Here is a 53,531-nt window from a genome sequence, read left to right on the forward strand (position 1 = left end):
GCGAGCTGGCGCTGAGCCTGGGATACAGCTGGATTGAGAGCGCGGTGATGGCAGGCGTCAAGCTGGTGCCTTTTGGGCAGCAGGCCGCACAGCAGCTGATTATCGAACTGAGCGACCACTACGCCGCTGGTTTTGAACAGGCATTTTTACGTCGCGACGACGCGCTGGGGGCAGCAACGCCGCTGTCCGCCATCGCCTCCGCGCGCCACGAAACCCAATATTCACGACTATTCCGTTCCTGAGGAGTCAACATGGCTGATTACAAACATCCCCTGCGCGTGGGCGTGGGTGGCCCGGTAGGGTCGGGCAAAACCGCGCTGCTGGAAGCGCTCTGCAAGGCGATGCGCGATACCTACCATCTTGCGGTGGTAACCAACGATATCTACACCAAAGAGGATCAACGCATCCTGACCGAAGCGGGCGCGCTGGCGCCGGAGCGCATTGTGGGCGTGGAGACCGGCGGCTGCCCGCATACCGCCATCCGCGAAGACGCCTCAATGAACCTGGCGGCGGTGGAAGCGCTCAGCGAGAAGTTCGGCAATCTGGATCTGATCTTCGTTGAAAGCGGCGGCGATAACCTGAGCGCGACGTTCAGCCCGGAGCTGGCGGATTTGACTATTTACGTGATCGACGTGGCCGAAGGGGAAAAAATCCCGCGCAAGGGCGGGCCGGGGATCACCAAATCCGATTTTCTGGTGATCAACAAAACCGATCTCGCGCCGTACGTCGGTGCGTCGCTGGAGGTGATGGAGCGCGATACCAACCGCATGCGCGGCGAGCGTCCATGGACCTTTACCAACCTGAAGGCGGGGGACGGTTTAGCGACGATTATTGCGTTTCTGGAAGAGAAAGGGATGCTGCGGGTGTAGTGCGGTTTGTTGCCGGGTGGCGGCTTCGCCTGACCCGGCTTACAAAACCGTAGACCCGGTAAGCGCAGCGCCACCGGACAAAAAAACTCACGCCTCAGGCAGTTCCGCCAGCGGCCAGCGCGGACGCACGGACACGCTCAGGTCGGACGTTACGCCAGCGTTCAGGCGCACCATACCCGCGTAGGCGATCATCGCCCCGTTATCGGTACAGAATTCCGGACGGGCATAGAACACTTCCCCGCGACGCTTTTGCATCATCTCGGCGAGCTTCGCGCGCAGCGTACGGTTGGCGCTCACGCCGCCCGCCATCACCAGACGCTTGAAGCCGGTCTGATCCAGCGCGCGCTTGCACTTGATCATCAGCGTATCCACCACCGCATCTTCAAACGCGCGGGCGATATCGGCGCGGGTCTGCTCGCTGTCATCGTTATTGCGGATCGTATTGGCCGCGAAGGTTTTCAGCCCGGAGAAGCTGAAGTCCAGCCCCGGACGGTCGGTCATCGGACGCGGGAAGACAAAGCGCCCTTCCGTTCCCTGTGACGCCATTTTCGACAGCATCGGGCCGCCAGGGTAATCCAGCCCCAGCAGCTTGGCAGTTTTGTCGAACGCTTCACCGGCGGCATCGTCGATCGACTCGCCCAGCAGCTCGTACTTGCCAATGCCCGTGACGCTAATCAGCTGCGTGTGACCGCCGGAGACCAGCAGCGCCACAAACGGAAATTCAGGCGGATTCTCTTCCAGCATCGGCGCCAGAAGGTGCCCTTCCATATGATGAACCGGGATCGCCGGCACATCCCACGCGAAGGCCAGCGAACGGCCAACCGTTGCGCCAACCAGCAGCGCGCCGACCAGGCCCGGGCCTGCGGTATACGCCACTGCATCAATCTCTTTTGCCGTTAATCCTGCTTCTTTCAGCGCCGCCTGAATCAGGGGAACCGTTTTACGCACGTGGTCACGAGAGGCCAGTTCAGGCACGACGCCGCCGTAGTCAGCGTGCAATTTCACCTGACTATACAGCTGGTTGGCCAGAAGCCCTTTTTCGTCGTCGTAAATGGCGATGCCGGTTTCATCGCAGGATGTTTCAATACCCAGTACACGCATGACTTGTTTTACCTCGTTTCAATACCGCGCAGTGTAGAGCCTGGGCGGGTTGATGTAAAACTTTGTTCGCCCCAGGAAGAAGGCTCGTGTATACTCCTCACCCTTATTAAAGTCCCTTTCAAAATCGCATCGGTGCTTTACAAAGCAGCAGCATTTGCAGTAAAATTCCGCACCATTTTGAAATAAGCTGGCGTTGATGCCAGCGGCAAACCGAATTTATTAAAGGTGAGAGTTACATGCCGGTAATTAAAGTACGTGAAAACGAGCCGTTCGACGTAGCACTGCGTCGCTTCAAACGTTCATGCGAGAAAGCAGGTGTTCTGGCTGAAGTTCGTCGTCGTGAGTTTTATGAAAAACCAACGACCGAACGTAAGCGCGCTAAAGCTTCCGCTGTGAAACGTCACGCGAAGAAACTGGCTCGCGAAAACGCACGCCGTACTCGTCTGTACTAATTGGTTGAGGGCCTCAGCCCTCAATTGACAGACAGAGTAATAGTCGTAAGGCCGTGCTTCCGGAAGGAATGCGCGGCTTGTTTTCGTTTATAAGTCGCTTAAAATTTTGGGGCATATGGCCGGAAGAATCCCACGCGTTTTCATCAATGACCTGCTTGCCAGAACCGACATCGTCGATCTCATCGACGCGCGGGTAAAGCTGAAAAAGCAGGGCAAGAACTACCATGCGTGCTGTCCGTTCCATAACGAAAAAACCCCCTCCTTCACCGTAAACGGTGAAAAGCAGTTCTACCATTGCTTCGGCTGTGGCGCACACGGTAATGCCGTCGATTTTTTGATGAACTACGACAAGCTCGAGTTCGTTGAAACCGTCGAAGAGCTGGCGGCGATGCATAACCTTGAAGTGCCGTATGAAGCAGGCAGTGGGCCAAGTCAGATCGAGCGCCATCAACGGCAAACGCTGTATCAACTGATGGATGGCCTGAATTCGTTTTACCAACAGTCTCTTAAGCACTCTGCGGCTGAGCCTGCGCGTCAGTATCTGAACAAGCGCGGACTGAGCGACGATGTCATTGCGCGTTTCGCTATTGGCTACGCCCCGCCCGGCTGGGACAACGTGTTAAAGCGTTTTGGCGGCAATAGCGAAGATCGTAAGTCTCTTATCGATGCAGGCATGCTGGTCACCAATGACCAGGGACGAAGCTACGATCGCTTCCGCGAACGGGTGATGTTCCCAATCCGCGACAAGCGAGGCCGGGTAATTGGTTTTGGTGGTCGCGTGCTGGGTGATGCCCTGCCGAAGTACCTCAACTCCCCGGAAACCGATATTTTCCATAAAGGCCGCCAGCTTTACGGTCTTTATGAGGCGCAGCAGGATAACGCGGAACCTCCGCGTCTTCTGGTCGTCGAAGGCTATATGGACGTCGTGGCACTGGCGCAGTACGACATCAACTACGCGGTTGCGTCGTTAGGAACGTCCACGACAGCGGATCACATTCAACTGCTGTTCCGCGTGACCAACAACGTGATTTGCTGTTACGACGGTGACCGCGCAGGACGCGACGCCGCCTGGCGCGCGCTGGAAACCGCGCTACCCTATATGACCGACGGGCGTCAGCTACGCTTTATGTTTCTGCCCGACGGTGAAGACCCGGATACGCTGGTGCGTAAAGAGGGCAAAGCGGCGTTTGAAGCGCGGATGGAGCAGGCTCAGCCGCTCTCCACGTTTTTGTTTAACAGCCTGATGCCGCAGGTCGATTTGAGTACCCCTGACGGGCGCGCGCAGCTCAGCACGCTGGCGCTGCCGTTAATCAGTCAGGTGCCCGGCGAAACGCTGCGCATCTATCTGCGTCAGGAGTTAGGCAACAAGCTCGGCATTCTGGATGACAGCCAGCTTGAACGTTTAATGCCTAAACAGGCTGAAAACGGCGCGGTTCGCCCCGCGCCTCAGCTAAAACGCACAACCATGCGTATACTTATAGGGTTACTGGTGCAAAACCCCGAACTGGCGCCACAGGTGCCGTCGCTGGCGGGTTTGAACCACGAAAAATTGCCCGGACTTGGCTTATTTTCAGAACTGGTCAACACGTGTTTATCACAGCCAGGTCTGACCACCGGACAACTTTTAGAACATTATCGCGGCACAAAAGAGGCCGCTACCCTTGAAAAATTGTCGATGTGGGACGATATAGCAGATAAGGATATTGCAGAAAAAACGTTCACCGACTCACTCAACCATATGTTTGATTCGATGCTTGAGCTGCGCCAGGAAGAGTTGATAGCTCGCGAGCGCACACACGGTTTAAGCAGCGAAGAACGCCGGGAGCTCTGGATGATTAACCAGGAACTGGCGAAGAAATAAAGAAATTTAACGGCTTAAGTGCCGAATATCGATCGGGAAGCCCCCGGCAGCCGCACTGAGAGGCAGCGGCAAAAATATAAGTACGCCCTCGCTTTAAAGGTTGGCAGCCCCATCGCCGACACCAATCAAACGAATTAAGTGTGGATACCGTCTTATGGAGCAAAACCCGCAGTCACAGCTGAAACTTCTTGTCCAACGTGGTAAGGAGCAAGGCTATCTGACCTATGCCGAGGTCAATGACCATCTGCCGGAAGATATCGTCGATTCAGATCAAATCGAAGACATCATCCAAATGATCAATGACATGGGCATTCAGGTGATGGAAGAAGCACCGGATGCCGATGATCTGTTGCTGGCTGAAACCTCCAACAACACTGACGAAGATGCGGAAGAAGCTGCTGCACAGGTACTGTCCAGCGTGGAATCTGAAATCGGGCGTACCACTGACCCGGTCCGCATGTACATGCGCGAAATGGGTACCGTTGAACTGTTGACCCGCGAAGGCGAAATTGACATCGCAAAACGCATCGAAGACGGGATCAACCAGGTTCAGTGCTCTGTTGCCGAGTACCCTGAAGCGATTACCTATCTGCTGGAGCAGTACGATCGCGTTGAAGCGGAAGAAGCGCGCCTGTCTGACCTGATCACCGGTTTTGTCGACCCGAACGCTGAAGAAGATATGGCGCCTACCGCCACTCACGTCGGTTCTGAACTGTCTCAGGAAGAGATGGATGATGACGAAGACGAAGATGAGGAAGAGAGCGACGACGATACTGCGGACGATGACAACAGCATCGACCCGGAGCTGGCGCGCGAGAAGTTTGCCGAGCTGCGTACCCAGTACGAAGTGACGCGTGACACCATCAAAGCGAAAGGCCGCAGCCATGCTGCCGCACAGGAAGAGATCCTGAAACTGTCTGAAGTATTCAAACAGTTCCGCCTGGTGCCAAAACAGTTCGACTACCTGGTAAACAGCATGCGCGTGATGATGGATCGCGTACGTACCCAGGAACGCATCATCATGAAGCTGTGTGTTGAGCAGTGCAAAATGCCGAAGAAGAACTTCATCACCCTCTTCACCGGCAACGAAACCAGCGAAACCTGGTTCAACGCGGCTATCGCGATGAACAAGCCATGGTCTGAAAAACTGCACGACGTGAAGGACGATGTGCATCGCGGCCTGCAGAAACTGCATCAGATTGAAGAAGAGACCGGCCTGACCATCGAGCAGGTTAAAGATATCAACCGTCGTATGTCCATCGGTGAAGCGAAAGCCCGCCGTGCGAAGAAAGAGATGGTTGAAGCGAACTTGCGTCTGGTTATCTCTATCGCCAAGAAATACACCAACCGTGGTCTGCAGTTCCTGGATCTGATTCAGGAAGGCAACATCGGTCTGATGAAAGCGGTAGATAAGTTTGAATACCGTCGTGGTTACAAGTTCTCCACCTACGCAACCTGGTGGATCCGTCAGGCGATCACCCGCTCTATCGCGGATCAGGCGCGCACCATCCGTATTCCGGTGCATATGATTGAGACCATCAACAAGCTCAACCGTATTTCCCGCCAGATGCTGCAGGAGATGGGCCGCGAGCCGACGCCGGAAGAGCTGGCCGAGCGCATGCTGATGCCGGAAGACAAGATCCGTAAAGTGCTGAAGATCGCCAAAGAGCCAATCTCCATGGAAACACCAATTGGTGATGATGAAGATTCGCATCTGGGTGATTTCATCGAGGATACCACCCTCGAGCTGCCGCTGGACTCTGCAACCACCGAGAGCCTGCGTGCCGCAACGCACGACGTTCTGGCTGGCCTGACCGCCCGTGAAGCGAAAGTCCTGCGTATGCGTTTCGGTATTGATATGAACACCGACCACACGCTGGAAGAAGTGGGTAAACAGTTCGACGTTACCCGCGAACGTATCCGTCAGATCGAAGCGAAGGCGCTGCGTAAGCTGCGTCACCCAAGCCGCTCTGAAGTGCTGCGTAGCTTCCTGGACGACTAACCGGTCCTGACCGTGAAAAAGCTCCCAATCGGGAGCTTTTTTTTGTTTATTCCCTCTCCCTGTGGGAGAGGGCCAGGGTGAGGGCATCAGGCCGCAGAGGATTACAGCCCCCGCACCATCAGCGCCTCATCCAGCTCCCGATACGCCTCTACCAGCTTATCCAGCGTCGCTCTGTTGAGCCCGCTTGGATTTGGCAGCACCCATACCTGCGTCACGCCAATCATGATGCTCTGTTTGCCCCACTGCGTTCCGCGCTGGCTAAACGCCTGCTCGTAGGCCTGCTTGCCGAGGATCGCCAGCGCGGCCGGCTGATAATCCTCTATCTTCTTGATCAGCTCCCGCCCGCCGCTGCGCAGCTCATGCAGGTTGACCTCACTCGCCTGTACCGTCGGCCGCTCGACCAGCATGGTAATGCCGCAGCGCGTATCCAGCAGATGCTGCTCCTCTTCAGGCTTGAGTAACCTGTCGGTAAACCCGGCCTGGTAGATCACCTTCCAGAAGCGATTCCCCGGATGGGCGAAGTGAAAACCGGTGTGCGCCGAGGACTTGCCCGGGTTAATTCCGCAGAACACCACCCGCAGGCCAGGGGCCAGAATATCGTTGATCATCTTTACTCCCGCTCAATACATCGTCAGGGAAGTATAAAGGATTGATTATGCGTTGTTTATAAAAACAGCAGGCAGGTGTGAATGGCTGGATTGCTGCGGGGAGTTACTTTATAATTCACCGCCACGGCCCCTTAGCTCAGTGGTTAGAGCAGGCGACTCATAATCGCTTGGTCGCTGGTTCAAGTCCAGCAGGGGCCACCAGACACCGCAATGGCTGGCGGGGAGTCACCCACCAGCCTGATTTTTCCGGGGCTATACCGGGGATTTCCAAAAAATTAACCATAGTGATTCATGGTTAATTTATGACAGTTCATACACTCCTGGAATTAACCAGCTTCATGCAGTAACCACTACTGCAAGGGGTATGAATGAAACGGTTCTTCATCACTGCTTCGGTTCTGTTTGCCACTCTCAATAATGCTCATGCTGGCTGTTACTATGCCTGTAGAAACCTAACGAATGAAAAAGCGCTGCTGATTTTCGGCCTTCTACTTTTGCTTTTCGCTGGGCTGGGAGTTTGGGGCAGCATTGATAGCCTCAAAAAATAAACTGCCCTCCTTACTTTTCTGTGTTTTGCTGGCCGTAGTGAATTTTTCTGGACTGATCTCCATGTACTTCATCGGCGGTTATGGTTTTCTTGGCGCGGTCGTCGGCACAGGCTTACTGATGTTCCTCAGTCCGAAAGGTGTTTAAAACACCATCCCACCAGCACGTCAGATGCCTGCATTGTTCGTTACCCTAATTTTTTATTTTCGCGGGTGTAAAAATTCGATGAAGCGGGCCGTTCCGCAAAATGAAAGGCTCTGGGATTGATCCTCCCCCTCCTATCCATGGGTATGCAGCAAGATAAACCGATACAGAAAAGCTAAATATACACCTGTATATTTTGGTTATCTGTTACGAGTCTGATGCTGGTGGTAGCCCAGTAGCGAGGTTTCAGATAGTCAGTATGGGAACGTGTCAGGAATGGTTATAAAGCGTAAATGCCCTGTCTAGCCACAGAACGTAAAACGTAGCATCGCGCTTGTAACCTACCATGGGTACCTTGCTACAGAAGCGGAATGCAATAAGCTCCACGTCTTCGGTAACATGAGCGGGGATGGCCGCCTTGATTGAGTTACGGGAGATTTTTTCGTATCCGAATTTATGCCAGTGCTGCTGGCGGATATCCGCCCATGAAAGTTGACTCAACCGGAAAAGCTTATCAGTTAATGCTGCCTTTTCTTTTTGCTCGCAGCAATCAACGCAAAAACCCTTTTGAAGGTATGCCCCAAAAACCTTATCATTTTTTAACAGCTAACAGGGTAAGGCATATCCGCGAATTATCAGGCCTTCCCCTGCCAAAAAACCCGCTAGACATACCGCCGACATGTGTTTTGAGACGATCGAAGCATCATGATGATTCCCGAAATCATTAAACCAAAAGTTGCGAATTCGCAGATCGTATGTGGGGGATTCTGGCTGTAATTTTTGCAGGGAAGTTCTTCCCTGGCAACATCAACCGGATCTCACTCACGCCCCAGCCATTGACCTGCAGGGGCAATAACCCAATTTGTGCCCGGCGGGCAATCACAATGTACCTTTGATCCATGAACCGCTACGGGTACGCCGTGAAAACTTACACGCGGCTAATCGGGTCATTGACCCGACTGCAAGGGGATTTTTACTATCGACTAAATTTCCCCTTGTCCCTGCCCTCGCCGCGGGCCGTTAAGTCGATTAACGGCGCGGCCGCTATTCCCTCAGCATCATAAAAAAATGCGGACGTTGTAAAGCTGTACACGGTGCCATAAACAGTAAATGAGATATTGTTGCCTATACCGTCAACTTTCACACGGGCGGTGTTCGCTGTAAGCGTTGGGGCGATATGTTGTTTTTCGAGAGCCACCAGCGGATCGCCGTCAATCTTGCTTGCTAAAAAATAACGATATACTTCCCCTGTGGTCATGTTCGAGCCGTCATACTCAGTAATGTATAACCAGGTCCGGGACGTGAGCTGGCGAACTTCATAAAGCCGATCACTAACAGTTAAACGCTGTATATGCTGGAAATAACAGTACCCAGCGATCACGATGGCCATCGTAATTGTAGCCACCCAATGCAACGCCTTAAACGCCCTAATAGTGGTGCTGCTTAACATAGTCTATGCCTTGCTTTAACCAAAATTGGTCCATCGGATCATCACCAAACGGCGGGGCCCCCGTGAAATTCCCCCACTCTGGTCTTGATGTGCCGGCTTTCCACTGCGCCGCGCCGGCGGCAATAAGCAAAATCTTTGCAGGTATGCACGCTGCATAACCCACTGCGCCGTAATGAAAATTCCCGAAGTCAGCGTAAGCCCGTTTTTGTTGTTTGTAATCCCACACCCCGCCGTTTCTTACTCGCTCATAAAACCACGTATACGTAAGCGGGGTAGCCATATCCTGGACTCCGTGACGCGCCCGCGCGAGCCTAATGTGTTCGCGCAAAATTTCCAGCCCGCGGGGCGGGTAAATCGGTATACATGCCATCGTTATTCCCTTTTGCCTGGCAAAACCAGCAACATAAGAGCAACGGCGCTGCACGGTACTGTTTGAGATCAATCAATCATTTTTATTATTAATATCAATACTTAACGCGTTTTAATCACTCATACCGATAACACAATTTGTATCACCTGCGATCCGGTTTTAGCCGTTTAATGAGGGTTTACCCTCATAAAATGGAGTTTTAAAATGGCTATTCCAGCTTACATGTGGCTTAAAGACGATGGCGGCAACCTGATCAGGGGGTCTGTAGATGTTCAGGATCGTGAAAGTAGCGTAGAAATTCTCTCTTTTAGTCACGGCTTGCTTGTTCCAACCGATAGCAACACGGGCAAAATCACGGGTACACGCTTACATGCGCCGCTTATGATCGAGAAAGAATTTGATAGCTCCAGCCCGTATCTCTATAAAGCGGTAGCAACCGGCCAGACGCTTAAAAGCGTTGAAATTAAGTGGTACAGAATCAACGACGCGGGGCAAGAGGTCGAGTATTTCAACATGCTGCTTGAGAATGTGCGGGTAGTCAGCATTAACCCAGTTATGCATAACTGCAAAGAGCCAGGTTTACAGATGCATAATCATAATGAGGGCGTACAGCTGCGCTATGAGCGGATCACCTGGAAGTATTGCGATGGGAACGTCCAATATTCAGACGCATGGAACGAGCGTGTAACAGCGTAAAAAAAAGGGGGCGGTTAATCCGCCCTATATTGTTTTTAGTGCCAATTCTCTCGCCCCCTGGGTCTGCCAGCACGTAGCCTCCCTCGATAGCAATACCCCGCTCGATCACCCGGTGCCGGCTCTCCGCACTTCTTATACGTTTGGGGTATTTTAATCATGCTTTATGCTGTTAAGCATTCTCTGGCAGTTATTGCGGCGTACCGCTGCCGCTGCGCGCGTTTTATCGGTCTGGTCTGGCAAATACATCACCTCCAGCCAGCGCGTTGCTGCGCGTCTCCATAGCTCCAAATTTTCGAGTTTCTCGGCTACGCTCACTTTGCACATGACCACCTGAATGAAGCGACATTGCTCAACCCACTAACACTTTTTTAAGGCGTTATTTTTATAAGACAAGCTATGGAATGGGATACATTATTAGTATTGACCTGTGTACTTCTTTGCGGATTGTGGATGATTTTTCATTCAGCAAAAGCTCTTAGAAGTGGGGTCTTCGTCGGCTGGTATAAAGGCACATATGAAAATTACTACATCTACCGATCCGAAACACCTATCTACTTCTACTGGTATAACACTGTGTTTTCGCTGTTCGGCTCCTTTATGATTGGTTTAGCCCTCTACCTCTTGAATGGCGATTATCATTTTTTATAGGCATCATTGGCAGCAAAATGGCAGCAGACCTATTCACTATGCTTTCATATTTGAAATTATTCGATGCAAAAACCCATTAAAAAGTAATTTCTTGTTTTATAAGTCTTTAAATTGGGACTCAAAATCGCCAGGTTGCTGGTTCAAGTCCAGCAGGGGCCACCAAATTTTAGTTTTAGAATCATATGATTAAGCCACTCGATTGAGTGGCTTTTTTATTGGCTTTTTTGAGCCGGTGACGCAGCCACTAACCCTGGTTCAGCGAAGCCGTCTGGACACGTTCAGAAACACCGGGGGTCGCAATCAGGCGCTCCACGGACTCCATCGTCACGAACGTACAGCTGCAGTCCACATTGGTGCACTGGTGATAGCGCTCTTTGGTATTTTCACTTAGATAGCGACTGGTACGCGCATGCGCAGAGTGCTTGCACTTAGGACAATGAAACATGTACCCCTCCACTTGATTCACATTTTGTGAATCAATAATACCCAAAATAAAACCAATAGCAACTGTATTACTCACTATCAACAATAAATTTTTCGTCAGTGACATTCAGTTCAAGCTTAAGTTGCGTGGTAAATCCGCTATCGTTGAGGGTATGCACCACCTCGCCGATGATCCACGCCTGCTCGTCAATGACGCGTTTAAAACCGTTTACTAATACCGGCGTTTCGGGGTACAGATCGGCTCGCCCCAGCGCCAGCTGGATAGAAAAATTCACGGTACCCCGCTGCAGCGCGCGCCACTTCGCCTCTGCGGCCCTGAGAGCCTGCTCTTCAGAGGCATACACCGTGGTGAGCTCAAATACGTTTTCCGCCGATCCCACCAGCCTCTCTTGCGGTTTCTGCTCCTTGCCTTCAGCTCCCGCTACCGGTGCGGCGGCATCCGGGTGCTGCAGTGCTTCTGTCGGCTGCCCCCCTGACTGACGGAAAATACTCAATTGAGGATTTTGCTGTTTTGGGTCGCGCGTTTGCAGCCATTTGGCCGTCACGCCGGAATAGTTTTCACGATCGGCAACGTAAAAAAGGTGCTTATCGCCGTCCCCACGCTCAATCATCATTAAGGGGATCGGCGTGCCGCTGGCCGTCACGGCGTGCCCCGCTTTCATAAAAATAACCTTGCCGGCTTTGATTGAAACAAAGGCACCATTGCGTTCGGCCAGGCGGGTGAGAAACGCAGCGTCGGTATCCTGAGACTGATCGATATGAGAAATGGCGATGGATGCAAGTCCCGCCGCAACGCTGGCAGTTAACTGGTTACGCTGAGCGATAGTATTGACTATCGCGCCGATCGTCGTGTCATGCCACGACTGTTCGCGCCGCACGTTTAGCTTTCCACGAAAATCAGCGCTGCATCCCCGAATGGTCAGCGTGTCCGGCGCGCCCCGAAATTCAATTGTATCGATCGTAAAGTTCCCTTTCGGCTGGAGCGGGGTTCCCTCCCATCCCAGCCATAAGGAAAGCTTTGCCCCCCGGGCCGGCAAGTCTAACAGCCCGTCGGAATCATCCAGTTGAATATCCAGCTGATCGGCTTCCAGTCCACGTTTGTCGATCATGCTCAGACTGATAAGACGGTGGCTGAAATTCTGTGTGACATCGCGATCGTCAAGCTTAAGCATAAAATCAGGGGCGATTTTCCCACCCGCCCGGATATTCATTTCGGTGATCATCCCACCAGCCCTCCAATGCTATTACGTGCGCTCGTCACCAGCTCTTCGGCCTGGGTTCTCAGATCGCCAAACATCGTCATCAGCGATTCGTCCACGCGTTTCAGTTCCAGCGTAAAATTAATTTTTCGGGCGGTACCGTCACTGTAAAAATCCGAATGCGTGTGCGTGACTTTTTCAATGATAAACATGCCGTGAATGATGCCGGTTCCGTCTATCAACGGCCATGCCCGCCCCTCATTCGCCATCAGCTCAACCGCCTTGAGGGAAAGCCGCCCTCCCGTGAGCTCAGGGTAAAGCAGTCCGGAGAGGGTAAAAGATGTCTCGCCTTCGCCAAGGTACTGCCAGGCTTTAGGTTTCCCGATCCGATTGTTGGACGCCCAGCGGTAATCCTTTGTAAACTGCATTGTCTGATAGGGTAAGGTTCGTCGTTCAAAGACAAACAGACCCAGCACCATTAACATTTTCTCTCTCCTCAACCTTACATAAAGCTGGCTTGCTGCCGTCTCGCTTTATCCTGTTCAATGCTATCTATTGTCTCCCGGATTTGACGCGTCAGATCCGTTCCTGAAGCCGTGCCCCCCTGCAGCGTGATGTTGTATTCGCTTTTACTCTGATCGACGTAAGAGCGTCCTCCCGGCACGAGGGTTGGCTGATACCCCAGGCCGACGCCAGAGATCCCCGCCACCGGAATGGACGAACTGCCCGCAGAAGAGGATGTCGCGCCTGCTTTTGCCGCCGCGGCATCGAGATTACCCGACTCGTTTTTGATAAGACCGAGTTTCTCCAGCAGCCAGCTGGCCTTGCCGCTCAGGCTGTTAAAGAGATTAAGCGGTGCCATTAACGCATCACCCAGCGCCTGTCCAAAAATCACGCCAGCGTTTTTACAGCCATCCAGCGTTTCCTGCGTCGCCTTGATCGGCGTGATTAAGTCGGTGAACCATTGCCAGATACCGCCCAGCTTCTCCGAGATAGCGTCAAATACCGCCATCACCGGTGAGAACAGCGCACCCAGCGGTGCGAAAGCCGTTGAAAGCCCTTCCATCACTCCGCCAAAGAAGGCGCTGATGGGCTCCCAGTATTTGAAAATCAGTAAGGCGCCGGCGGCAATCGCCGCGCCAAGGGCAATCACCGGCCAGCTAAGTGCGCCCAGCACCGTCATGATGGCGCCGCCCACCACGCTGAATACCGTTCCTAACATCCCGGCCGCGGTGATAACCATATTGACGCCCGTCAGAACCGGGCCGAGAACCGTGCCTACGCCACCCAGTACGCCAGCAAACGCCTGCGCGCCGACAACAACGCTGGCGAGGGTCTGCGTCAGCTCAGGGTTGGCATTCACCCAAAGGGAGGCCGTGCCAAGCCAGCCGGTTGCGGTTGTTATCAGGTTACGCAGAGCGCCATCCGCTTTATCAAATACATCAATCTTCAACCCGTTCCACGCGGCCTGGAATCGGTTGATATCGCCGTCAAGATTATCGGTCTGCACGGAAGCCGCGAGCGCGGTACTCCCCTTCGCCCCCCGCAACTGCTGGCGTTTTTCATCAAGCGATCCATCACCCGCGGCGGAAGCCAGCGCCCCCGAGGCTTTTATGGCATCCGGAGTCTGAACATGGCGCAACATCGCGCTGAGCGCGTCCCCGGCGGCGGCGCCTTTCATCCCTTTTTCCGCCAGAACGCCCAGCAGCGCGGTGGTCTCTTCAAGCCCCATACCGGCGGCATCCGCAGCGGGCGCTGCAGAGGTGACGGCCGCCACCATCTCAGCGAGGCTGGTATTCGAAGAGGTAAAACCGCGTGTAAGCACATCTGCGATGCGTCCCGCATCCGCATCGGCCAGGCTATACGCGGCCTGCGTGCTGGCGATCATATCGGCCGCTTTAGCCGCGTCGACATTCCCCGCCAGGCTGAGGTTGACCGTTGGCGCGGTGGCCGCAAGCAGCCCGTCGGCGTCATAGCCTGAACGAGTAAGTTCGGTTTGTGCCCGAAGGACCGTATCTGCAGGTACTCCGGTCCTGGCACTGACCTCCCGCGCCTGCTGGCGAATCGCCTCAAGCCGGGAATCCCCCTTCGCCAGGTCAAGGTTTGCCTGAATGGCCGACATCTGCTTTTCAACGCTGATGCCTGGCGCCATAAAGCGGGACGTCTGGTCAAAGCCCGCTTTGGCCATGCCCACACCCGCATTCGCAAGCTGGCGCACCCGCGCGGTAACGCGTTTGCCTGACTCGTAGCGATTCTGAACGGTACTCAGCCGCTCCTGCTGCTGGTTGACGCGGGCCAGCGCATCCCGCTGTCGGTTAAGCTGCTGCGTTTTTTCGCTGATGTGAGTTCGTAAACGACGCTCATCAGACGAGAGCGTACGCGTGTTGACTCCCGCCTGGGCGAGTTCAGTGCGCTGCCGCTGTACCGAATAGCGTAAGCTGTTGTACTCAAGCTTAAGGTCGGCCGCCGATTTTCGGGCTGCGGACAGCGCATCAGCCTGTGCCTGGGTAGGGTTTTGCGTGTTTTTAAGCTGCACCGCCAGCGCCGCTGCCTGTTGTTTCGCCTGTGCAAGCGACTGCTCCGTCACGGAGAGCTGGGCGTTTGCTTTCCTGAAGCCGTTAATACGCCCCGCCTGCTCATCAAGCGCCCCCAGCGCCGTCTGCGAATCGTGGATATCGCTTGCGAGAGTGACGCTGGCGTTATGGAGAGCGTTAAGTGGTCGGGTTGCCCGGTCGACTGCCTTAAGCAGCTCCTGAAGACTGACATTATTACTCATGGTGGTTTCCGCTTCGCTGCAGCGCTTTTTCGCGCCATAAGAGGAGTTCGGTCACGCTAAGGGAGTACAGTTCTGACGGCGGCCAGTGAAAGATCACCGCGATATCCGCCATCAGATCGTCGACCGACAGATTTTCGGGAAATTTCAGCGAGCCGAAGCCGGTGACAAAAAACCGATCACCTTACCTGCAAAAGAGAGCAGATCGCAGGCATCCAGGCGCGCAACCTCATGCTCGGTCAGGGCCGGAGAGGTCATTCGCGGCAGCACCTTAATCAGCGCATCGACGTCAGATTGCGCCAGCGACGCCAGCGATACCCCGCGCAGGGTTCCCGCATTGGGTTTAGAAACCGTCACCTGTTCAATTTTCTGCTCACCGCGCTGAACGGGGCTATCAAGCGTGACGATATGTGGGTTTTCACTTTCGTGCATGGCGGTCTCGTTGATATTTTCCATTTCTTTACTCTTCAGAAAGTTAACTCACCGGCCGGTAATCCCGGCCGGTTAAAGGGTTACAGGCCGATGGCCTTACGGTGTTCTGCCAGACGATCGACGCCGTCGACTTTCAGCACCATGTTGATGATGTCGATCTCGATGATCTCTTTGCCATCAATGGTCAGCTGGTAGTACGCGCACTCGGTGGACATCTTGGTGGTGCCGCTCTCGCCCTGCTTGTTTTCACCGCCATCGAACTCTTTATGACGGCCGCGCATGACGATTTCGACGGCAGAGATTTCGCCGGTATCATCGCGCTGATAAGAGCCGGTAAAGCGCAGCGGCACGCTGCCCGCGCCCGGAGAGGCATACTGCGCCCACAGCGCGGCGTCCGGCAGACCGCCAACGGTCCACTCCAGCGCCAGGGCATCATCGTCCAGACCGAGGTCGACAGAGACCGAGCCCGGCATACCGCCGCCGCGATACTTCTCCAGCTTGCGGGTAAGCTTCGGTAGGGTCACAGACTCAACAACGCCCATATAGCTCAGGCCATCGTTGAACATATTCAGGTATTTAAGTTTGCGTGGTAACGCCATGCTGCAGCTCCTTAGCTATTAACCGAATCTGACAGGTCTGCCAGATAGGTATCGGTGATGCGCTGGCGCAGGGTCAGATTTTCCAGCGGCGGGACAGGGGTGTAGTCGTAATCGATATACAGTTTCCCCGCTTTCAGGGTTGATGCATCGTTAGACTCAGGGTCATACCAGCAGGAGCCGTCGACGATATAGCCGTTGGTTTTCAGCTCGCGGAACTTGGCATTAATACCGGAAACGATGTCGCGGATAAGCGTTGGCGTGATGGGTTTATCCATCGCCCACGCGTGCGCTTCCGCCATGGTATCGGCCAGCACCTGCGCGGTACGGGTGTAGTTTTCAAAGACGAATAACGGATCGTCTGAGCAGGTACGGTTACCCCAGAATTTGAAGCCGTCGTTGCGAATCAGCGTGGTGACGCCCGCCTGGTTAAGCAGGTTCGCATCGGTAGCCTGTTCCTGCAGATCCCAGGAGACAGAGGCGCTTACGCCCGTAACGCCGTTGACGCCAACGTTTGACAGGGTTTTATGCCAGCCGATTGTCTGGTCGATTTTGGCGCGCAGGCCAAGCGCGCGGGCGGTCGCCCAGGCCGTCGTCGTTGCGTTCATGGTGGTATCCCATGCCAGAAAATCAGGATGGATAACCATCAGCTCGCGCTGGCTGAAGTTTTTGCGGTAGTTGATCGCGTCAGAGATGGTTTTACAGCCCCACGCGCTGACATAGCCGAACGCGCGCAGGCTCTGGCACATCGTGGCCAGTGCGGTCGCCACTTCCTGAGAATCGAGTCCCGGCACGCCGAGAATGCGTGGCTTAACGCCGGTTACCGTTTTCGCAGTCAGAAGCGCCTTCAGGCCGGTGTATTTGCCGTTTTCGTCGGTGGTACCGATGATGTTGGAAACGGTCTGCTTGCGCGCCTCTTCCGGTGTTTCAGCGGTGCCTTCAGCCACGCGAACAACAACGACAACCGGTTTACACTGGTCAGCGATCGCCTGCAGAGAAGCGGACAGCGTCCCCGCCTTACCGGCTTTCGCAATCGCATTTTGCACGTTGGTAATGAGCACTGGCTCGTTTAAAGGAAATGTCTTGTCGTCAGCATCGCTGGCCGTACAGACCATGCCGATGATTGCCGTCGAGACGGTGGAAATGGTGCGGGTGCCATCGTTGATTTCGATAACTTCCACGCCGTGGTGAAAATCACTCATCCGTTTAACTCCTTGGTTGGTTGGTGAGTGATATTGTCGCGGTTGGAGTTGTTATGGGCTAACTGTCACCGTCCAGCGGTGACTGGCACAACGATTGTCCGATTACCGTGGCGGGGAATTTTTTATAAAGCGTGGAAACACCCACATCAAAAATTAACGCAACGCGCTGCCGGGATTCTCCGGCAGCAATCAGTCTTCCAGCCTGAGCCCATTCCTCCTGCGTCAATTTAGGGCGTCTGCCACCAATACGTCCCTGTTCCCGCGCTGCGGCCAGCCCGGCGCACGTTCTCTCGACAATGAGTTCACGCTCCATTTCAGCAAGCGCTCCCATAATATGGAAGAAGAAACGCCCCATTGGCGTTGAGGTATCAATGCTGTCAGTCAAACTGCGGAAATTAATGCTTCGCTGGCGTAGTTCCTCGGTCATTGAAACAAGGTGGCGCATACTGCGCCCGAGCCGATCGAGTTTCCATACAACGAGAGTATCGCCCGCATTCAGCTGTCTGAGGGCACGATTGAGCCCTGGTCTGTTTGTCGATTTACCGCTGATTTTATCTTCAAAAATGAGCTCACATCCTGAACGCTGCAGCGCGTCACGCTGTAAGGCGGTGTTTTGTTCATTTGTTGACACGCGTATGTATCCAATAAGCATGGTCTTTCTCTCCGTCAAAACCGGAAATCATGCCACTTAATTGATAAACACGCATTTTCGAAAACCTTGGTTTAGGAGAAGGGTCAGCTTTGCCGGTGGGCGTTCCCGTTCCGTGGCCGTCAGCAAATCCACCGACGGGGTGGCTCAAATGCAATGGCGCGGCGTTCACCGCCTCACAGTATCCCAAGCTTGCACTGGCTTATCCTGCGCTCAGATTACCTGATTTACGTGGTGAGTTTATCCGTGGCTGGGATGACGGGCGAGGGATTGACGCTGGTCGTGGGCTGCTGTCATTCCAGGAAGGTACTATTGTTTCGGGCTTTGATGACAATGATACGGGAGATATCAGCTCAATCGGGTCTGCTGCCTATGGGTTCGGTGATGTAATGACCGCAGCACAATGGGAAAATATTAAAGGAAAAAAATGGATAGGTAGTCCGGCAAATTCGCAGCGTTACGATTGGTGGGCTTATGTTTCAGCCCGCCCCCGTAACATCGCATTTAACTACATCGTGAGGGCCGCATAATGGTGATGGCAAAATTAAACAGTGAACATATCGCCATTATGGCCGGTGAGATTACTGTGTTTAATTATGATGGGGCGACGGGAGAATATCTTTCTTCATCCGTTGAATATTTAGTGGAAGGTGTAGGCATTCCAGCCTTATCCTGTATTGATGCGCCTGGAGTAGCTCTGGAAGGTTTTACTATCTGTCGCACCTCTGACTTAAGCGCATGGGAGTACCTCGTCGATCATCGTAGTGAAACTGTATACAGCACGAAGACAGGTCAACGAGTCACGATTTCCCTGCCGGGTGATTATCCGAAAGATACGACTACAGAAGCCCCTGGTACGCCATATGATAAGTGGAGTGGCAGCGAGTGGATAACCGACGTAAAAGCGAAACACTCTGCGGATGTGGAAAAGGCTGAACAGCAGAAAACCGCATTACTGGCTGAAGCGTCTGCAATTATCGCACCATTGGCAGATGCTCAGGTTGGAGGCTACATTGACGATGCAGATATTCCACGTCTGACTGAATGGCAGCGGTACCGTTATAAACTAACTAAGATTGATACCGGCACTGCTCCGAATCTTTACCTTCCACCAAAACCCGAGGTATAGGTCATCCAATATCAGGTGCTTTTGATGTATCAATAATCATCAGCAGCACCTGATATTTTCAGCATTCAGCCAGGAAACGTATTCATTTATTCGTTGCCAGATATATCATGGCTAATTTCCATAAGAGTTGGCTCACCTTTTTCATTGACTTCAAGCCGCATTCCCTCAGGTATTTCCCGCATTGTGAAAAACCAGTTATCTTCAGGGAGCTCTATAGCACCAACAGTATCGTGGAAACCATGAATGACCTCCGTCATCGTGATCGGATTAAATAGGCGCATAGTAAACTCTCCACGAAAAACCATTATTTGATGGGGCACCCGTTGCGGCCATTGTGCAACGAGCTTTGAAACCGATATTTGTTGTTAAAGCATCAATGATCATTGATGAATGAGCAAAGTTGGGCGCTGTGCCAGGATCAGCAGAGAGACGTTCGGCAATGCTGATATAGCGGCTTATACCTGGTAGCGCAATTGGGTAATTAACGGTTGCCAGGCCGTTATCAAGGATTACACCATACCCCATAACCTCAATGGCTCCATCCGACCATATTACCCAAGCTCCATTTGCGTTACTTCCTCGACTGGTTACGTATTTAGCTCCTCCCAAACCAAGGTTTTTGAGAACCTCAGCACTCAACCCTGCATCGGCAATTTCTTTTAACGCATTGGCGATTAAAGGGTACTGTTTATGCGGATTATCAGCAGCAATATGCTTTTTCATCTGATCATCAGCGTAGCCCTTTACCTCAATAACTTTATCGTCAACATACTGGCGCGTTGCCAGCACAACCGACGGATCAATTTTCAGGGAAATTGATGACGTGCTCGACACAATCAGAATCATACGAATGGTCTGCGTGCGACCACTGCCTTCCTGCAGCTGAGGCTTATAAGTCTCCGGGCAGTTAGCCACGGCGATCAGAATGCCGTCGTCGTCATAGAGACCGATCTCTCGGATCCAGAAACCGCCCTCATTCTCGGGAATAATCTGTTCCGCGATGATCTGGCTGGTATTATTAGGGTCAACAGCGAGCAGGTTCAGCGGCGCTATGCGTTTTTGGTTGACGAGCTTCGTCTGCGCCGGATCGGGGGTTGGCAACGTTCCGTTAGCGTCGCCTACCGCCATTTGCGTCAGGTTGAGTTGCGTACCAAGTGCCGTCGCGTTAGCTAGCCGCGCAGCGCCCTGATTCGTCAGTATGGCAAAATATTTTGCGGTCATGCGTTCACTCTCAGGTTATCAATCAAATGGATGGCCGAGGCCGGGTAATAATCACCACCGACAATAAGTTCCTCAGTGGTGTAGGGGTAAATAGCCAGCGCATCGCCGTGATAGCATCCTGCGCCGACATAAAACTCTCCCGTCGAGCTCAGGCTGATAGCCAGCCCGGTCATGTGTCTACTTGCCGGTTTGGCATCCTCAATGAGACGTTCAAGCTCCTGATACATTTCGTCAGTGATGCCGTTATCAAGCACACCGACAACCAGACGGAATGTGCCAGGCTCCTCACCGAGCTGCCACCACTCGCGCACCTCAATCAAAAAGCCAAGCGGTTCCACCACACGACGCAATGCGCTGATGGTTCCTTTGTGCTGATGGACGAAAAACGAGGACATAATGACGCTGCGTTTAGTGCTCTCCGGCCACGCCTCATCCCAACGGTCTACCGACAGCGCCCATGCCAGGTAGGGAAGTAAATTCACCGGGCACGCGCTGGGGTTCCATAACGTGCGTAGCGGTACCGGCACACGCTCAATATTCGAGAGCGCAGCGGCAGCAGCGATTTCCAGCGGTGAGGACCCAACGGGTAATAGCCTGTCACTCATCCGAACCCCCGATCGCTATCTGATACGAGGTACAGTTCGAGGCCTGCGACTTACTCAGTACAATGTCAGACTGGGGAGATTCCAGTTCAACGCGCTGCACGCCTTCAACGTGAAGTGCTGCATAAATGGCCGACAGGCGGATATCGCGTCCAAGGCGATGCTGTGCGCTGATATAATTTTGCAGCCTCTGCTCTGCAGCCTGCCTGATGGGTTCAGACTCTGGTCCGGGATAAACGTAGAGTGTTGCGTTTATCTTGTAAGGCACAATTTCTGCTGACTGAACAGTCACACGATCGCCGACCGGGCGGACGGTTTCAGCGTTAAGCGCTTTTTCAACAACCGCCAGTAGTTCAGGACGAGCGGTACCATCACCCTCACGGGATAACACCGAAATCGTCACGTATGCAGGCTGAGGGCTATCAACCGAAACGTCAGCGACCCGTCCGTCGGCACTTCGACCATGATATTCATAGGCTCCAACCGGCCCCGCGACGCTCAATCCCTCAAATGCTTGCTGGGCGCGCAGTCGCAGGTCAGCGTCAGACTCCATGACGGCAGCCGTTGGCGGAATGGTAGTGTCATCTCCCGGGGTGATGGTCAGGCGTTCGGTATTATTGTTTCCCGCAATAACATCAAGGTCACGACCAGCAGAATAGGCAAGCGTCACAGCCAGCGCAGCCTCATTAACCCGCTGGCGCCAGATAACTTCCCGGTAGGCGTTCTCCTGCAGCAGCTTCACAATCGGCTCTGACTCCAGGGTCAGCGTCCGTGCAATCGCCTCTCGCTCCTCTTCCGGATAGAGGGAGACAAAGGTGGCCTTTCGTTCTGCCAACAGCGTTTCATAATCCACCTCCTCCACGACATCAGGCGCGGCGAGCTGGCTCAGATCAACAATAGCCATAGCGTTTAACTCAGTGAAATGGTGATAGAAAAGGATTGTCCGGAGGTCGGGCGCGTGCCGGTGATATCGACATACAACGTCCCGTCGTTCTCCGAACGTTCGAAAGTGATGGCCGTCAGGCTTATCCGCGGCTCCCATTTCTGGATGGCGGAATAACAGCCGGCCATGATCTGCAGGCGCAGCGCCGGGCTCTGCGGCCTGTCTATCATCGCCGCCAGCAGCGAGCCGTAATCCCGCCGCATGACCCGCGAACCAATCGGCGTGACCAGGATGTCGCGCACGCTTTGCCGAATGTGTTCAGCCTCTGAAATGCTCAGCCCGGTCTGCCTGTTCATCCCCCTGTAACGCACCGTCATTGTGTCCCCTTAGTCCAGCTTCCGCCGCTTTGCACACTGCCGTGCGCGTGGTTGTCCACCTGCACCCCGTTGGAGGTGAATTTACCGCCGGAATGCTCAATATTTCCGGCCATCACACCACCCTTCTGCACTTCCAGCGAGGCGGTAATTAACCTGTTGGTACACACCACTTCAGGCGTATCCAGCGTGATGCGGGACGTTGACGTCACCCGTACCTCCGGCACGGTGGCGGTCAGCGATTCAGAGGCGGTAATGTCGGCCGTTTTAATGCCTGCAACCGTCAGCGCCCCGCGCCCGGGTTCATACTCGATCACCGCGCCGTCCGGAAACGAGACGTGGAACGCATCAGGTGACCCGGACGGTGCCGGATGGTCGTCCGAGAAAATGCCGGGCAGCACAAAGGCGGTATCAAGCTCACCGCCGATGGCCAGCAGCAGCACCTGCTCTCCCTCGGAAGGGGCCCACCACACGCGCGAACGTCCCGCACGACAGGTTAGCCAGTTCAGCCAGGTGGTTTTCATCCCGCCGGTCTGGACACGACAAAGCCCTCTGTTGAGGTCAACGTCGGTCACAACACCGATACGAATCAGGTTGCGGATCGCGCGAGCGATACCGTTCATGGAAGTTAATGTATTCATGAGAAGAGAATGCCGTTCAGGGCGAACGGCAGCAACGAGACGGGGTTTTCTGCGGGATGATACAACAAGCGGTCCAGACAGCAGGCGGCTGGCGGCCTTCAGCGCGGGAAGCTTAATCCTCCCACTGGCTGACCAGCTCACCGTTGATGTACAACGCCTTCGGACGCGTGACGGGCTCCGGCAGCGGCGGCTCCGGGGAATACGTCGCGTCCAGAGCGCCCTGCTCCTGAGTGACAAGAACGCGCTCGGTCAATTGCACGCTGATGGTGATATCCATCGTATCGTCATCGTTTAAGACGAGCGTGAAGGTGTATCCGTTTTTGCGTCCGTCATCGAGGGTAAAAATGTCCGGCTGGTTTTCCCGCAGCCAGGCCAGCACTGGGACAAAAAATCCCTCGCTGTCGCCGGTGAAACCGCTGACCTTCGCGTTCAGCACATACCGCTTTTCAAAGGAGAGCGAGGAGGCAAGTCGGGCGTCTATATTGCCGCTTCCGACCGACATCTGCAGGCGCTCCGGGTTGGCATTCAGTTGGGGGATCGCGTCAATTAATGCCTGACGCAGGCTCTTGAGTTTGTGCATCGAGTTTATCCTGACAGTCTTTTATGGTTTCAACCTGCAGCGCGCAGGCGATAAGGGCGTATTCAAGCCTGCGAATATCCGCGCTGAGATCGCCGTTAGTGGCGGGTTCGCTTCCCGGCATCGGGCAGCGGCTCACCTTCGGGCAGGCGTTGTAAACAATGTGCTGCGGAGGCACAGGCGGTGCGGGTGTGCAACCTGCGGACAACATCAGGCAGCTGAGCGGTATACCAGCGGCGTAACGCTTTATTTTCATTGAGTAATCTCCCGATAGTCGCTTCCCGTCTTGCCCTCTCCTCGCCCGCAGTAACAAGCTCCTCACGGAGCCTGACCTGGGCGTTTTCATTTGCTCTGGCCATCCGTTGCGACAGAGACAGCTGATGGTTAAGCGTGGCGAGGGCCGTTTTTTGCTCGCTGGCGACCCGGTTGGCCGTGGCTAAAGAACGGGACAGGGTCTGGTTGTCATGACGAAGCCACAGCGCGATCGCCAGCAGTCCGGCCAGCATCAGCATGAGGACTCTCATGGCAGCCCCTTCATGCACCAGGCCTTCTCGCGGACACGACGATTTTCCAGCCCGGTATTTTTGACGCCGTTGACGTACACCCAGCGGGTAAGCTGCCCGCACGCCTGTGACCACTGTTTACGTTTGATAAAGGAGACCAGAGTCGAACGGCAGGCGGCGCCTGCGCCGACGTTAAAGGAAAAACTCACCAGCGCGTCGTAGACCCGCGGCGGCATCTCCACCGGCGCGCACGCCGCCAGACGACGCTCAACGTTGAGCACATCAGCGACCAGATTTACCGCGGCCTCACGCTCGGTAATGTCCCGCGTCGGCACGACGTTTGCCGTGTGACCAATGCCTGACGTCCATACCCCAGCGCTGCACCGGTAGGGCGAGAGGCGACATCCTTCGAGATCGGCAATCAGCGCCAGCCCCTCCGGGGAGGTTTTCAGTAATCGAAAGTCAGGCATCAGCACCGCCAGGGCCAGCACGCCGGCGACGCTGCAACGCTTAATGATTGAGTTCACGAATGCTCTTCTTATCGAGGCCCAGAGACTGGAGGTAGCGCCAGGTTTTGCGCTTAAACCAGTAATTCGTCAGCGCGGTAAAAATGGCGCAAAGGCTCCCCACGTACAGCGCAACCTTTTCAGGAGACATCGCCCCGAACCAGGCCAGCGCCACGGCCAGCCAGTAGGCGATAACCGTGGTGATTTTCTCCAGGCTCAGTCCCATAGGTTTACGGATTCTTTGGTGGGGGCGCTATTCACCTCCGGCATCTCTACCGGCGTGCCGTGAGGCAAAATAACGCCTGACTCCGCGAGGCCAGGATTGGCCTTCAGAACGGCTTTTACGACGCCAGCCGTGCGCCCATAATAGCGGGCGCAAACGGCATCAAGCGTGTCCCCCTGCATTGCATAGATCTTCATCAGACGCTCCCAACATCCGGTTACCAGGTACTGTAGAGTTTCCCGGGCTGGCGGCCTTTGCGCTATCGCTGACGGATGGGCAATCGCGGACACAACAGACCGTCCACAAGCAGCGAAGCGTGGGTCGACGAAAGCGCAAAATCTGAATGAGGGTGTACGTTCGGGCTATGACGCTGGGCTAACGCCAGCTCTCGTCTTCCCAGACTTCCCGGAGAATATTATCCAGCATTTCGCGATCGGCCTCTCCTTCAAGCCCCTGGAGCTCGACTCCCGTCACCGACCCTATTTTCACGCTCACCCGCGATGACGGAAAAAGGGATCGTATTCTGCGGGTCAGTTCGCACTGAAAGGCTTCAACGACGGCATGGCCAATCTGCTGATCTTTATCGAGCGTAATGTTCACCCGAACGTTACCCTCTTTTTTGATTCGTTCCGGAACAGGCGATGCTGAGAAAACAACGGTAAATGCGTTGTTCTTGATTAAATTTCCCCGCGCAATCTCAGCAATCAAATTCAGGGCAATCTCACGATCTCTTTCCTGACATGTTCCTTCTGTCGTCAGTCGCGCAATCATCTCGACGCGTTCAATCATGACCTGCTCGTTCAACTCTCTGTCCACACAACCTCCACCACGAGATACTGTATAAACATACAGTAGCACGTATTCATAAAAAGAGTGAAGCGAAAAATCAGAACCCTTCACGGTATGTACATGATATGGATGGAGATTAGCGGGCTCTCTGAGCAAAGAGATCCGTTAAATAGCCAATACGTTCAAGGATTTTCCGCGCCTTGTGCTGATAAGAACGCGCTGCCGGAAAGAGCGATCCGTCAGCTGCGCCTCTGCACCATTTGTCGTTAAAGCGGCTAACGCCGCCAGCCATAAGATGCAGGGCCTCTCCACGGCTGATGGCGATTCCGGTGGCGAGCCGTATCTCATCGATCACCTTCTCCGGAACCCCGTTCTGCGGGTCGCTCGCGAAGACGATGGGCGACGACGCGCCAGGGCGGATGAATTTGATGCGTTCGGTTAACGCCCGCCTCGCACGCCTGCTGAGGGGTTGAGAAAGATCGGTCTGCGTACAGTTATTGACAGAACTCCGAGAGGATACAGGTGCGTCCTTAAGTTCCGCGGCCCGCTTCGGCACAATTTTCCACTGCGTGAGTCGGGTTATAATTGGGCTGCCCGCGCCAACGGCAGAATCGTACACGCCGCGGATGCGGACCGTTTCCTCGCCGTACTGGTTAAACCCGGCGCCCGGCTCATACAGGGTGCGCACCTGTAAATCATCGCGACGCACAAACGGGCCGCCCTGTGCAGTAACGTATCCCGCCCAGTCACCGGCGTCGGCAGCCTCCTGGACGGCAGCAAACTCGACGCTCAGACCGCGCGCGGCCTCAGAATCCGCCAGACGTCGCAGCTCGCGGTAGACCGTTACCGGCGCGCCGCCGATAAACTGAAACTGGCGAATGTGCCAGCGCCCCGCCCAGGCCGACACAACAGACGCCGTCTCCTTCAGCAGCCCGCCGCTTTCGCTTTCGCTATCGGTCTCGCCATCGAGCGCATAGCCGTCGATATTCTTTGAGATGTATTTGGCAATATAGCCGGTAGCACTGCCTTTCTGCGGATCGATCGCGTCCGCGTGAAAGCGCGCCTGTCTGACGCTTTCGCTCTGCAGCTCAGCGGCATCCTCCTGCCGCGCGTAGTCCCCGATAATCCGACGAACGCATTCGACATCTTCCGGCAGCATAAACATCAGCATGTGCCAGTGGGGCGTACCGTCATGATGGGGTTCCGCAACGCGGATACCGAAAATACGGATCCCATCACGGTGGAGCTTTGCGCGGATGCGCGCCCACAGTCGGGTGAGGTAGCCTTGCGTATCCGCCGGACTGGCCCCGTTCCACTTCGCGTTGGGGTAGCCTGATTTCAGCGTCGCGTGATACTGCGCGGGTGCGGTTAAGGTATAGAACTCGCCCACATAGCCCAGTGCCTCACAGATATTTTCAAATCCGCGGATACGGGTCATCAGTTCACAGCGTCGTATCGCCGGGTTGGCCACCGAGCTATCGAATTTTTCAATCAGGCTAATGCGGTTGCCCTCTTCATCTTCCAGCTCCATGCCCTTGAGAAATTCGCGGGTGCGGCGCTTCTGCTCGCGCCACTCGGTCACGCAGCGTTTGCTCGCATACGCCGTTCTCCGTTTGCTGACGTTGCCGAGGGCAATCTGCAAATGCTCGCGCCAGGCCGCCGCGACCCGACGCAGACGCCCGCGCCACCACGCCTCGGAAAACATGCGTATCACCGCCGCGGCAACGTCATCTTTGTCGAAACATGTCTTCGACACCCGTTCCCAGTGCGGAGGCGACACGTTGAACTGGCGGGCGATCTGTCCGGCGCGCTGATACCAGACGTACAGCGTCTGGTATTCGCCCATCTCAGCATCGTTAATATTCGCCAGCTCGCCGCGAATAAAGCTGGCGATATCGGCGGCCAGCAGGTCGATGTCCGCGCGGGACATATCCGGCAGACGGTTATAGCGGGCAACCAGTTCGACCATTCGCGAGGCAAGGTACTGCAGAAGCAGGGTATCGAAATGGCCGTCAAACACGGTTCGGGAGACTGCTTCATGCAAACCTGCGCAGGCATAGCGTTCAGAGACCCGCCGCAGGCGAGGTAACATTCTTTTGCAGAAGCGGATCAAAAAGGCGTTAGCCTGCGGGCTGCCACGATGCTGTTCGAGGGCGTCAAACGCGCGCCAGACCTCAAAACGCACGCAGTCAGGCTGCTGTGAAAGAGCCATTCTTGCCTGCTTCAGCGCCGCGAAGAAGCGATCGCGGCGCTGCTGTTGGGCATGGGTGAGATAAGGGCTGGCAATGGCCGACCGTGGGGCATTCCACGGATAAGCAAATGACGTCGCCAACTCATCCTCCCCGGACGTGTTTATTTTTCATCTCTGCGATCTCCTGACAGGTGACGCACAGGGCTACGCCAGGCACCGCTATTCGGCGCGCCTCCGGTATCGGCGCCTCGCAGTCCTCGCAGAGGAAACGCGAAGGCGATGCGGGTCGTCTGCGGGCGCGATTAATGTGGCGCTCTCTGTCTTCCTGCTCGCGCGCCTGGGCAAGATCGATAAAATCGGCCATCAGTGCAGCTCCTGGGATTCACGCTCGTAGCGAGCCGCTTCGTGGCACAGCAGTTCGGCAACGTCCTCTCCGCTCATACCGGTTTTGTAGATATGGCTCGCCAGCGCCTCCAGGCGCAGGGAAACCGCGAGGGCTCGCGCGCATCGTTCCTCCGTTTTTGCCTCTGCCAGCAGGCGTTTCAGCTCTTCACTTTCGGTCGGATAAGGGCGGTTTTCACTGTTTCGCATCACGCGTTCTCCTTAAATTCAGGCAAAAGGATGCCCGGCGGGTTTACGCCATTAGTTTTTGGGTTGGGTTATATCGGCATGGTCAGCCGTTCAGGAAATAAACTCACAACAGCACGAAAATGATTCATGGCGTTAATCAGCGCCCGTTTCTCTTCGGTCGTCAGCTCGCTGATATCGCACTCATGCCGGGCGACGGGCAATCTCGCCAGGAAAAAGAGGGCGGCCAGCGCCCTGCTGTTTTCCTCAAAACAGGGGTCGCGCTTATCGCGCAGCTCGGCCATAAACCGCGCCAGCTCTTTTCCGCTATCGCTCCCGTATCGGGCGCGCAGTTCAGCGACGTGGTTAAGCCCGTTAAGACGCGCTCCCACGCTAAGTGGAACCCTTGCACGGGCAGCTTCTATCGCCATATCTCCCCTCGCATAAATTCACGCACGCTAATGTGCTGAAAACGGGTACAGCACGGTTTTTTCCACCGTTTGATGATTGCGATTTCAGAAGCCATGCTGCATGATTCCCATTTTGATACTGTCTGCAATCATTAGCCTCTGTTTGCCAACATCTGCCGCTGATTGCCCGAATTTGCAATGATATTAATACCCAATTGAGTATTAGTAAACACCCAAAGGAATATATTTTGATCTTAGATTCTCAAGTGAATAATGAAGAGTTACTCGATAGAATCTGTCAGGTATATGGTTTCACGCAGAAAATCCAGCTGGCCCGGCACTTTAATATCGCCGCCAGCTCGCTTCAGAACCGCTACGCGCGCGGTACCGTCTCTTACGACTTTGCGGTTCAGTGCGCGCTGGACACCGGCGCGAGCCTTCGCTGGCTGATGACCGGCCAAGGGGCGCAGTTTGAAGGTCATCCCGTGCCGGGCGATCCCGTTTCAGTTTCGACATTCACACTCAGTGACGGGAGACTGGAAGAAAATTCCATTTTGAGTATAGACTCTGCTTTCTTTAGCAAACCGCTGGCGCGCGGCATCGCCGTCCGGGCGGATGGGAAGCTGCACTTTATCGAAAAAGACGCGTCGTTAACCGACGGCCTGTGGCTGGTTGAGATTGAAGGCACCGCCAGCATCCGCGACCTAACTCTGCTGCCGGGTAAAAAACTCCACGTGGCGGGCGGCAAGGTTCCGTTTGAGTGCGGTATCGACGAGATTAAAACGGTAGGGCGTGTGGTGGGGATCTATAGCGAAGTAAGCTGAGGATGTTTCATCCCCCCCTCGTGGCTGTGGATCTGCCGCAAGATAAACCGATACAGAGAAGCGAATTATATGTCCGTATAATTCGCTTCTCTGTTCTTGTTTAATCAGGCTTATAACACTCATAAAAAAATATATATTTTTAAATTATATTTTTATTACTTCATTCAACCAATGAATGCATGTAACTGTAGTGACACGAAATATTACAAACAGAAAAATCATGAAGGAGTAAGGTCAGAGAAATTAATTAAATAAATGGAGTTAACCAGAATGGCTATACCAGTTTATCTCTGGCTTTACAGCGAAGAAGGGAAACAGTTAAAAGGTAGCGTTGATGTACATAGACGCGAAGGTAGCATTGAAATAACCGGACTGTCACACGGCGTAGAGATACCTACAGATGATTACTCCGGAAAAATAACAGCCACACGCCAACATTCTCCCTTTGTTTTTACAAAAGCGCAAGACGTCTCAAGTCCTTACCTTTATCAGATCGTTAGTACGGGAAGCGTTCTTAAATCTGCTGAGCTAAAATTTTATCGAATCAACCACGCAGGGCAGGAAGAAGAATATTTTAATATTTTTATGGAAAATGCACGTATTACCTGCATTGTGCCTTATATGGAAGATGTGAAGGATCCCGACTTCACACATTATGATCATATGGAAGCCATAGAAATGACATATGAAAAAATAACATGGAAATATCTGGACGGTAACATTGTCCATTCCGATAGCTGGAAAGAACGCAGCGCGGCATAAGGGGAATAGCTCATGGCATGGACCTACTACCAAAGTACCGGTGAACTGTGGCATAAAGGTAAACTTATTGGCACAGGGTATTCCGGAAACCTGACAAACAAAAATAATCCAGACCGTCAGCACGTTAAGGGGATGGGACCATTACCACGCGGAACGTATCGCATAGGAGGCCATACATCCTCAAGGGGGCCAATGACAATTAACCTCAAACAAACCTCTGGTGAGAGCTATGGGCGATCGCTGTTTCGCATCCATGGTGAGAAAAAGGCACCAGCCATTCCTGGTTTTGCATCAGAGGGCTGCATTATCATGGGACCTCACATTCGCTCTAAAATAATTCTTTCGTCAGATCGTACGCTTGAGGTAGTTCGTTGAAAAAGTACGTGTTTTCTCTAATTACCTGCATTCTTACGGCTTCCTGTATAGCGTCAGAGAGTGACTGGATAACCTATATTAAGCTGGTGTCCAGCGCTGACATGGCAGCTATTCAGGCATTACCAGCGAAGATTAAAAGCACTGGTGATAATCTGGATGACGAGCATGCTGAACAGTTGGCGACCGCCATCAGCATGGCGCTTATCCGCGCCCCAGAATTAGTGCTGAATGTCACCAATCAATTTGAGTTGAACCCAGACCCTTTACAGCAACGGTTTGGAACCACTTTGATATGTAGCATACCGATGATGATACACAGCACTAATGCGGAGGTTGAAACCTATTTAGCAAAGGCTAAACCAGCATTGGAGAAAGCGGGCTCCCCAGCAAGAGAATGCTTAAGCAATATGCTCGATGTAATCAATGAGGTTAAGCAAGAAAAGGATAAGGACTCAAAACGTTAGCATCATATTATAACAAGCGCTCTTCTGAGCGCTTAATCTTTGAACCATTAAATAATAAACTACATATCACTCCAGTTTATCCAAAAATAAAAGAGCACATGGCTAAATCCTCCCTTTCAACCATCACCGTATCAAATAACAGCGGCTGCTCGGCTATGAGTGCGACGCAGAAATTTGAAAATATCTATATCCCACCGGGAATGAACTTGATATGAAAACGATGCAGCTGTTTTTGATTATGTTAGTGATATCGCACGTGGCTTATGCAAATAACTGTACTTCTGTTGAAGAAATGGACAAGGCAGATAACGCAGCCTCTGCCATTCAGGACTGGCAAGGCATCCATTCTTTTTACAAAAATTACAGACAGTGTGATGAGGGATATATCGCAGAAGGGATATCAGCGACTATTGTCGGGCTGTTAGCCAACAACTGGAAGACCTCCCATCAACTCATGCAGCTATCTGTAAACGATCGCGCTTTTGAGTCATGGATGATTAATCACATCGATACGACCACGAACGATCGCGAGCTCGATAAAGTCGTGAGAAACGCCACGGATAGCTGTCCCGAAGGCGGTAAAGCGTTCTGCAATCAGATTGAGAATGCCGCACAAGGCGCGTTGAAGGAACTGCAAAGCCCATAGCCAAGAATGGTTTCACAGGTAGAGCAGGAAACGGAGCTATCCTCACCCTCCACCTTACAGGCTCCTGCTCACTTCCCCACGTCACAAACTGCAAAACTAAAGAAATCCCCCATCGCGCCGATCATCATCCGTGTGTATTATTTCCTGTAGCTTTTACAACAACTAACCTTAACTCAAATACTTAAGCGCCAAAGCGAAAGGCATCATGAGCACACCGATCAAACGGCTAGAAATCATTAAAAATGCCATTGAACTGGAAGATGACGACATCATCCAGAGCCAGCTGACACGCCTGAAAAATGAAGCGTTTGACGATGAGCTACAGGCAATCGTCGTGGCGCTTGAGGAGAAGAACTACACCGCGGCCATGGCGGCCATTACCGCCTGGCTGCAGGGCCAGCGCGCCGTCACCCCGTGGCGCGACCCGCAGGTGGCCGCCAGCAAGCTGGAACTGAAGGCGCTGGAAGAGCGTCTGCGCGATCTGATTGATCGCCGCAACGCCCGCGTGCAGCAGCTTGATGAGTTTAACGATCTCTATTTTTCCCGCCTTGGGCCGCTGATGCAGCAGATCCTCGCCCTGCGTAAAACCCTGGCGGAGCTAAACCTGCGTCGTCAGCAGGCGGAAGCGCGTCGTCGCGAGGAAGATTACCGTCGCTGCCAGCACTATATGGCGCAGGCGGTAGAGGTGCTGGCGACGCTCACCCAGCGCTGGCGCGATCTCCCGGCCGATTCCGTCCAGGCCGCTGAGGCGCGTAAGCATCTGGAACAGCAAAGCAATCTGATTGCCAACCTGCTGGCCGAAGCGCTGGAGCTGGAGAGCGGCTTAACGCGCGAAGAGGAGCCTGCGCGTCAGGCGCGCGACGAGGCGAACGAAGAGTACGAGAAGTATCGCGAACAGCATCACGATGCCGAAGTGCGGCTGCGCAAAGGTAAGCATCTTTCGGAAGAAGACCAGAACGAGCTCAAGCGCCTCTGGCGGCAGGCGAGCAAGCTCTGCCACCCGGACCTCGTGGCGGACGATTTGAAAGAAGAAGCCAACAGCATGATGGTGCAGCTTAACCAGGCGAAGCAGCGCGGCGATGTGAAAGCCATTCGCTCGCTGGTGGCCCGCCTGCAACAGGGCTTCGAGCCATTGATGGCCAGCGACAGGCTGAACGATCTGGAACGTATCCGCAAAAAAATGGCGCAGGTCCGCGAGCAAATCGACATTTTAGTGAACGAGCTGGCGGAACTGGAGAAAGAGGAGTCCTGGCTGCTGGTCTCGTCGCTCAATAATATGGAAGCGTACTTCGCTCAGCAGGAGAAAGCGCTGCACGAGGTCCGCGCCTCGCTCGAACATCAGGTGAACGAAGCGCAGCTGGATTCCGCCGCCTGATTATTTGGCGTGCCAGTATGCGCTGGCACGCACCAGCTGCGGATCAATCGCGTCGGTTTCAAACTGACGGCTCAGCGTTTTCACCACCTTCCCTTCCCCGGTCAGCCAGATGAAGTAGTCTTCCCCCGGAACGGTCAGCGCCGTCAGATGGTCTGCGACCGCCTGCTCGCTATGGCCCACCACCCAGGTGATATTGAACCCGCTCAGGTGCGCCAGATAGTCTTTATAAGATTCGTCCCCGACCGTCACGACCGCATGAACCTCCGGGCGAACCGGCAGTTTAGCAATGCTTTCTAAACGTCGACGCAGCGCGGGCATGCCGGATTCATCGCACACGTACAGCTGCCAGGCGTAATCCTCCGGCACCACCAGCGAACCGCGCGGGCCGCCGATGGTCAGCGTGTCGCCCGCTTTCGCCTCGACCGCCCAGCTGCTGGCAATGCCGCCGTCATGAATGAAGAAATCGAGAACCAGCTCATGATTTGCCTCATCGTAGAGCGGCGTATAGTCGCGCGCCTGCGGACGCACGCCGTCGCCCCAGTCGATGCCTTCATCGGTGACCACCGGCGGCGTAAACGTCGTCCCGGATGCCGGGAAAAAGACTTTGGTATGGTCGTCGAAACCGCGGGAGCTAAAGCCCTCCAGCGCCTCGCCGCCTAAAACAATGCGCTGGAAACCCGCGCTGGCGCGCTCAGCGCGGAGCACCGTCAGCTCGCGAAAACGCAGGTCATTACGAACACGCTGTGGATAACGGGTAGATGCCATTTTTAGACCCTTTGCTGGTTAATACGATATATCTAAATCAATTTTCAAATGATAATGATTACTAATAATGAAAAATGCAAGATCTTTTAGATTGCATCTGAATATATCTTAGATATAGTTTAGATATATCAATTAAAGGACCTGTTATGCGACACGAACACGACAGTGGCGGGCGCCGACCGCGCTTTTTCGGCCACGGCGATCTGCGGCTGGTGATTCTGGATATCCTGACTCGCAGCGCGAGCCACGGCTACGAGCTGATCAAAGAGATTGAAAACCTGACCCAGGGGAATTATACCCCGAGCCCGGGCGTCATCTATCCAACCCTGGATTATCTTCAGGATCAGACCTTTATCACCATTACGGAAGAAGAGAGCGGGCGTAAGCGCATTGCGATTACCGCTGAAGGACAGCGCTGGCTGGATGAAAACCGGGAACAGCTGGAACAGATCCAGGTGCGTATCAAAGAGCGCAGCGTCGGTTTTCAGCTGCGCAAAAACCCGCAGATGAAGCGGGCGCTGGATAACTTCAAAGCGGTGTTAGACCTGAAGGTGAATCAGGGAGAGCTCAGCGACGCGCAGCTTAAGCAGATTATCGGCGTGATTGACCGCGCGGCGCTGGAGATCTCCCAGCTGGATTAAACCGGCGCGTGCTCGCTCACGCGGAAGACGCGTACCAGCTCTTTCAGGTGCATCGCCTGTTCGTTAAGCGATGCCGCTGCAGCTACAGACTCCTCCACCAGCGCGGAGTTCTGCTGGGTGGTGGCATCAATCAGGCCAATCGCGCTGTTAATCTGCGAGATACCTTCCGTCTGCTCGTGGCTGGCCTGGCGAATTTCCCGCAGAATCACGTCCATCTCCTCCACGTTACCCACCATCCCGTTGATCAGCCCACTCGCTTTTTCGACAAGGTTCATCCCGTCCTGGGTCTGGCTGGTGGAGCTCTCAATCAGCTCCCGGATTTCGCTGGCAGACGACGCGCTCTTCTGGGCAAGCTGGCGAACCTCACCGGCCACCACCGCAAAGCCGCGTCCGTGCTCGCCGGCGCGCGCCGCTTCCACCGCCGCGTTCAGCGCCAGAATGTTGGTCTGGAACGCAATGGCGTCGATCAGGTCGATAATGTCGGACATCCGGTTCGATGTTTCGTTAATCAGGCGCATTTTGCTGGTCACCTGCTTCATCATCTCACCGTTGTTTTTGACCACCGTGGCGGCATCGGCCGAAAGGTTGGTCGCTTCCCCGGTATGCGAGGCAGTATTTTTCACCGTCGCGGTGATCTGCTCCATCGAGGCAGCGGTCTGTTCGACAGAACTTGCCTGCTCTTCCGTGCGCGCGGCCAAATCCTGGTTCCCGGCGACAATCTGCGCGGCTGCGCTGGAGATATTCTCCGAGCCGGTTTGCACCTGCTGCACAATGTCCAACAGTCGCGTCTTCATCTCCATCAGCGCATGCAGCAGCAGACCCGTTTCGTCTTTGCCGTGCGGCGTGATGCTTCCCGTCAGATCGCCCTCTGAAATGGCTTTTGCAAAATGCACCGCCTCGCCGAGCGGACGTGTGATAGCGCGCACGATAAACCAGCCAATCAGGCTGCCTGCCACGACGCTAAAGAGCGTGATCAGGATCAGCAGCAGGCGGTTAGACCTGAAATCTCCTTCTACCTGCGCCCCTGCACTCTGCATCTCGCTGTTTTGAATCGTAATCAGCTCCTTCACCTTCGCTTTATAAGCCTGCTGCACGGCGAGGGTGGTGGTCATCATCTCCTGAATAGCGCCCGCACGATTGTTGTTCTGCACCGCCTGCAAAATGCGGTAGCGCGAGTCCAGATACTGCTGGCGCACGCTGCGGATATCCGCCAGCACCTGCTGAGACTTTTGATCCTGCAGCGCGTTGTTCAGCTCGCCCAGGATCACCGTGATGTGCTCGCTGATCTCTTTCAGGCGCTGCTGCGATTGCCCCGTGTAGGTACCCTGCTCATCCAGCAGCATCAGCTGTTGCGTGCTAATAAATTCCTGGAAGTTATCGATTAACTGGTTCGCTTTTACCGTGGTCGGATAATCACTGGTAATAATGGATTGCATCCCGTTATTAGCCCGGTTCAGACTCAGCAGAGACAGGCTCGCGCTGATCGCCATCAGGACAATAAAGAATCCAAACGCCAGAAATAATTTCGTGCCGATCTTTACGTCATGTAAGAACATATTTTCTCCATCGATGTGATTATTTCTCAGACGATCGCTGTTATCGGTAACGAATTTGCTAACTTTATGACTTTGATCGTTTTTTTATTTCATAACCCTCACAATGCATAGGTGTAGGCTATTAATATTGCTTCATCGATCGTTACCAGACCGTCAAACGAGGTATTTTTGAAACAGGATTCTGAAGAACTGACTTAGGCAGGAATAAATAACTGAGGCACTTTCTTTAGTTATTTAATATGAACTTAACAATAAAATACATTAATAGTCACAACCAGAAAATAAAAAGCCGCTTATTCCTTACGGAATAAACGGCTTTTCCGGAACATTATTGACTCAATGGAGCACAGTCACCGCATCCTTAAGGCGTCCGGCGCGATGCTTCACCATCGCAGAAATGTGGGCGCTCTCCTCGACCAGGTCGGCGTTTTTCTGCGTGATGCTGTCGAGTTCAGCCACCGCGCGGGTCAACTCTGACAGTCCGGTTGCCTGCTCGGAGGTCGCGTGGCTGATCTGGGCGATAAGCTGCGTCACGTTTTTCACCTGCACAACGATATCATCCATCGTACGGCCTGCGGCGTGTACCTGCTCAGAGCCGGACTGCACCTTGCTGGCGCTGGCATCAATGAGTTTACGAATATCATTAGCCGCACTGGCGCTGCGGCTGGCGAGATGACGGACTTCACCCGCGACCACGGCAAACCCTTTACCCTGCTCCCCTGCCCTTGCTGCTTCAACCGCCGCGTTTAGCGCCAGAATATTGGTCTGGAAAGCGATATCGTTAATCAGGGAGGTAATCGAGCCAATTCGCTGCGTGCTGTCGGCAATGTCATCCATGGTTTTAACGACAGTCTGCATCGCGTTGCCCCCTTTCGTTGCCGCGCTGCTCGCGGCCACCGAGAGTTTGTCCACCTCGGCGGCGGTTTCGGAGTTACTCTGAACGGACGCGGCCATCTGGTTCATTGTTGCGACGGTCTGCTGCACGTTCGCCACGGTCTGACGCGTCCGATCGTTCAGATCTTCATTCCCCTGCGCCAGCCTGTCGCTGCCGTCACGGACGCTCACCACCTGGCTCGACACGTCATTGATTAACCAGCGGCACATCAGGCCCAGTTGCCCGACCGCACGCAGCGTCAGCCCCAGCTCGTCGCTGCGGTTCAGGTGCTGCACGCTGTTGCGCTCGCCGGTTGCGACCTTCAGCGCCTGTTGCGCCACATTCTCGATCGGGCGGACAATCTGTTGCTCAAACAGCAGCGTCCCCAGCAGCATCACCACCGCGGCAGCGGCGAGAGGCATCCACCCGGCGGAGGTCGCGACCAGCGTGGCGGCGAGTACGGCAAAAAGCGCCGCCATCACGCTGCGCACGCGCCAGCGCAGCGGCATTGCCGGCAGTTTGCCCAGCCAGCCCTTTCCGACCACCAGCCCTTTATGAATACGTTTTTTACAGCGCCCGTCGTTCAGCGCCCGGTAGAGCGGCTCCACGGTGGCAATCTCTTCCGCTGTGGCTTTGGTACGAATGGACATATAGCCCGTCACCTGCCCGCGGCGCACCATCGGTACCGCATTCGCACGCACCCAGTAGTGGTCGCCGTTTTTGCGCCGGTTTTTGACAATCCCGCTCCACGGCTCGCCCTGCTGCAGCGTGTACCACATATCGGCAAACGCGGCTTTTGGCATATCGGGATGGCGTACCATATTGTGCGGCTGGCCCGTCAGCTCATCGAGCTGGTAGCCGCTCACCTGCACAAAGGTGTCGTTGGCGTGTGTGATATAGCTGTGGACGTCTGTGGTAGACATTAAGGTGGTGTCATCGTCCAGAGGATATTCATTCTGGGTGACATAGGTTGGAGAGGACATCGTGGGCATCCCTTGCAGGTTATTTGAATGTTAATTTTGTGGGTCAATGTTTTTTCGGCGGTAAACAATTTATCTTTAGTTGTTAAACTTGATGGAGATCGCAGATTTGACTTAAACCATACTTTTTGTACGATTTTTTAATTCATTGATTTCAAATACTTTCGTAAAGAAATTACCTGTAAAGCATGACCCGTTAACGCCCACTTAAGTTGCAGCGAATGCACCTCTTTAGTGCAGCTGCGCGTTTCCGTCCTCATTTATCCTCTCTTTCCTGTACCGCTAAATCCCGTTTCGGTTGCTCCGGCATGATTAAATATTGTGCAACATTATTTTAACCTGGCGTTTATCCCGATTTTCGTTAAGTCATCTGAAGTGGCGTAATCCCTGCAATACTTAACTCAGTATCATGTGATACGCGATCCCCGGGAGCACATTTTGAACAGGTTACCTTCCAGCGCCTCGGCTCTTGCCTGTACCGCGCACGCACTGAATCTCATTGAGAAGCGAACGCTCGATCATGAGGAGATGAAACAACTTAACCGAGAGGTCATCGATTACTTTAAAGAGCACGTCAATCCAGGGTTTCTGGAGTATCGCAAATCTGTTACCGCCGGCGGGGATTACGGAGCCGTAGAGTGGCAAGCGGGAAGTCTGAACACGCTTGTCGACACCCAGGGACAGGAGTTTATCGATTGCCTGGGAGGTTTTGGAATTTTCAACGTGGGGCACCGTAATCCAGTTGTGGTTTCCGCCGTACAGAATCAACTTGCGAAACAACCTCTCCATAGCCAGGAACTGCTCGACCCGCTTCGCGCCATGCTCGCGAAAACGCTGGCGGCCTTAACGCCCGGCAAACTGAAGTACAGCTTCTTTAGCAACAGCGGCACGGAATCGGTCGAAGCGGCGATTAAACTCGCCAAAGCGTACCAGTCGCCGCGCGGGAAATTCACCTTTATCGCCACCAGCGGCGCGTTCCACGGGAAATCCCTGGGCGCACTGTCTGCTACCGCCAAATCCACCTTCCGCAAACCGTTTATGCCGCTGCTGCCGGGCTTCCGCCACGTGCCGTTTGGCGACATCAACGCCATGCGCACCGCGCTGAGCGAATGCCGCAAGACCGGCGATGACGTGGCGGCGGTGATCCTGGAGCCGATTCAGGGCGAAGGCGGCGTGATCCTCCCTCCGCAGGGCTATCTGCCCGCCGTGCGTCAGCTGTGCGATGAGTTTGGCGCGCTGCTGATCCTCGACGAAGTCCAGACCGGGATGGGGCGCACCGGCAAGATGTTTGCCTGCGAGCACGAAAACGTGCAGCCGGACATCCTGTGCCTGGCGAAGGCGCTCGGCGGCGGCGTGATGCCGATTGGCGCGACGGTGGCCACCGAGGAGGTCTTCTCGGTGCTGTTCGACAATCCGTTCCTGCATACCACCACCTTTGGCGGTAACCCGCTGGCCTGTGCGGCCGCGCTGGCGACCATCAACGTGCTGCTGGAGCAAAACCTGCCCGCGCAGGCGGAGCAGAAAGGCGACATGCTGCTGGACGGCTTCCGTCAGCTAGGCCGGGAGTATCCGGACCTGGTGCAGGACGCGCGTGGGAAAGGGATGCTGATGGCGATTGAGTTTGTTGATAACGAAACCGGCTATAGCTTCGCGAGCGAGATGTTCCGCCAGCGGGTGCTGGTGGCCGGAACGCTCAACAACTCGAAAACCATCCGCATTGAACCGCCGCTGACGCTGACGATTGAGCAGTGTGAGCAGGTGCTGAAAGCGGCGCGTAAAGCGCTGGCAGCGCTGCGGGTGAGCGTGGAAGAGGCGTAATCAACGCCGGGTGGCGTTACGCTACCCGGCAGTTTTTTATCGGTGAAACTCCGCCACCGTCATGGTGAAGCGAAGCACGGTATCGCTTTCATTGGCGTAGCCGTGCGACGCTTCCGTTTTCGCCACCGCCGACGCACCAGCGTTAACCTGGTTCACCGTCTCATCCACCGTCAGCGTTAACTCGCCCTCGTTTACGTGCAGCAGCTCAAAGGTTCCCGCCGGGTGCCCCGGAGAGGTAAACCGTTCTCCCGGCTGCATCTCCCACTGCCATAACTCAATCATGTCAGGTCCCGCGGTACCCGCCAGCAGTCTGGCACGTCCACCCAGCGCGCCCTGCCACAGCACCGGAATCGCCTCTTCTTCGATAACGTGTACCAGCGGCTCGCTGGAGACGTTGACGATATCCGCCACGGAGATGCCGAGCGCGGCGGCCAGCTTGCACAAAATGGCGATGCTGGGATTGGCTGCGCCCTTTTCGATCTCCACCAGCATCCCTTTGCTGACGCTGGCGCGGCGGGACAGCTCGTCCAGCGACAGCTTTTTCTCTTTACGCCAGTTGCGGATGCGGTTCGCCACGGCCAGGCTTACCTGGGCAACATCGGCACCCGAATCAGTCATTATATTGACTTTATCAGTCATTGGTCACTACCATGGTATAAAACAGTCAATACAGGATTATTTATGTCTCTCGTTACGCCGTCAATAGATTCGCGTCTTGCCGGGATTGCCCCAGGCTTTCGGGCGCTGAGCATTCTGGTTGAAGCTGCGCCGATTACCCACCCGGAGGTAGCGCCCGCCGCGCTGGCGCAGGCCTGCCAGCAGATGTTGAATGATGATGTGCCGTGGGCTGATGCACACCTTTCAGACTGGGATGAGGTGTTTAAAGCCTTCGGCGCGAAACCGAAACGCACGCCCTGTTCCGCCGCGGCCCTGCGCAAGCGGGTACTGAAAGACGGTTCGCTGCCGTCGCTGGATCCGGTGGTGGATATCTATAACGCGGTGAGCATTCGCTATGCCATTCCGGTGGGTGGGGAAAATCTCGCGGCGTACTCGGGTGCGCCGCGTCTGACGCTGGCCGAAGGCAGCGAGCCGTTTGATACTTTAAAAGAGGGGCAACCAGTGGTGGAACATCCGGAACCAGGCGAAGTTATCTGGCGCGACAATCTCGGCGTCACCTGCCGCCGCTGGAACTGGCGACAGGGGGTGCGTACCCGTCTGGATAGCCAGGCGCAATTTATGTGGTTTATTCTTGAAAGCCTGCCGTCGATGCCGCTTGCGGCACTGGAAGAGGCGGGAGAAGAGCTGGTCAACAACCTGCAGCGGCTGATGCCGGGGGCCACGGCTCAGGTTAAGATGCTGACGCTGTAAGAGGACAACACGATGTTTCACGGATTAAGCGCTTTTCCGTTAACCCCCCTGAAAGAGGGGACGTTTGACGAGCAGTCCTTCATTAATCTTCTGCGCCCCGTGGTCGACGCTGGCGTGGATTCTCTGGGCATTCTCGGCTCAACGGGAAGTTATGCCTATCTGACCGTAGAAGAGCGTGGTCGGATCGCACGCTGCGCGGTGGCGCATGCTGATGACATTCCGGTCATCGTCAGCATTGGCGCATTACGGCTGGACGATATTCTGCGTCTGGCTGACGACGCGCAATCGGCAGGTGTCTCCGGCTTGCTGCTGGCGCCCGTGTCGTACCAGCGATTAACGGAAGACGAAGTGTTTAATCTCTATGAAACGGTGACCCGCCAGATCTCCGTACCGCTGTGCATTTATGATAATCCCGCCACGACCGGTTTTTCATTTAGCGATGAATTGTTATTTGCCGCCGCGGCCCTGCCGAATATAGGCTCCATAAAGCTTGGCCGCGTGCCGGAGGACCTGTCGCAGGTACGGGCTCGTCTTCCTGATACCGTCACGCTGGGTATCGCCGGCGACTGGCGAGCGGCCTCCGCCCTGCAGGCCGGGTTTGACGTCTGGTACTCGGTGCTCGGCGGATTGTTCCCGCAAACAGCGCTGGCGATTGCCCGTTCGAAAGAGGCGGCACAATCCGAGCGGCTGGAGCCGCTGTGGGAATTGTTCCGTCGATACGGCAGCTTGCGGGTGGTAGCGGCAGCGGCAGAAATGCTGGGGAAAGTGGAAACACCCGCGCTCCCCTTCCCGCTTCAGGCTATTCAGGGTGAGCCGCGCGAAGCGCTTGCTGCGATACTTGCGGATCTGGTGCTGGCCTGAACAATGCCGGGTGGCGCTAACGCCTACCCGGCCTACAAAAGCAACACAACCTCTTACCCGTACCGTTACTCCGGCAACAACCCCACAAAACTCCGTTTCTTACGTGGCTCCGACATCAATTCCTCAAGCTTATCCACGCACGCCAGATAGTGCGGCGTTTGCTTATGCGCCAGCACCGCCTCTTCGTCTTTATAGGCTTCGTAGATAAAGAAGCGGGTTTTCACCCTCGGGTCCTGCAATACGTCAAAGCGCAGGTTTCCCGGCTCCTTGATTGCCCCCTCGTGGTTGGCGCGGAATACCTCCAGAAACTCGTCCACCCGCTCGGGCTTAATGTTGATTTCAACCAGCGTCACGTTCATTTTGCTTCTCCCTGTTTCTCTTCCTGCCAGAACTGGAACGCATCGCGGGCGTTCCAGTTCTCGTGAACCACTTTTTTCACCGCCTTCAGCATGGCGAGCGGCGCGCTGGACTGGAAGATGTTGCGCCCCATGTCCACGCCGGATGCCCCCTGATCTATCGCGCGCCAGCACATCTCCAGCGCCTCGTGCTCCGGCAGCTTTTTGCCCCCGGCGATGACTATCGGCACCGGGCAACTGGCGGTCACTTTTTCAAAGCCCTCGTCCACGTAGTAGGTTTTGACGAACTGCGCCCCCATTTCGGCGGCGATGCGGCTGGCGAGCGAGAAATAGCGCGCGTCACGCGCCATCTCTTTACCGACCCCCGTCACCGCCAGCGTCGGCATGCCGTAGCGCGCGCCCGCATCGACAAGCTTGATGATGTTGTTGATCGACTGATGCTCAAACTCACTGCCGATGTACACCTGCGCCGCCACCGCGCAGACGTTCAGGCGCAGCGCGTCCTCCATCGCCACCGCCACGCACTCGTTCGACAGCTCGCCCAGAATCGAATTACCGCCGGAGGCGCGCAGCACCACCGGTTTGTTGGTCGCGGCGGGCACCTGGCTCCTGAGGATGCCGCGGGTGCACATCAGCACGTCGGTTTCACCAAACAGCGGCGCGATGGAGAGATCGATACGCTCAAGGCCGGTGGTCGGCCCCTGAAAGTAGCCGTGGTCAAAGGCCAGCATCACCGTACGGTTGCTCTTAGGGTTGAAGATGCGTACCAGGCGGGACTGCATGCCCCAGTCCAGCGAGCCGCAGCCCTTCAGCGTGAACGGCACGTTGACCTGCGGCGTGCCGATGCCAAAATCCTTACCGTCTTTGATATCGTCTAAATCAGCCATTTGCTCCCCCGTCAGAAATCGTATTTGCTGATGTTCTCTTTGGTGAACACCACCCGCTCCGGCAGCAGCACGATGCCGTTGCCCTTCGCCTCATACTGGTAGCCCTGCACGCTGTTCGGCTCGACCTTCAGCGCCCCGATATTTTTTACGTCCACGCTGTCGCCGACGTTAAGATCGCCTTTTTTCAGCAAACGATCGGCGACATTGACCGCAATTTTGCCCTGTTGTACGACATCCCACAGGCCGAAGGCTTTTACCGTGCCGCGCTCAACGTACGGACGCATCACGTTCGGCGTACTGAACCCGACAATCGCCACCCCTTCGCGCTTCAGGTTTTCCGCCGCCTGTGCCGCGGCCGGCAGCGCGTTGGCATCCGGGGCGATGATCGCATCCAGATCCGGATACGCTTTTAAGATCCCTTCGGCGGTTTGCAACGATTTGGTGGCGTCGTTATAGCCAAACTGGGTAGTGACGACCTGCCACTGGGGATGATCTTTCTCGATTTTGGCCTTCGCCTCTTTCACCCACTGGTTTTGGTCGGTGACGGTGGGGCTGGAGTAGAAGAACGCCACTTTGGCATTCGGTTTGGTGACCTGCTTGCCCGCCATCTCCACCAGCAGGCCGCCCAGCTGTTCCGGCGTTCCCTGGTTGATATAGATGCTGCGGCACTCCGGTTTGGTGTCGGAGTCCCAGGTCAGGACCTTGACGCCGCGCTGCATCGCGCGCTTGAGCGCCGGGCAGAGGCCGTCCGGCGACACGGCGGAGACGATGATGGCGTTATAGCCCTGGTTGACGAAGTTATTGATGAGCTGCACCTGGCCGGAGACGCTCGGCTCGGTCGGGCCGTCGTAGGTGACGTCCACACCGAGGTCTTTCCCCGCCTCTTTCGCGCCGTTGCCGCCGCTGGTGAAGAAGCCCACGCCCACCAGCTTCGGGATAAAGGCAATGCGATCCGCCGCCTGCGCCGAAGCGAAGCTGAGGGCCATTGCCAGGACGAACAGTTTTGTTTTCATCTTACGCTCCGGATAGTTTTCTAAAGAGAGAACGCACCCACTCGCGGTGCAGACTCAGCGAACGTCCCATCACCACCACGACCAGCAGCGCCCCTGACAGCGCGCTCGACACCTGATTAGGGATACCGACCATCTGTAAACCCTGCTGCAGGTAGCCCACCAGCAGCGCCGCCAGCGCCGTACCGACAACCGAACCTGAACCGCCGTAGATATTGGCTCCGCCGAGTACGGCGGCGGTGAGCGCGGGCATCAGCAAATCGCGCCCCAGATCCGAACGCGCGGAGCCGAAATAGGAGACCATTACCAGCGCGGCAACCGCCGAGGCCACGCCCACCAGACCATACAGCGCGTAGGGCATGCCGTTCACCGACAGCGCCGCATAGCGTGCCGCACGCGGATTTTGCCCAATCAGGAACAGATGGCGCCCAAAGCGCCCGCGGTGGGTAATCAGCCAGAAGAAGACGGTAATCACCGCGAACAGCACCAGCGGGATCGGCAGCCCCAACACCGCGAGGTTAGCGAACGCCGTGAAGCTGTCCGGGAAGCCGCCGATGCCCTCGTAGCCCGTGGCTCCCGCCATGCCGGAGAGCAGCAGCGCCCCGCCGCCGTAGAGGTAGAGCGTGCCAAGGGTAATCACCAGCGGGCTGATGCCGGTGTAGTGGATCAGCGCCGCGTTTACCAGCCCGCACAGCAGTCCCAGCAGCAGCGTCAGCGGAATCGCAACCGCCATCGGCCACCCGGTCTGCATCATCACCCCCAGCGCAATCGCGCACAGGCCGATGGTCGAGCCCAGCGAAATGTCGATCCCGCCGCTGATGATCACCAGCGTCAGCGGCAGCGCCACGATGCCAATGCAGATAAAATCGCTGGTGCTGAACAGCAGCATGTTGACGTCGAGCATGCGCGGGTTGATGACACCAAAGAGCAGGATCTCCAGCACCAGTAAAATCAGCAGCGCGCTTTCCCAGTTAAGCCTCATTTACGCCACCTCTTTTTTGCGTTTGGGAAACGGGGTGACGTGCTTCCCCCCTCTGTTACCCGGCTGGAAGCGACCGTACTTCAGCGCCCGCTGATGGCGCGCCAGCGCCTGGCGCAGACGCCCGTCGAGCACCAGTACGCCCAGCAGCACCAGCCCGGCGATAAAGTCGTTCCACCACGCCGGGAGCCTGAACAGCACCAGCACGGTGTCGATTTGCGTCAGGAAAAACGCGCCGAGCAGCGCGCCGATCAGCGTGCCCGTGCCGCCCAGCAGCGAAATACCGCCGAGCACGCAGGCGGCGATGGCCTTCATCTCCAGCCCGCTGCCGGTCTGGTTGGGCACAAAACCAATCTGCGCGGCAAAGACGATCCCGGCGCAGGCCGCCAGCACGCCGTTGAGGGTAAAGGCGATCATGCGGGTGCGGTTCACCGCCACGCCCAGCTGCCGCGCGGCGGCGAGGTTATCCCCCACCGCGTAAAAATCACGCCCGAACGCGGTGCGCGACAGCGTCCACGCGCCGGTGACCACGATAATCAACACCACCATACCAAGGGGCGACACGCCGATGACCGCAGGCTCAGAGAGAGATTTCAACCCCGGCGGCAGCCCTTCAATCCACTTTCCGCCCGTCCAGAGCAGCATCGCTCCACGGTACAGCCCCAGCGTGCCGAGGGTGGCGACAATCGCCGGGATGCGCAGCCCCACCACCAGAAACCCGTTGAATAACCCGGCCAGCGCGCCAACCGTGAGCGCGAAGAGAATGGAAACCGGCAGGCTGTAGCCGCTGTTGAGCGCCACGCCGACGGCAATGGCGGAGAGCCCGACGGTTGAACCCACGGAGACGTCGATATTGCGGGTCAGCATCACCAGCGCCGCGCCGATCGCCAGCAGGATCAGGATCTGCGAGCTGGCGAAGATCATCCCCAGCGTCTGCAAACTCAGGTAGGACGGATTGAGCGCCACCAGCACGGCGAACAGCGCCAGAATGGCGAGAAACGCGCTCAGCTCGCGGTTTTTCAGTAAGGTCTTCATGCTTGCCCTCCGAACGCCAGCGCCATCATTCTGTCGAGGCTGACGGCATGGCGCGGCAGCTCGCCGCTGAGTACGCCCTGATGCATCACCAGCACGCGGTCCGCGAGGCCCGGAAACTCATCGAGATCGCTTGAGATCATCAGCACCGCCACGTTCTGCGCCGCCACGCTTTTGATCAGCTGGTAGATGTCGGCGCGCGCCGAGACGTCCACGCCGCGCGTCGGTTCATCGACGATCAGCAGCAAAGGGTTGGCCTCAAGGCAGCGCGCCAGCAGCACCTTCTGCTGGTTACCGCCGGAGAGCGTGCGCACGGTTTGATCCGCATGGTTGAGCTTGATCCCCAGCGCCCGGTGATAGCGCTCCACGACCGCAGACTCCCGCTTGCGCTGCTGCCAGAGAGACGGCTCGTTCAGCGCCACGGTGTTCCAGCGGATCGGCGCGTCGAGGAACAGGCCGGACACCTGCCTGTCTTCCGGCAGGTAGACCAGCCCTTTTTCCAGGCGTGAACTTACCGGATCGCCGGTGATCTCCTGGTTCTCCAGCCAGACACGGCCCCCGCGCACGGGCCGCAGGCCGTAGAGCGTTTCCGCAAACTCGGTGCGCCCGGATCCCACCAGCCCGGCCAGGCCGACGATCTCCCCGGCATAGATCTCAAGGCTGAGATCGATAAAGCCTTCCCCGGTAAGATCGTCAACGCGCAGCACCGGGAAATCCTGCGGCTGGGTACGGCGATTGCCCGGGAGCGCCAGCCACAGCTTTTGCGTATCGCTTAGGGATTTCTCCCGGCTTACCGGCGTCATGGCGGCGATCAGGGCGCTGTCGTCAAACTGCGCGGTTTCGCCGCTCAGCACCACCGCGCCGTCGCGCATCACCGAGACATGGCTTGAAAGCATGCGAATTTCCGGCAGCTTATGGGAAATAAAAACAATCCCGACCCCGAGTGTCTGCAGGGCGCGGATCTGGCGAAACAGCCGTTCGGTTTCGCCCGGCGTGAGGGAGGCCGTAGGTTCGTCGAGGATCAGGACCCGGGCGTTGCGCATTAATCCGCGCAGGATCTCCACCATCTGCTGATCCGCCACTTCCAGCGTGCTGGCGGTAGCGTCGAGGTTAAGCTGGCACTGCAGCTGCTGGAGTTTCTCCGCCAGGCACTTTTCAAGATCGCGCTCGCGCGGCAGGCGGAACAGGATGTTTTCCCGCACCGTCAGGTTGGGGAACAGCAGCGGCTCCTGCGGCACGAGGTAAATGCCAAGCCTGTGCGCCTGAACGGGCGTCAGCCGCGCATATGACTGCCCCTCGACGGAAAGTTCACCGCTGTCAGGCGTTTCGACCCCGGCGATGATTTTCATCAGCGTCGATTTTCCCGCGCCGTTTCCGCCCATCAGGGCGTGCACCTGGCCCGCAAGCAGCGTGAAATCAATGCCTTTAAGAACCGGCACGCCTGAGAACTGCTTGCTGATATTCCGCGCGTCGAGAAGTGAGGCCATCATCGCTCCGCTATTGAACAAATGATTTTTAGATTTAATAATGTTCAAAAGCGTAGACGGTGAACTATATTTACAACCGTGCAGGGATCACAGTTTTATCGATTGAGATTCAGATAAACCAGAAACGATCGAAATGATCCGTTTTGTCGCGTGGCTCACACTTTCCCTTCGCGCCATCACGAACATATGATCTAAATTTTTATAAGAGTTCAACTATGAGCGATAAACGCACTGCGGAAGAAGGACGGTTTGCCGGGCTGGCACTGGCGGAAGAGGAGCTGGTGGCGCGCGTGGCCTGGTGCTACTACCACGACGGGCTGACCCAGAACGATATCGGCGAGCGGCTCGGGCTGCCGCGATTAAAAATCTCCCGCCTGCTGGAGAAGGGCCGTCAGTCCGGGGTGATCCGCGTGCAGATCAACTCCCGCTACGAGGGCTGCCTGGCGCTGGAAACCGAGCTACAGCAGCGCTTTGACCTGAAGCTGGTGCGCGTGATGCCCGCCCTGAATACGCCGCCGATGAACGTGCGGCTGGGCATTGGCGCGGCGCAGTCGCTGATGGGCGTACTGGAGCCCGGCCAGCTGCTGGCGGTGGGGTTTGGTGAAACCACTATGAGCAGCCTGCAGCACCTGAGCGGCTTTATCAGCTCGCAGCAGATCCGCCTGGTGACGCTCTCCGGCGGCGTCGGGCCGTACATGACCGGTATCGGCCAGCTGGATGCGGCCTGCAGCGTCAGCATGATCCCCGCCCCGCTTCGCGTGTCATCCGCTGAAGTCGCCGGGATCTTAAAACGCGAGACCAGCGTGCGGGACGTAATCCTCGCCGCCACCGCCGCCGACGTGGCAGTGGTCGGCATTGGGTCGGTGAACCAGCGCCGTGACGCCACGATCTTGCGATCCGGCTATATCAGCGAAGGTGAACAGCTGATGTACGCCCGCAAAGGCGCGGTCGGCGACATTCTCGGCTATTTCCTCAATGCCGAAGGGGAGTGCGTCGAGGAGCTGGAAATCCATAAAGAATTACTCGGCGTCTCGCTTGATGAGCTGGCGCAGCTGCCCACCATCGTTGGCGTGGCCGGAGGGGAAGAGAAAGCCGATGCGATTTATGCCGCACTGAAGGGTCGCCGTATCAATGGCCTGGTGACGGAGGAGACGACAGCCCGCGCGGTGCTGGCTCTGGCCAAGTGAGAGCCCGCCCTGCGCTAACAGCGAGGCAAGCTCATGAGTTACCTTTTAGCGTTAGATGCAGGGACCGGCAGCGTTCGCGCCGTGATTTTCGATTTGCAGGGCAACCAGATTGCCGTCGGCCAGGCCGAGTGGAAGCACCTGAGCGTGGAGAACGTACCGGGGTCGATGGAGTTCGACCTCGAGACCAACTGGCAGCTGGCCTGCCGGTGCATTCATCAGGCGCTGTCGCGCGCGAATATGGGCGCGGCGGACATTCAGTCCGTCGCCTGCTGCTCCATGCGCGAAGGGATAGTGCTTTACGACCGCAACGGCGAGGCCATCTGGGCCTGCGCCAACGTTGACGCCCGCGCCAGCCGCGAGGTGGCCGAACTCAAAGAGATCCACGACTATCGTTTTGAATCCGAAGTGTATGACGTTTCCGGGCAGACGCTGGCGCTGAGCGCCATGCCGCGCCTGCTGTGGCTGGCGCACCATCGTCCGGATATTTATCGTAAAGCCGCCACCATCACCATGATCAGCGACTGGCTGGCGGCGAAGCTCTCCGGCGAGCTGGCGGTCGACCCGTCTAACGCGGGCACCACCGGCATGCTGGATCTGTTTTCCCGCGACTGGCGTCCGGCGCTGCTCGACATGGCCGGGCTGCGCGCCGATATTCTCTCCCCGGTGAAAGAGACCGGCACCGTGCTGGGCGCTATCACCAAAGAGGCCGCGCAGCAAAGCGGCCTGCGCGAAGGCACGCCGGTCGTCATGGGCGGCGGCGACGTGCAGCTGGGCTGTCTGGGGCTGGGCGTAGTTCGCGCCGGGCAGACGGCGGTGCTGGGCGGCACCTTCTGGCAGCAGGTGGTGAACCTGCCGCAGGTGCGCACCGACCCCGAGATGAACATCCGCGTGAACCCGCACGTTATTCCCGGCATGGCGCAGGCGGAGTCGATCAGCTTCTTTACCGGGCTGACCATGCGCTGGTTCCGCGACGCCTTCTGCGCGGAGGAAAAGCTGATTGCCGAGCGGATGGGGATGGACACCTACTCCCTGCTGGAAGAGATGGCCAGCCGCGTGCCGGCGGGTTCACACGGGGTGATGCCGATCTTCTCCGACGCCATGCATTTTAAGCAGTGGTACCATGCCGCGCCGTCGTTTATTAACCTCTCCATCGACCCGGAAAAATGCAACAAAGCGACGCTGTTCCGCGCCCTGGAGGAGAACGCGGCGATCGTCTCGGCCTGCAACCTGGCGCAGATTTCGCGCTTCTCCGGCGTGACGTTTGAGAGCCTGGTGTTTGCCGGTGGCGGTTCAAAAGGCGCGCTGTGGAGCCAGATCCTCAGCGACGTCACCGGCCTGCCGGTGCGCGTGCCGGAAGTGAAGGAGGCGACGGCGCTGGGCTGCGCCATTGCGGCAGGCGTTGGCGCAGGGCTGTTTGCCGATATGGCCTCGACGGGCGAGCGGCTGGTGAAATGGAGCCGCGAGTTCACGCCAAACCCGGTACATCGCGAGCTGTACGACGGCATGATGCAGAAATGGCAGGCGGTATATGCGGACCAGCTTGGGTTGGTGGACAGCGGGCTGACGACGTCGATGTGGCAGGCACCGGGGTTAGTAAAAACCCATACCCCTCACCCTGCCCCTCTCCCCATAGGGGAGAGGGAAAAAACCAGATCGAGCTGATTCTTTAAGGCCGCACCGGCCAGTCCCCTCTCCCCTCCGGGGAGAGGGTTAGGGTGAGGGGAAGTTCTTTGAGATCTATCACAATCATTCGATCCCGCTTTTACCTTTCCGTTGCCGCTGGCTAAATTAGTAACTCATCCGACCACATAACAATAATTTTACACTGGAAGAGACTATGAGCCGCTACCCGTCGTTATTCGCCCCTCTCGATCTGGGGTTCACCACACTCAAAAACCGCGTGTTGATGGGGTCGATGCACACCGGGCTGGAGGAGCACCCGGACGGGGCCGAGCGTCTGGCGGCTTTCTATGCCGAGCGCGCCCGCCACGGGGTGGCGCTGATTGTCACCGGCGGCGTGGCCCCTGCCCCTTCCGGCGTGGGCATGGAGGGCGGCGCGGTTCTGAACGATGCGTCACAGCTGCCGCACCACCGCATTGTGACCGACGCGGTACACCGCGAGGGCGGCAAAATCGCCCTGCAAATTCTGCACACCGGACGCTACAGCTATCAGCCGAATCTGGTCGCGCCATCGGCTCTTCAGGCACCGATTAACCGTTTTAAACCTCACGCCCTCACCCACGACGAGATCCTGGCGCTGATTGACGACTTCGCCCGCTGCGCGGCGCTGGCGCGCGAGGCGGGCTACGACGGCGTTGAGGTGATGGGCTCAGAAGGCTACCTGATCAACGAGTTTCTCGCCGCCCGCACCAACCACCGTGAAGACGAATGGGGCGGCGACTATGCCCGCCGGATGCGCTTTGCCGTGGAGGTGGTGCGCGCGGTGCGCGAACGTGCAGGGGCTGATTTTATTATCGTCTTCCGCCTGTCGATGCTCGACCTGGTGGAAGGCGGTGGGACGTTCGACGAAACCGTGCAGCTGGCGCAGGCGATTGAAGCCGCAGGTGCCACCATTATCAACACCGGCATCGGCTGGCACGAGGCGCGCATTCCGACCATCGCCACGCCGGTGCCGCGCGCGGCGTTCAGCTGGGTGACGCGCAGGCTGAAAGGGAAAGTGTCTGTTCCGCTGGTCACCACCAACCGCATTAACGATCCGCAGGTGGCGGACGATGTGATTTCACGCGGCGACGCCGACATGGTCTCAATGGCGCGGCCGTTCCTTGCCGATGCCGAGCTGCTGTCCAAAGCGCAAAGCGGCCGTGCGGATGAAATCAACACCTGCATCGGCTGTAACCAGGCCTGCCTGGATCAGATCTTCGTCGGCAAGGTCACCTCATGCCTGGTTAACCCACGCGCCTGCCATGAAACCAAAATGCCGGTCGTTCCGGCGGCCAATAAAAAACGCCTGGCCGTGGTGGGCTCAGGCCCGGCGGGGCTGGCGTTTGCGGTCAATGCTGCCTCGCGCGGGCACAGCGTAACGCTGTTTGATGCGCTGGGGGAGATTGGCGGGCAGTTTAATATCGCCAAACAGATCCCCGGCAAAGAGGAGTTCTACGAAACGCTGCGCTACTACCGCCGGATGATCGAGCTGACGGGCGTCGAGCTGCGGCTTAACCAGTTTGTCCGCGCGGCGGATCTGACTGATTTCGATGAGGTGATCCTGGCGAGCGGGATCGTACCGCGCACGCCTGCGATCGAGGGTATCGATCATCCGAAGGTGTTGAGCTATCTGGATGTATTGCGAGACAAAACGCCGGTTGGCGAGAAGGTGGCGATTATCGGCTGCGGCGGGATCGGCTTTGATACCGCCATGTATTTAAGCCAGCCGGGCGAAGCCACCAGCCAGAATATCGCCGAGTTTTGCGTGGAATGGGGTATCGACACCAGCCTGAAGCAGTCCGGCGGGCTTCGTCCCGAAGGGCCGCAGCTGCCAAAAAGCCCGCGTCAGATCGTGATGCTGCAGCGTAAAGCCAGCAAGCCGGGCGAAGGGCTGGGTAAAACCACGGGCTGGATCCACCGCGCCACCCTGCTCTCGCGCGGGGTGAAGATGATCCCAGCGGTGAGCTACGAGAAGATCGACGACGAGGGTCTGCACGTCACGATCGGCGGCGAACCGCAGCTGCTGCGCGTAGATCACGTCATTTTATGTGCCGGGCAGGAGCCAAAGCGCGATCTGGCGGATCCGCTGCGCGAAGCCGGTAAAACGGTGCATCTGATTGGCGGGTGCGACGTGGCGATGGAGCTGGACGCGCGGCGCGCGATTGCGCAGGGGACAAAACTGGCGCTGAGTATTTAACGGCATCGCCCGGTGGGGGGGTAAAAGCAAAACGGCAACCGGGTTGCCGTTTTTAGTGTTTGCGCCCTCTCCCTGTGGGAGAGGATCGGGGTGAGGGCATCAGGCCGCACATACACAATCTTAACGACGACGTCCCAGCTTCACCGACTTCAGCACCACAAACTTATTGTTCGTCGCAATGGTGACGCAGTTGCCGAAAATCTTCTTCAGCTTGTGGAAGTAGTCCAGGTGGCGGTTCGCCACGATGTACAGCTCGCCGTTGATTTTCAGGCAACGGCGCGCGTGGTGGAACATTTCCCACGCAACGTTATCCGTCAGGGCGTGCTTCTGGTGGAACGGCGGGTTACAGAACACCGCGTTGAAGCGGAACGGCTCTACGCCAGACAGCGCGTTGTTGATCATAAACTCGCAGCGGTCCAGCGCGTCCGGCATGTTGGTTTCCACGTTCAGACGGCTGGAGGCCACCGCCATCGGCGACTCGTCGCTGAACACCACGCTGGCTTCCGGGTTCTTCGCCAGCAGCGTCAGACCGATCACACCGTTGCCGCAGCCCAGGTCGACAATCTCACCTTCCAGATTTTCCGGCAGATGTTCCATAAAGAAGCGCGCGCCGATATCCAGACCGGTGCGGGAGAAGACGTTCGCGTGGTTATGGATGGTCCAGTCTGTCCCTTCCAGCTTCCAGCTCAGCGTTTCTGGCGCGTCGGCCAGCTCAGGGGCGGCGAACGTACAGTTGATCAGGCGCGCTTTTTTCCAGGCCAGCGTGG

Annotated in this window: 65 protein-coding genes and 2 tRNA genes (2 of these 67 only partly in view); 25 read left to right on the plus strand and 42 right to left on the minus strand. The window is 56.2% G+C overall.

Features of this window, described 5'->3' with window-relative positions; all coding sequences use genetic code 11:
• Together ACMGG5_RS02570 and ureG are read left to right on the plus strand one after the other, a co-directional pair.
• Positions 1-242: the 3' end of an urease accessory protein UreF gene (locus tag ACMGG5_RS02570; protein ID WP_420277465.1), read on the plus strand. Its footprint begins 433 nt before the window's first position; the window shows 242 of its 675 coding nt (coding positions 434-675); the start codon falls outside the window, past its left edge; the stop codon is at positions 240-242.
• A gap of 9 nt (positions 243-251) precedes the next feature.
• Entirely contained in the window at positions 252-869 is a 618-nt protein-coding gene (gene ureG, locus ACMGG5_RS02575; protein ID WP_024906473.1) for an urease accessory protein UreG, read from the plus strand.
• Between the two features lie 87 nt (positions 870-956).
• Here the strand turns inward: ureG and tsaD are convergent, their stop codons facing one another.
• A complete protein-coding gene (gene tsaD, locus ACMGG5_RS02580; protein ID WP_420277467.1) occupies positions 957-1,970 on the minus strand; it encodes a tRNA (adenosine(37)-N6)-threonylcarbamoyltransferase complex transferase subunit TsaD in 1,014 nt (337 codons plus the stop codon).
• A 236-nt stretch (positions 1,971-2,206) separates the two neighbouring features.
• Between tsaD and rpsU the strand changes: the two genes are divergently transcribed.
• From rpsU to rpoD, 3 genes are all read left to right on the plus strand, one after another.
• On the plus strand, positions 2,207-2,422 hold the full coding sequence (gene rpsU, locus ACMGG5_RS02585; protein ID WP_001144069.1) for a 30S ribosomal protein S21: 216 nt from the start codon (positions 2,207-2,209) through the stop codon (positions 2,420-2,422).
• Between the two features lie 115 nt (positions 2,423-2,537).
• Complete coding sequence (gene dnaG / locus ACMGG5_RS02590) at positions 2,538-4,283, plus strand: DNA primase (RefSeq protein WP_023294585.1); 1,746 nt, start codon at positions 2,538-2,540, stop codon at positions 4,281-4,283.
• Positions 4,284-4,437: 154 nt separating this feature from the next.
• Positions 4,438-6,285 carry an RNA polymerase sigma factor RpoD gene (gene rpoD / locus ACMGG5_RS02595; protein ID WP_023309228.1) on the plus strand — a complete coding sequence of 616 codons (1,848 nt, stop codon included), beginning with the start codon at positions 4,438-4,440 and terminating at the stop codon, positions 6,283-6,285.
• Positions 6,286-6,386: 101 nt separating this feature from the next.
• Here the strand turns inward: rpoD and mug are convergent, their stop codons facing one another.
• Positions 6,387-6,893, minus strand: a complete 507-nt coding sequence (gene mug / locus ACMGG5_RS02600) for a G/U mismatch-specific DNA glycosylase (RefSeq protein WP_029741755.1) — start codon at positions 6,891-6,893, stop codon at positions 6,387-6,389.
• A 125-nt stretch (positions 6,894-7,018) separates the two neighbouring features.
• Here mug and ACMGG5_RS02605 point away from each other — a divergent pair.
• Together ACMGG5_RS02605 and ACMGG5_RS02610 are read left to right on the plus strand one after the other, a co-directional pair.
• Positions 7,019-7,094, plus strand: a tRNA-Ile gene (locus ACMGG5_RS02605).
• Positions 7,095-7,261: 167 nt separating this feature from the next.
• The gene (locus ACMGG5_RS02610) at positions 7,262-7,441 is read left to right on the plus strand and encodes a hypothetical protein (protein ID WP_417927745.1); all 180 of its coding nucleotides are present in this window, start codon (positions 7,262-7,264) and stop codon (positions 7,439-7,441) included.
• Between the two features lie 1,118 nt (positions 7,442-8,559).
• Here the strand turns inward: ACMGG5_RS02610 and ACMGG5_RS02615 are convergent.
• Together ACMGG5_RS02615 and ACMGG5_RS02620 are read right to left on the minus strand one after the other, a co-directional pair.
• On the minus strand, positions 8,560-9,033 hold the full coding sequence (locus ACMGG5_RS02615; protein WP_420277469.1) for a hypothetical protein: 474 nt from the start codon (positions 9,031-9,033) through the stop codon (positions 8,560-8,562).
• On the minus strand, positions 9,011-9,313 hold the full coding sequence (locus tag ACMGG5_RS02620) for a polymorphic toxin type 44 domain-containing protein (RefSeq protein ID WP_420277471.1): 303 nt from the start codon (positions 9,311-9,313) through the stop codon (positions 9,011-9,013). The genes ACMGG5_RS02615 and ACMGG5_RS02620 overlap by 23 nt, the downstream gene beginning before the upstream one ends.
• A 294-nt stretch (positions 9,314-9,607) precedes the next feature.
• On the opposite strand from ACMGG5_RS02620, the gene ACMGG5_RS02625 reads away from it, so the two are divergent.
• On the plus strand, positions 9,608-10,099 hold the full coding sequence (locus ACMGG5_RS02625) for an Hcp family type VI secretion system effector (RefSeq protein ID WP_024906453.1): 492 nt from the start codon (positions 9,608-9,610) through the stop codon (positions 10,097-10,099).
• A gap of 150 nt (positions 10,100-10,249) precedes the next feature.
• Here the strand turns inward: ACMGG5_RS02625 and ACMGG5_RS02630 are convergent, their stop codons facing one another.
• Positions 10,250-10,423, minus strand: a complete 174-nt coding sequence (locus tag ACMGG5_RS02630; protein ID WP_081112021.1) for a PerC family transcriptional regulator — start codon at positions 10,421-10,423, stop codon at positions 10,250-10,252.
• A gap of 72 nt (positions 10,424-10,495) precedes the next feature.
• Between ACMGG5_RS02630 and ACMGG5_RS02635 the strand changes: the two genes are divergently transcribed.
• Together ACMGG5_RS02635 and ACMGG5_RS02640 are read left to right on the plus strand one after the other, a co-directional pair.
• Positions 10,496-10,747, plus strand: coding sequence for a DUF2542 family protein (locus ACMGG5_RS02635; RefSeq protein WP_148768800.1), 252 nt, complete (start codon positions 10,496-10,498; stop codon positions 10,745-10,747).
• 8 nt (positions 10,748-10,755) lie between these two features.
• Positions 10,756-10,909 (plus strand) — tRNA-Ile (locus tag ACMGG5_RS02640).
• An 82-nt stretch (positions 10,910-10,991) separates the two neighbouring features.
• Here ACMGG5_RS02640 and ACMGG5_RS02645 read toward each other — a convergent pair.
• The 9 genes from ACMGG5_RS02645 to ACMGG5_RS02685 form a co-directional block, all read right to left on the minus strand.
• Positions 10,992-11,192 (minus strand): ogr/Delta-like zinc finger family protein, encoded by a 201-nt coding sequence (locus ACMGG5_RS02645; protein ID WP_032650280.1) that lies wholly within the window; start codon positions 11,190-11,192, stop codon positions 10,992-10,994.
• A 67-nt stretch (positions 11,193-11,259) separates the two neighbouring features.
• Positions 11,260-12,414 (minus strand): phage late control D family protein, encoded by a 1,155-nt coding sequence (locus ACMGG5_RS02650; protein WP_420277473.1) that lies wholly within the window; start codon positions 12,412-12,414, stop codon positions 11,260-11,262.
• A complete protein-coding gene (locus tag ACMGG5_RS02655) occupies positions 12,411-12,875 on the minus strand; it encodes a phage tail protein (RefSeq protein WP_024906449.1) in 465 nt (154 codons plus the stop codon). The genes ACMGG5_RS02650 and ACMGG5_RS02655 overlap by 4 nt, the downstream gene beginning before the upstream one ends.
• Positions 12,876-12,892: 17 nt before the next feature.
• Entirely contained in the window at positions 12,893-15,166 is a 2,274-nt protein-coding gene (locus ACMGG5_RS02660; RefSeq protein WP_420277475.1) for a phage tail tape measure protein, read from the minus strand.
• Positions 15,159-15,278 (minus strand): GpE family phage tail protein, encoded by a 120-nt coding sequence (locus ACMGG5_RS02665; RefSeq protein WP_023616176.1) that lies wholly within the window; start codon positions 15,276-15,278, stop codon positions 15,159-15,161. Before ACMGG5_RS02665 ends, ACMGG5_RS02660 begins: the two co-directional genes overlap by 8 nt.
• A gap of 32 nt (positions 15,279-15,310) precedes the next feature.
• Positions 15,311-15,619: a phage tail assembly protein gene (locus ACMGG5_RS02670; protein WP_024906448.1), complete on the minus strand. Its 309-nt coding sequence runs from the start codon at positions 15,617-15,619 to the stop codon at positions 15,311-15,313.
• A 56-nt stretch (positions 15,620-15,675) separates the two neighbouring features.
• Positions 15,676-16,194 (minus strand): phage major tail tube protein, encoded by a 519-nt coding sequence (locus tag ACMGG5_RS02675; protein ID WP_420277477.1) that lies wholly within the window; start codon positions 16,192-16,194, stop codon positions 15,676-15,678.
• An 11-nt stretch (positions 16,195-16,205) separates the two neighbouring features.
• Positions 16,206-17,393, minus strand: coding sequence for a phage tail sheath protein (locus ACMGG5_RS02680; protein WP_420277478.1), 1,188 nt, complete (start codon positions 17,391-17,393; stop codon positions 16,206-16,208).
• Positions 17,394-17,451: 58 nt separating this feature from the next.
• Entirely contained in the window at positions 17,452-18,045 is a 594-nt protein-coding gene (locus ACMGG5_RS02685) for a recombinase family protein (protein WP_061714437.1), read from the minus strand.
• An 89-nt stretch (positions 18,046-18,134) separates the two neighbouring features.
• Here ACMGG5_RS02685 and ACMGG5_RS02690 point away from each other — a divergent pair, with 89 nt between their 5' ends.
• Both ACMGG5_RS02690 and ACMGG5_RS02695 read left to right on the plus strand, forming a co-directional pair.
• Positions 18,135-18,572 carry a phage tail protein gene (locus tag ACMGG5_RS02690; protein WP_061716470.1) on the plus strand — a complete coding sequence of 146 codons (438 nt, stop codon included), beginning with the start codon at positions 18,135-18,137 and terminating at the stop codon, positions 18,570-18,572.
• Positions 18,572-19,171, plus strand: coding sequence for a tail fiber assembly protein (locus tag ACMGG5_RS02695; RefSeq protein WP_420277479.1), 600 nt, complete (start codon positions 18,572-18,574; stop codon positions 19,169-19,171). The genes ACMGG5_RS02690 and ACMGG5_RS02695 overlap by 1 nt, the downstream gene beginning before the upstream one ends.
• Positions 19,172-19,257: 86 nt before the next feature.
• Here the strand turns inward: ACMGG5_RS02695 and ACMGG5_RS02700 are convergent, their stop codons facing one another.
• The 17 genes from ACMGG5_RS02700 to ACMGG5_RS02780 all read right to left on the minus strand — a co-directional run bounded on the left by ACMGG5_RS02700 (position 19,258) and on the right by ACMGG5_RS02780 (position 28,679).
• Complete coding sequence (locus ACMGG5_RS02700; RefSeq protein WP_061716468.1) at positions 19,258-19,452, minus strand: hypothetical protein; 195 nt, start codon at positions 19,450-19,452, stop codon at positions 19,258-19,260.
• Positions 19,439-20,392 (minus strand): phage tail protein, encoded by a 954-nt coding sequence (locus tag ACMGG5_RS02705; protein WP_032650291.1) that lies wholly within the window; start codon positions 20,390-20,392, stop codon positions 19,439-19,441. Before ACMGG5_RS02705 ends, ACMGG5_RS02700 begins: the two co-directional genes overlap by 14 nt.
• Positions 20,389-20,997, minus strand: a complete 609-nt coding sequence (locus ACMGG5_RS02710; RefSeq protein ID WP_267215638.1) for a phage tail protein I — start codon at positions 20,995-20,997, stop codon at positions 20,389-20,391. The genes ACMGG5_RS02705 and ACMGG5_RS02710 overlap by 4 nt, the downstream gene beginning before the upstream one ends.
• Positions 20,990-21,898 (minus strand): baseplate assembly protein, encoded by a 909-nt coding sequence (locus ACMGG5_RS02715; protein WP_061716457.1) that lies wholly within the window; start codon positions 21,896-21,898, stop codon positions 20,990-20,992. Before ACMGG5_RS02715 ends, ACMGG5_RS02710 begins: the two co-directional genes overlap by 8 nt.
• Positions 21,899-21,903: 5 nt before the next feature.
• Positions 21,904-22,254: a GPW/gp25 family protein gene (locus ACMGG5_RS02720; protein ID WP_157189747.1), complete on the minus strand. Its 351-nt coding sequence runs from the start codon at positions 22,252-22,254 to the stop codon at positions 21,904-21,906.
• The gene (locus ACMGG5_RS02725) at positions 22,251-22,892 is read right to left on the minus strand and encodes a phage baseplate assembly protein V (protein ID WP_032645069.1); all 642 of its coding nucleotides are present in this window, start codon (positions 22,890-22,892) and stop codon (positions 22,251-22,253) included. Before ACMGG5_RS02725 ends, ACMGG5_RS02720 begins: the two co-directional genes overlap by 4 nt.
• 112 nt (positions 22,893-23,004) lie before the next feature.
• On the minus strand, positions 23,005-23,472 hold the full coding sequence (locus tag ACMGG5_RS02730) for a phage tail protein (RefSeq protein WP_420277483.1): 468 nt from the start codon (positions 23,470-23,472) through the stop codon (positions 23,005-23,007).
• Complete coding sequence (gene lysC / locus ACMGG5_RS02735; RefSeq protein ID WP_231103413.1) at positions 23,435-23,680, minus strand: Rz1-like lysis system protein LysC; 246 nt, start codon at positions 23,678-23,680, stop codon at positions 23,435-23,437. Before lysC ends, ACMGG5_RS02730 begins: the two co-directional genes overlap by 38 nt.
• Complete coding sequence (gene lysB, locus ACMGG5_RS02740; RefSeq protein WP_420277485.1) at positions 23,568-23,993, minus strand: Rz-like lysis system protein LysB; 426 nt, start codon at positions 23,991-23,993, stop codon at positions 23,568-23,570. Before lysB ends, lysC begins: the two co-directional genes overlap by 113 nt.
• The gene (locus tag ACMGG5_RS02745; RefSeq protein WP_024906439.1) at positions 23,990-24,499 is read right to left on the minus strand and encodes a lysozyme; all 510 of its coding nucleotides are present in this window, start codon (positions 24,497-24,499) and stop codon (positions 23,990-23,992) included. Before ACMGG5_RS02745 ends, lysB begins: the two co-directional genes overlap by 4 nt.
• A complete protein-coding gene (locus ACMGG5_RS02750) occupies positions 24,483-24,704 on the minus strand; it encodes an HP1 family phage holin (protein WP_023309247.1) in 222 nt (73 codons plus the stop codon). Before ACMGG5_RS02750 ends, ACMGG5_RS02745 begins: the two co-directional genes overlap by 17 nt.
• Positions 24,695-24,898, minus strand: coding sequence for a tail protein X (locus tag ACMGG5_RS02755; RefSeq protein ID WP_420277487.1), 204 nt, complete (start codon positions 24,896-24,898; stop codon positions 24,695-24,697). Before ACMGG5_RS02755 ends, ACMGG5_RS02750 begins: the two co-directional genes overlap by 10 nt.
• Before the next feature lie 178 nt (positions 24,899-25,076).
• Positions 25,077-25,517, minus strand: coding sequence for a DinI-like family protein (locus ACMGG5_RS02760; RefSeq protein WP_024906437.1), 441 nt, complete (start codon positions 25,515-25,517; stop codon positions 25,077-25,079).
• 109 nt (positions 25,518-25,626) lie between these two features.
• Entirely contained in the window at positions 25,627-27,822 is a 2,196-nt protein-coding gene (locus ACMGG5_RS02765) for a replication endonuclease (protein ID WP_420277489.1), read from the minus strand.
• Between the two features lies 1 nt (position 27,823).
• Positions 27,824-28,045 carry a TraR/DksA family transcriptional regulator gene (locus ACMGG5_RS02770; protein ID WP_032650300.1) on the minus strand — a complete coding sequence of 74 codons (222 nt, stop codon included), beginning with the start codon at positions 28,043-28,045 and terminating at the stop codon, positions 27,824-27,826.
• Positions 28,045-28,272: a DUF2732 family protein gene (locus ACMGG5_RS02775; protein WP_420277490.1), complete on the minus strand. Its 228-nt coding sequence runs from the start codon at positions 28,270-28,272 to the stop codon at positions 28,045-28,047. The genes ACMGG5_RS02770 and ACMGG5_RS02775 overlap by 1 nt, the downstream gene beginning before the upstream one ends.
• Positions 28,273-28,340: 68 nt before the next feature.
• Positions 28,341-28,679, minus strand: a complete 339-nt coding sequence (locus tag ACMGG5_RS02780; RefSeq protein ID WP_290093967.1) for a DUF5347 domain-containing protein — start codon at positions 28,677-28,679, stop codon at positions 28,341-28,343.
• A 227-nt stretch (positions 28,680-28,906) separates the two neighbouring features.
• On the opposite strand from ACMGG5_RS02780, the gene ACMGG5_RS02785 reads away from it, so the two are divergent.
• From ACMGG5_RS02785 to ACMGG5_RS02810, 6 genes are all read left to right on the plus strand, one after another.
• Positions 28,907-29,482 carry a phage repressor protein CI gene (locus ACMGG5_RS02785; RefSeq protein WP_290093968.1) on the plus strand — a complete coding sequence of 192 codons (576 nt, stop codon included), beginning with the start codon at positions 28,907-28,909 and terminating at the stop codon, positions 29,480-29,482.
• Positions 29,483-29,752: 270 nt separating this feature from the next.
• On the plus strand, positions 29,753-30,244 hold the full coding sequence (gene tssD / locus ACMGG5_RS02790; protein WP_048991077.1) for a type VI secretion system tube protein TssD: 492 nt from the start codon (positions 29,753-29,755) through the stop codon (positions 30,242-30,244).
• 12 nt (positions 30,245-30,256) lie between these two features.
• Complete coding sequence (locus ACMGG5_RS02795) at positions 30,257-30,619, plus strand: tlde1 domain-containing protein (RefSeq protein WP_071994439.1); 363 nt, start codon at positions 30,257-30,259, stop codon at positions 30,617-30,619.
• A gap of 101 nt (positions 30,620-30,720) precedes the next feature.
• Entirely contained in the window at positions 30,721-31,083 is a 363-nt protein-coding gene (locus tag ACMGG5_RS02800; RefSeq protein ID WP_231103412.1) for a hypothetical protein, read from the plus strand.
• Positions 31,084-31,294: 211 nt separating this feature from the next.
• Entirely contained in the window at positions 31,295-31,729 is a 435-nt protein-coding gene (locus ACMGG5_RS02805; RefSeq protein ID WP_267217550.1) for a hypothetical protein, read from the plus strand.
• 205 nt (positions 31,730-31,934) lie between these two features.
• Positions 31,935-33,104 carry a DNA repair protein gene (locus ACMGG5_RS02810; protein ID WP_024906429.1) on the plus strand — a complete coding sequence of 390 codons (1,170 nt, stop codon included), beginning with the start codon at positions 31,935-31,937 and terminating at the stop codon, positions 33,102-33,104.
• Here the strand turns inward: ACMGG5_RS02810 and ACMGG5_RS02815 are convergent, their stop codons facing one another.
• Positions 33,105-33,869 carry a siderophore-interacting protein gene (locus tag ACMGG5_RS02815; RefSeq protein ID WP_420277492.1) on the minus strand — a complete coding sequence of 255 codons (765 nt, stop codon included), beginning with the start codon at positions 33,867-33,869 and terminating at the stop codon, positions 33,105-33,107. It lies immediately after the preceding gene.
• 146 nt (positions 33,870-34,015) lie between these two features.
• Between ACMGG5_RS02815 and ACMGG5_RS02820 the strand changes: the two genes are divergently transcribed.
• A complete protein-coding gene (locus tag ACMGG5_RS02820; protein WP_420277494.1) occupies positions 34,016-34,510 on the plus strand; it encodes a PadR family transcriptional regulator in 495 nt (164 codons plus the stop codon).
• Here ACMGG5_RS02820 and ACMGG5_RS02825 read toward each other — a convergent pair.
• Positions 34,507-36,066, minus strand: a complete 1,560-nt coding sequence (locus ACMGG5_RS02825; RefSeq protein ID WP_420277495.1) for a methyl-accepting chemotaxis protein — start codon at positions 36,064-36,066, stop codon at positions 34,507-34,509. The genes ACMGG5_RS02820 and ACMGG5_RS02825 overlap by 4 nt on opposite strands.
• A 336-nt stretch (positions 36,067-36,402) precedes the next feature.
• Positions 36,403-37,923, minus strand: a complete 1,521-nt coding sequence (locus tag ACMGG5_RS02830) for a methyl-accepting chemotaxis protein (protein ID WP_420277496.1) — start codon at positions 37,921-37,923, stop codon at positions 36,403-36,405.
• Positions 37,924-38,358: 435 nt separating this feature from the next.
• Between ACMGG5_RS02830 and ygjG the strand changes: the two genes are divergently transcribed.
• Entirely contained in the window at positions 38,359-39,738 is a 1,380-nt protein-coding gene (ygjG, locus tag ACMGG5_RS02835) for a putrescine aminotransferase (RefSeq protein WP_032650311.1), read from the plus strand.
• Between the two features lie 36 nt (positions 39,739-39,774).
• Here the strand turns inward: ygjG and ACMGG5_RS02840 are convergent, their stop codons facing one another.
• Positions 39,775-40,377, minus strand: a complete 603-nt coding sequence (locus ACMGG5_RS02840; RefSeq protein WP_420277497.1) for a helix-turn-helix domain-containing protein — start codon at positions 40,375-40,377, stop codon at positions 39,775-39,777.
• A 42-nt stretch (positions 40,378-40,419) separates the two neighbouring features.
• On the opposite strand from ACMGG5_RS02840, the gene ACMGG5_RS02845 reads away from it, so the two are divergent.
• Positions 40,420-41,106 (plus strand): B3/4 domain-containing protein, encoded by a 687-nt coding sequence (locus ACMGG5_RS02845; RefSeq protein ID WP_267215646.1) that lies wholly within the window; start codon positions 40,420-40,422, stop codon positions 41,104-41,106.
• A gap of 12 nt (positions 41,107-41,118) precedes the next feature.
• The gene (locus ACMGG5_RS02850; protein ID WP_267215647.1) at positions 41,119-41,967 is read left to right on the plus strand and encodes a dihydrodipicolinate synthase family protein; all 849 of its coding nucleotides are present in this window, start codon (positions 41,119-41,121) and stop codon (positions 41,965-41,967) included.
• Between the two features lie 65 nt (positions 41,968-42,032).
• Here ACMGG5_RS02850 and lsrG read toward each other — a convergent pair whose 3' ends face one another.
• Genes lsrG through lsrA form a run of 6 tightly spaced genes read right to left on the minus strand, consistent with a single transcriptional unit; the run spans position 42,033 to position 47,718 of the window.
• Positions 42,033-42,326 carry a (4S)-4-hydroxy-5-phosphonooxypentane-2,3-dione isomerase gene (gene lsrG, locus ACMGG5_RS02855; RefSeq protein ID WP_003862606.1) on the minus strand — a complete coding sequence of 98 codons (294 nt, stop codon included), beginning with the start codon at positions 42,324-42,326 and terminating at the stop codon, positions 42,033-42,035.
• Complete coding sequence (lsrF, locus tag ACMGG5_RS02860; RefSeq protein ID WP_420277498.1) at positions 42,323-43,210, minus strand: 3-hydroxy-5-phosphonooxypentane-2,4-dione thiolase; 888 nt, start codon at positions 43,208-43,210, stop codon at positions 42,323-42,325. Before lsrF ends, lsrG begins: the two co-directional genes overlap by 4 nt.
• 11 nt (positions 43,211-43,221) lie before the next feature.
• On the minus strand, positions 43,222-44,223 hold the full coding sequence (gene lsrB / locus ACMGG5_RS02865; RefSeq protein ID WP_023333523.1) for an autoinducer 2 ABC transporter substrate-binding protein LsrB: 1,002 nt from the start codon (positions 44,221-44,223) through the stop codon (positions 43,222-43,224).
• Position 44,224: 1 nt separating this feature from the next.
• The gene (lsrD, locus tag ACMGG5_RS02870) at positions 44,225-45,202 is read right to left on the minus strand and encodes an autoinducer 2 ABC transporter permease LsrD (protein WP_420277499.1); all 978 of its coding nucleotides are present in this window, start codon (positions 45,200-45,202) and stop codon (positions 44,225-44,227) included.
• Entirely contained in the window at positions 45,203-46,234 is a 1,032-nt protein-coding gene (gene lsrC / locus ACMGG5_RS02875) for an autoinducer 2 ABC transporter permease LsrC (protein WP_248272454.1), read from the minus strand.
• Positions 46,231-47,718: an autoinducer 2 ABC transporter ATP-binding protein LsrA gene (lsrA, locus tag ACMGG5_RS02880; RefSeq protein WP_420278597.1), complete on the minus strand. Its 1,488-nt coding sequence runs from the start codon at positions 47,716-47,718 to the stop codon at positions 46,231-46,233. The genes lsrC and lsrA overlap by 4 nt, the downstream gene beginning before the upstream one ends.
• Before the next feature lie 215 nt (positions 47,719-47,933).
• On the opposite strand from lsrA, the gene lsrR reads away from it, so the two are divergent.
• From lsrR to ACMGG5_RS02895, 3 genes are all read left to right on the plus strand, one after another.
• A complete protein-coding gene (gene lsrR / locus ACMGG5_RS02885; RefSeq protein ID WP_024906415.1) occupies positions 47,934-48,905 on the plus strand; it encodes a transcriptional regulator LsrR in 972 nt (323 codons plus the stop codon).
• A gap of 33 nt (positions 48,906-48,938) precedes the next feature.
• On the plus strand, positions 48,939-50,567 hold the full coding sequence (gene lsrK, locus ACMGG5_RS02890; protein WP_407859102.1) for an autoinducer-2 kinase: 1,629 nt from the start codon (positions 48,939-48,941) through the stop codon (positions 50,565-50,567).
• Between the two features lie 175 nt (positions 50,568-50,742).
• Positions 50,743-52,764 carry an FAD-dependent oxidoreductase gene (locus ACMGG5_RS02895; protein ID WP_420277500.1) on the plus strand — a complete coding sequence of 674 codons (2,022 nt, stop codon included), beginning with the start codon at positions 50,743-50,745 and terminating at the stop codon, positions 52,762-52,764.
• 120 nt (positions 52,765-52,884) lie between these two features.
• On the opposite strand, the gene rlmG is transcribed toward ACMGG5_RS02895, so the two are convergent.
• Positions 52,885-53,531: the 3' portion of a 23S rRNA (guanine(1835)-N(2))-methyltransferase RlmG gene (gene rlmG / locus ACMGG5_RS02900; RefSeq protein WP_157189765.1), read on the minus strand. The gene runs 490 nt beyond the window's last position; 647 of the gene's 1,137 nt are visible here — the last part of the coding sequence; the start codon falls outside the window, past its right edge — the gene reads right to left on this strand; it ends in the stop codon at positions 52,885-52,887.

The sequence above is a fragment of the Enterobacter sp. BNK-34 genome (assembly GCF_048684445.1).
In the GTDB taxonomy this organism is placed as follows: Bacteria; Pseudomonadota; Gammaproteobacteria; order Enterobacterales; family Enterobacteriaceae; genus Enterobacter; species Enterobacter pseudoroggenkampii.

What these genes read in the sequence shown, in the direction of transcription:
- ureG (WP_024906473.1), top strand. Translation starts at nt 252, where the DNA reads ATGGCTGATTACAAACATCCCCTGCGCGTGGGCGTGGGTGGCCCGGTA.
- tsaD (WP_420277467.1), bottom strand. Translation starts at nt 1,970, where the DNA reads ATGCGTGTACTGGGTATTGAAACATCCTGCGATGAAACCGGCATCGCC.
- rpsU (WP_001144069.1), top strand. Translation starts at nt 2,207, where the DNA reads ATGCCGGTAATTAAAGTACGTGAAAACGAGCCGTTCGACGTAGCACTG.
- dnaG (WP_023294585.1), top strand. Translation starts at nt 2,538, where the DNA reads ATGGCCGGAAGAATCCCACGCGTTTTCATCAATGACCTGCTTGCCAGA.
- rpoD (WP_023309228.1), top strand. Translation starts at nt 4,438, where the DNA reads ATGGAGCAAAACCCGCAGTCACAGCTGAAACTTCTTGTCCAACGTGGT.
- mug (WP_029741755.1), bottom strand. Translation starts at nt 6,893, where the DNA reads ATGATCAACGATATTCTGGCCCCTGGCCTGCGGGTGGTGTTCTGCGGA.
- ACMGG5_RS02610 (WP_417927745.1), top strand. Translation starts at nt 7,262, where the DNA reads ATGAAACGGTTCTTCATCACTGCTTCGGTTCTGTTTGCCACTCTCAAT.
- ACMGG5_RS02615 (WP_420277469.1), bottom strand. Translation starts at nt 9,033, where the DNA reads ATGTTAAGCAGCACCACTATTAGGGCGTTTAAGGCGTTGCATTGGGTG.
- ACMGG5_RS02620 (WP_420277471.1), bottom strand. Translation starts at nt 9,313, where the DNA reads ATGGCTACCCCGCTTACGTATACGTGGTTTTATGAGCGAGTAAGAAAC.
- ACMGG5_RS02625 (WP_024906453.1), top strand. Translation starts at nt 9,608, where the DNA reads ATGGCTATTCCAGCTTACATGTGGCTTAAAGACGATGGCGGCAACCTG.
- ACMGG5_RS02630 (WP_081112021.1), bottom strand. Translation starts at nt 10,423, where the DNA reads ATGTGCAAAGTGAGCGTAGCCGAGAAACTCGAAAATTTGGAGCTATGG.
- ACMGG5_RS02635 (WP_148768800.1), top strand. Translation starts at nt 10,496, where the DNA reads ATGGAATGGGATACATTATTAGTATTGACCTGTGTACTTCTTTGCGGA.
- ACMGG5_RS02645 (WP_032650280.1), bottom strand. Translation starts at nt 11,192, where the DNA reads ATGTTTCATTGTCCTAAGTGCAAGCACTCTGCGCATGCGCGTACCAGT.
- ACMGG5_RS02650 (WP_420277473.1), bottom strand. Translation starts at nt 12,414, where the DNA reads ATGATCACCGAAATGAATATCCGGGCGGGTGGGAAAATCGCCCCTGAT.
- ACMGG5_RS02655 (WP_024906449.1), bottom strand. Translation starts at nt 12,875, where the DNA reads ATGTTAATGGTGCTGGGTCTGTTTGTCTTTGAACGACGAACCTTACCC.
- ACMGG5_RS02660 (WP_420277475.1), bottom strand. Translation starts at nt 15,166, where the DNA reads ATGAGTAATAATGTCAGTCTTCAGGAGCTGCTTAAGGCAGTCGACCGG.
- ACMGG5_RS02665 (WP_023616176.1), bottom strand. Translation starts at nt 15,278, where the DNA reads ATGGCGGATATCGCGGTGATCTTTCACTGGCCGCCGTCAGAACTGTAC.
- ACMGG5_RS02670 (WP_024906448.1), bottom strand. Translation starts at nt 15,619, where the DNA reads ATGGAAAATATCAACGAGACCGCCATGCACGAAAGTGAAAACCCACAT.
- ACMGG5_RS02675 (WP_420277477.1), bottom strand. Translation starts at nt 16,194, where the DNA reads ATGGCGTTACCACGCAAACTTAAATACCTGAATATGTTCAACGATGGC.
- ACMGG5_RS02680 (WP_420277478.1), bottom strand. Translation starts at nt 17,393, where the DNA reads ATGAGTGATTTTCACCACGGCGTGGAAGTTATCGAAATCAACGATGGC.
- ACMGG5_RS02685 (WP_061714437.1), bottom strand. Translation starts at nt 18,045, where the DNA reads ATGCTTATTGGATACATACGCGTGTCAACAAATGAACAAAACACCGCC.
- ACMGG5_RS02695 (WP_420277479.1), top strand. Translation starts at nt 18,572, where the DNA reads ATGGTGATGGCAAAATTAAACAGTGAACATATCGCCATTATGGCCGGT.
- ACMGG5_RS02700 (WP_061716468.1), bottom strand. Translation starts at nt 19,452, where the DNA reads ATGCGCCTATTTAATCCGATCACGATGACGGAGGTCATTCATGGTTTC.
- ACMGG5_RS02705 (WP_032650291.1), bottom strand. Translation starts at nt 20,392, where the DNA reads ATGACCGCAAAATATTTTGCCATACTGACGAATCAGGGCGCTGCGCGG.
- ACMGG5_RS02710 (WP_267215638.1), bottom strand. Translation starts at nt 20,997, where the DNA reads ATGAGTGACAGGCTATTACCCGTTGGGTCCTCACCGCTGGAAATCGCT.
- ACMGG5_RS02715 (WP_061716457.1), bottom strand. Translation starts at nt 21,898, where the DNA reads ATGGCTATTGTTGATCTGAGCCAGCTCGCCGCGCCTGATGTCGTGGAG.
- ACMGG5_RS02720 (WP_157189747.1), bottom strand. Translation starts at nt 22,254, where the DNA reads ATGACGGTGCGTTACAGGGGGATGAACAGGCAGACCGGGCTGAGCATT.
- ACMGG5_RS02725 (WP_032645069.1), bottom strand. Translation starts at nt 22,892, where the DNA reads ATGAATACATTAACTTCCATGAACGGTATCGCTCGCGCGATCCGCAAC.
- ACMGG5_RS02730 (WP_420277483.1), bottom strand. Translation starts at nt 23,472, where the DNA reads ATGCACAAACTCAAGAGCCTGCGTCAGGCATTAATTGACGCGATCCCC.
- lysC (WP_231103413.1), bottom strand. Translation starts at nt 23,680, where the DNA reads ATGTTGTCCGCAGGTTGCACACCCGCACCGCCTGTGCCTCCGCAGCAC.
- lysB (WP_420277485.1), bottom strand. Translation starts at nt 23,993, where the DNA reads ATGAGAGTCCTCATGCTGATGCTGGCCGGACTGCTGGCGATCGCGCTG.
- ACMGG5_RS02750 (WP_023309247.1), bottom strand. Translation starts at nt 24,704, where the DNA reads ATGGGACTGAGCCTGGAGAAAATCACCACGGTTATCGCCTACTGGCTG.
- ACMGG5_RS02755 (WP_420277487.1), bottom strand. Translation starts at nt 24,898, where the DNA reads ATGAAGATCTATGCAATGCAGGGGGACACGCTTGATGCCGTTTGCGCC.
- ACMGG5_RS02770 (WP_032650300.1), bottom strand. Translation starts at nt 28,045, where the DNA reads ATGGCCGATTTTATCGATCTTGCCCAGGCGCGCGAGCAGGAAGACAGA.
- ACMGG5_RS02775 (WP_420277490.1), bottom strand. Translation starts at nt 28,272, where the DNA reads ATGCGAAACAGTGAAAACCGCCCTTATCCGACCGAAAGTGAAGAGCTG.
- ACMGG5_RS02780 (WP_290093967.1), bottom strand. Translation starts at nt 28,679, where the DNA reads ATGGCGATAGAAGCTGCCCGTGCAAGGGTTCCACTTAGCGTGGGAGCG.
- tssD (WP_048991077.1), top strand. Translation starts at nt 29,753, where the DNA reads ATGGCTATACCAGTTTATCTCTGGCTTTACAGCGAAGAAGGGAAACAG.
- ACMGG5_RS02795 (WP_071994439.1), top strand. Translation starts at nt 30,257, where the DNA reads ATGGCATGGACCTACTACCAAAGTACCGGTGAACTGTGGCATAAAGGT.
- ACMGG5_RS02800 (WP_231103412.1), top strand. Translation starts at nt 30,721, where the DNA reads ATGGCAGCTATTCAGGCATTACCAGCGAAGATTAAAAGCACTGGTGAT.
- ACMGG5_RS02805 (WP_267217550.1), top strand. Translation starts at nt 31,295, where the DNA reads ATGAAAACGATGCAGCTGTTTTTGATTATGTTAGTGATATCGCACGTG.
- ACMGG5_RS02810 (WP_024906429.1), top strand. Translation starts at nt 31,935, where the DNA reads ATGAGCACACCGATCAAACGGCTAGAAATCATTAAAAATGCCATTGAA.
- ACMGG5_RS02815 (WP_420277492.1), bottom strand. Translation starts at nt 33,869, where the DNA reads ATGGCATCTACCCGTTATCCACAGCGTGTTCGTAATGACCTGCGTTTT.
- ACMGG5_RS02820 (WP_420277494.1), top strand. Translation starts at nt 34,016, where the DNA reads ATGCGACACGAACACGACAGTGGCGGGCGCCGACCGCGCTTTTTCGGC.
- ACMGG5_RS02825 (WP_420277495.1), bottom strand. Translation starts at nt 36,066, where the DNA reads ATGTTCTTACATGACGTAAAGATCGGCACGAAATTATTTCTGGCGTTT.
- ACMGG5_RS02830 (WP_420277496.1), bottom strand. Translation starts at nt 37,923, where the DNA reads ATGTCCTCTCCAACCTATGTCACCCAGAATGAATATCCTCTGGACGAT.
- ACMGG5_RS02840 (WP_420277497.1), bottom strand. Translation starts at nt 40,377, where the DNA reads ATGACTGATAAAGTCAATATAATGACTGATTCGGGTGCCGATGTTGCC.
- ACMGG5_RS02845 (WP_267215646.1), top strand. Translation starts at nt 40,420, where the DNA reads ATGTCTCTCGTTACGCCGTCAATAGATTCGCGTCTTGCCGGGATTGCC.
- ACMGG5_RS02850 (WP_267215647.1), top strand. Translation starts at nt 41,119, where the DNA reads ATGTTTCACGGATTAAGCGCTTTTCCGTTAACCCCCCTGAAAGAGGGG.
- lsrG (WP_003862606.1), bottom strand. Translation starts at nt 42,326, where the DNA reads ATGAACGTGACGCTGGTTGAAATCAACATTAAGCCCGAGCGGGTGGAC.
- lsrF (WP_420277498.1), bottom strand. Translation starts at nt 43,210, where the DNA reads ATGGCTGATTTAGACGATATCAAAGACGGTAAGGATTTTGGCATCGGC.
- lsrB (WP_023333523.1), bottom strand. Translation starts at nt 44,223, where the DNA reads ATGAAAACAAAACTGTTCGTCCTGGCAATGGCCCTCAGCTTCGCTTCG.
- lsrD (WP_420277499.1), bottom strand. Translation starts at nt 45,202, where the DNA reads ATGAGGCTTAACTGGGAAAGCGCGCTGCTGATTTTACTGGTGCTGGAG.
- lsrC (WP_248272454.1), bottom strand. Translation starts at nt 46,234, where the DNA reads ATGAAGACCTTACTGAAAAACCGCGAGCTGAGCGCGTTTCTCGCCATT.
- lsrA (WP_420278597.1), bottom strand. Translation starts at nt 47,718, where the DNA reads ATGGCCTCACTTCTCGACGCGCGGAATATCAGCAAGCAGTTCTCAGGC.
- lsrR (WP_024906415.1), top strand. Translation starts at nt 47,934, where the DNA reads ATGAGCGATAAACGCACTGCGGAAGAAGGACGGTTTGCCGGGCTGGCA.
- lsrK (WP_407859102.1), top strand. Translation starts at nt 48,939, where the DNA reads ATGAGTTACCTTTTAGCGTTAGATGCAGGGACCGGCAGCGTTCGCGCC.
- ACMGG5_RS02895 (WP_420277500.1), top strand. Translation starts at nt 50,743, where the DNA reads ATGAGCCGCTACCCGTCGTTATTCGCCCCTCTCGATCTGGGGTTCACC.